General features: G+C 43.6%; 42 protein-coding genes (1 of these 42 running past the window's edge). 15 read left to right on the forward strand and 27 right to left on the reverse strand.

Going from position 1 to position 57,671, the window contains the following annotated elements; translation table 11 throughout:
* Positions 1–75: 75 nt before the first annotated feature.
* The 5 genes from Q0307_RS07585 (at position 76) to Q0307_RS07605 (ending at position 19,767) form a co-directional block, all read left to right on the forward strand.
* Positions 76–13,152 (forward strand): SdrD B-like domain-containing protein, encoded by a 13,077-nt coding sequence (locus tag Q0307_RS07585; RefSeq protein WP_298658937.1) that lies wholly within the window; start codon positions 76–78, stop codon positions 13,150–13,152.
* A gap of 123 nt (positions 13,153–13,275) precedes the next feature.
* Positions 13,276–13,860 (forward strand): cadherin, encoded by a 585-nt coding sequence (locus Q0307_RS07590; protein ID WP_298658940.1) that lies wholly within the window; start codon positions 13,276–13,278, stop codon positions 13,858–13,860.
* A gap of 243 nt (positions 13,861–14,103) precedes the next feature.
* Entirely contained in the window at positions 14,104–16,980 is a 2,877-nt protein-coding gene (locus Q0307_RS07595; protein ID WP_298658943.1) for a hypothetical protein, read from the forward strand.
* Between the two features lie 84 nt (positions 16,981–17,064).
* The gene (locus Q0307_RS07600; protein WP_298658946.1) at positions 17,065–18,906 is read left to right on the forward strand and encodes an IPTL-CTERM sorting domain-containing protein; all 1,842 of its coding nucleotides are present in this window, start codon (positions 17,065–17,067) and stop codon (positions 18,904–18,906) included.
* A 381-nt stretch (positions 18,907–19,287) separates the two neighbouring features.
* Positions 19,288–19,767 carry a TlpA disulfide reductase family protein gene (locus Q0307_RS07605; RefSeq protein ID WP_298658949.1) on the forward strand — a complete coding sequence of 160 codons (480 nt, stop codon included), beginning with the start codon at positions 19,288–19,290 and terminating at the stop codon, positions 19,765–19,767.
* 69 nt (positions 19,768–19,836) lie between these two features.
* Here the strand turns inward: Q0307_RS07605 and Q0307_RS07610 are convergent, their stop codons facing one another.
* From Q0307_RS07610 to surE, 3 genes are all read right to left on the reverse strand, one after another.
* On the reverse strand, positions 19,837–20,835 hold the full coding sequence (locus tag Q0307_RS07610) for a LysM peptidoglycan-binding domain-containing protein (RefSeq protein ID WP_298658951.1): 999 nt from the start codon (positions 20,833–20,835) through the stop codon (positions 19,837–19,839).
* Positions 20,836–21,180: 345 nt separating this feature from the next.
* Positions 21,181–21,852, reverse strand: a complete 672-nt coding sequence (locus tag Q0307_RS07615; protein ID WP_298658954.1) for a protein-L-isoaspartate(D-aspartate) O-methyltransferase — start codon at positions 21,850–21,852, stop codon at positions 21,181–21,183.
* Positions 21,839–22,600, reverse strand: coding sequence for a 5'/3'-nucleotidase SurE (surE, locus tag Q0307_RS07620; RefSeq protein ID WP_298658957.1), 762 nt, complete (start codon positions 22,598–22,600; stop codon positions 21,839–21,841). Before surE ends, Q0307_RS07615 begins: the two co-directional genes overlap by 14 nt.
* A gap of 49 nt (positions 22,601–22,649) precedes the next feature.
* Between surE and Q0307_RS07625 the strand changes: the two genes are divergently transcribed.
* The 7 genes from Q0307_RS07625 to Q0307_RS07655 all read left to right on the forward strand — a co-directional run bounded on the left by Q0307_RS07625 (position 22,650) and on the right by Q0307_RS07655 (position 28,728).
* Positions 22,650–23,195, forward strand: a complete 546-nt coding sequence (locus Q0307_RS07625) for a Smr/MutS family protein (RefSeq protein ID WP_298658960.1) — start codon at positions 22,650–22,652, stop codon at positions 23,193–23,195.
* Positions 23,196–23,318: 123 nt separating this feature from the next.
* The gene (locus Q0307_RS07630) at positions 23,319–23,990 is read left to right on the forward strand and encodes an FKBP-type peptidyl-prolyl cis-trans isomerase (protein WP_298658962.1); all 672 of its coding nucleotides are present in this window, start codon (positions 23,319–23,321) and stop codon (positions 23,988–23,990) included.
* Positions 23,991–24,157: 167 nt separating this feature from the next.
* Positions 24,158–25,552: a cobyrinate a,c-diamide synthase gene (locus Q0307_RS07635; protein ID WP_298658965.1), complete on the forward strand. Its 1,395-nt coding sequence runs from the start codon at positions 24,158–24,160 to the stop codon at positions 25,550–25,552.
* The gene (locus Q0307_RS07640; protein ID WP_298658968.1) at positions 25,549–25,860 is read left to right on the forward strand and encodes an iron-sulfur cluster assembly accessory protein; all 312 of its coding nucleotides are present in this window, start codon (positions 25,549–25,551) and stop codon (positions 25,858–25,860) included. Before Q0307_RS07635 ends, Q0307_RS07640 begins: the two co-directional genes overlap by 4 nt.
* Before the next feature lie 17 nt (positions 25,861–25,877).
* Positions 25,878–27,560 carry a histidine kinase gene (locus tag Q0307_RS07645; protein ID WP_298658970.1) on the forward strand — a complete coding sequence of 561 codons (1,683 nt, stop codon included), beginning with the start codon at positions 25,878–25,880 and terminating at the stop codon, positions 27,558–27,560.
* Positions 27,561–27,585: 25 nt separating this feature from the next.
* On the forward strand, positions 27,586–28,257 hold the full coding sequence (locus Q0307_RS07650) for a response regulator (RefSeq protein ID WP_298658972.1): 672 nt from the start codon (positions 27,586–27,588) through the stop codon (positions 28,255–28,257).
* Between the two features lie 9 nt (positions 28,258–28,266).
* Positions 28,267–28,728, forward strand: a complete 462-nt coding sequence (locus Q0307_RS07655) for a rhodanese-like domain-containing protein (RefSeq protein ID WP_298658974.1) — start codon at positions 28,267–28,269, stop codon at positions 28,726–28,728.
* On the opposite strand, the gene dapD is transcribed toward Q0307_RS07655, so the two are convergent.
* The 4 genes from dapD to Q0307_RS07675 all read right to left on the reverse strand — a co-directional run bounded on the left by dapD (position 28,725) and on the right by Q0307_RS07675 (position 32,868).
* On the reverse strand, positions 28,725–29,549 hold the full coding sequence (gene dapD / locus Q0307_RS07660) for a 2,3,4,5-tetrahydropyridine-2,6-dicarboxylate N-succinyltransferase (RefSeq protein ID WP_298658976.1): 825 nt from the start codon (positions 29,547–29,549) through the stop codon (positions 28,725–28,727). The genes Q0307_RS07655 and dapD overlap by 4 nt on opposite strands.
* Before the next feature lie 20 nt (positions 29,550–29,569).
* On the reverse strand, positions 29,570–30,763 hold the full coding sequence (gene dapC / locus Q0307_RS07665) for a succinyldiaminopimelate transaminase (protein ID WP_298658978.1): 1,194 nt from the start codon (positions 30,761–30,763) through the stop codon (positions 29,570–29,572).
* A gap of 106 nt (positions 30,764–30,869) precedes the next feature.
* Positions 30,870–32,225: a c-type cytochrome gene (locus Q0307_RS07670; RefSeq protein ID WP_298658981.1), complete on the reverse strand. Its 1,356-nt coding sequence runs from the start codon at positions 32,223–32,225 to the stop codon at positions 30,870–30,872.
* Positions 32,226–32,253: 28 nt separating this feature from the next.
* A complete protein-coding gene (locus tag Q0307_RS07675) occupies positions 32,254–32,868 on the reverse strand; it encodes a hypothetical protein (RefSeq protein WP_298658983.1) in 615 nt (204 codons plus the stop codon).
* Between the two features lie 281 nt (positions 32,869–33,149).
* Here Q0307_RS07675 and Q0307_RS07680 point away from each other — a divergent pair, with 281 nt between their 5' ends.
* Positions 33,150–33,602 carry a hypothetical protein gene (locus Q0307_RS07680; protein WP_298658987.1) on the forward strand — a complete coding sequence of 151 codons (453 nt, stop codon included), beginning with the start codon at positions 33,150–33,152 and terminating at the stop codon, positions 33,600–33,602.
* Positions 33,603–33,614: 12 nt separating this feature from the next.
* On the forward strand, positions 33,615–34,157 hold the full coding sequence (locus tag Q0307_RS07685; RefSeq protein WP_298658991.1) for a hypothetical protein: 543 nt from the start codon (positions 33,615–33,617) through the stop codon (positions 34,155–34,157).
* 42 nt (positions 34,158–34,199) lie between these two features.
* On the opposite strand, the gene Q0307_RS07690 is transcribed toward Q0307_RS07685, so the two are convergent.
* Together Q0307_RS07690 and mnmC are read right to left on the reverse strand one after the other, a co-directional pair.
* Complete coding sequence (locus Q0307_RS07690; protein ID WP_298658994.1) at positions 34,200–34,586, reverse strand: hypothetical protein; 387 nt, start codon at positions 34,584–34,586, stop codon at positions 34,200–34,202.
* Between the two features lie 114 nt (positions 34,587–34,700).
* Positions 34,701–36,668 (reverse strand): bifunctional tRNA (5-methylaminomethyl-2-thiouridine)(34)-methyltransferase MnmD/FAD-dependent 5-carboxymethylaminomethyl-2-thiouridine(34) oxidoreductase MnmC, encoded by a 1,968-nt coding sequence (gene mnmC / locus Q0307_RS07695; protein ID WP_298658996.1) that lies wholly within the window; start codon positions 36,666–36,668, stop codon positions 34,701–34,703.
* Between the two features lie 341 nt (positions 36,669–37,009).
* On the opposite strand from mnmC, the gene Q0307_RS07700 reads away from it, so the two are divergent.
* On the forward strand, positions 37,010–37,900 hold the full coding sequence (locus Q0307_RS07700; protein ID WP_298658999.1) for a lytic transglycosylase domain-containing protein: 891 nt from the start codon (positions 37,010–37,012) through the stop codon (positions 37,898–37,900).
* 61 nt (positions 37,901–37,961) lie between these two features.
* Here the strand turns inward: Q0307_RS07700 and ettA are convergent, their stop codons facing one another.
* The 18 genes from ettA to Q0307_RS07790 form a co-directional block, all read right to left on the reverse strand.
* Positions 37,962–39,629 carry an energy-dependent translational throttle protein EttA gene (ettA, locus tag Q0307_RS07705; RefSeq protein WP_298659002.1) on the reverse strand — a complete coding sequence of 556 codons (1,668 nt, stop codon included), beginning with the start codon at positions 39,627–39,629 and terminating at the stop codon, positions 37,962–37,964.
* Positions 39,630–40,961 (reverse strand): Wzz/FepE/Etk N-terminal domain-containing protein, encoded by a 1,332-nt coding sequence (locus Q0307_RS07710; protein ID WP_298659005.1) that lies wholly within the window; start codon positions 40,959–40,961, stop codon positions 39,630–39,632.
* A 36-nt stretch (positions 40,962–40,997) separates the two neighbouring features.
* Positions 40,998–42,800, reverse strand: a complete 1,803-nt coding sequence (locus Q0307_RS07715; RefSeq protein WP_298659008.1) for a nucleoside-diphosphate sugar epimerase/dehydratase — start codon at positions 42,798–42,800, stop codon at positions 40,998–41,000.
* A 143-nt stretch (positions 42,801–42,943) separates the two neighbouring features.
* Positions 42,944–43,567 (reverse strand): sugar transferase, encoded by a 624-nt coding sequence (locus Q0307_RS07720; RefSeq protein ID WP_298659010.1) that lies wholly within the window; start codon positions 43,565–43,567, stop codon positions 42,944–42,946.
* Positions 43,567–44,724: a DegT/DnrJ/EryC1/StrS aminotransferase family protein gene (locus Q0307_RS07725; protein ID WP_298659013.1), complete on the reverse strand. Its 1,158-nt coding sequence runs from the start codon at positions 44,722–44,724 to the stop codon at positions 43,567–43,569. The genes Q0307_RS07720 and Q0307_RS07725 overlap by 1 nt, the downstream gene beginning before the upstream one ends.
* The gene (locus tag Q0307_RS07730; protein ID WP_298659016.1) at positions 44,721–45,434 is read right to left on the reverse strand and encodes a class I SAM-dependent methyltransferase; all 714 of its coding nucleotides are present in this window, start codon (positions 45,432–45,434) and stop codon (positions 44,721–44,723) included. Before Q0307_RS07730 ends, Q0307_RS07725 begins: the two co-directional genes overlap by 4 nt.
* Positions 45,427–46,665: a glycosyltransferase family 4 protein gene (locus tag Q0307_RS07735; RefSeq protein ID WP_298659019.1), complete on the reverse strand. Its 1,239-nt coding sequence runs from the start codon at positions 46,663–46,665 to the stop codon at positions 45,427–45,429. Before Q0307_RS07735 ends, Q0307_RS07730 begins: the two co-directional genes overlap by 8 nt.
* Entirely contained in the window at positions 46,662–47,747 is a 1,086-nt protein-coding gene (wecB, locus tag Q0307_RS07740; RefSeq protein WP_298659023.1) for a non-hydrolyzing UDP-N-acetylglucosamine 2-epimerase, read from the reverse strand. The genes Q0307_RS07735 and wecB overlap by 4 nt, the downstream gene beginning before the upstream one ends.
* Position 47,748: 1 nt before the next feature.
* Positions 47,749–48,831 (reverse strand): glycosyltransferase, encoded by a 1,083-nt coding sequence (locus tag Q0307_RS07745; protein WP_298659026.1) that lies wholly within the window; start codon positions 48,829–48,831, stop codon positions 47,749–47,751.
* Positions 48,828–49,922 carry a hypothetical protein gene (locus tag Q0307_RS07750; protein WP_298659029.1) on the reverse strand — a complete coding sequence of 365 codons (1,095 nt, stop codon included), beginning with the start codon at positions 49,920–49,922 and terminating at the stop codon, positions 48,828–48,830. The genes Q0307_RS07745 and Q0307_RS07750 overlap by 4 nt, the downstream gene beginning before the upstream one ends.
* Entirely contained in the window at positions 49,882–51,270 is a 1,389-nt protein-coding gene (locus tag Q0307_RS07755) for a hypothetical protein (RefSeq protein WP_298659033.1), read from the reverse strand. Before Q0307_RS07755 ends, Q0307_RS07750 begins: the two co-directional genes overlap by 41 nt.
* 92 nt (positions 51,271–51,362) lie before the next feature.
* A complete protein-coding gene (locus Q0307_RS07760; RefSeq protein ID WP_298659037.1) occupies positions 51,363–52,691 on the reverse strand; it encodes a polysaccharide deacetylase family protein in 1,329 nt (442 codons plus the stop codon).
* A 55-nt stretch (positions 52,692–52,746) separates the two neighbouring features.
* Positions 52,747–53,553: a hypothetical protein gene (locus tag Q0307_RS07765; protein WP_298659040.1), complete on the reverse strand. Its 807-nt coding sequence runs from the start codon at positions 53,551–53,553 to the stop codon at positions 52,747–52,749.
* A gap of 144 nt (positions 53,554–53,697) precedes the next feature.
* Entirely contained in the window at positions 53,698–54,201 is a 504-nt protein-coding gene (locus Q0307_RS07770; protein WP_298659042.1) for a hypothetical protein, read from the reverse strand.
* A gap of 311 nt (positions 54,202–54,512) precedes the next feature.
* A complete protein-coding gene (locus tag Q0307_RS07775) occupies positions 54,513–55,553 on the reverse strand; it encodes a hypothetical protein (protein WP_298659045.1) in 1,041 nt (346 codons plus the stop codon).
* 75 nt (positions 55,554–55,628) lie between these two features.
* A complete protein-coding gene (locus Q0307_RS07780; RefSeq protein ID WP_298659048.1) occupies positions 55,629–56,120 on the reverse strand; it encodes a hypothetical protein in 492 nt (163 codons plus the stop codon).
* A 228-nt stretch (positions 56,121–56,348) separates the two neighbouring features.
* Positions 56,349–57,365, reverse strand: a complete 1,017-nt coding sequence (locus Q0307_RS07785) for a hypothetical protein (protein ID WP_298659051.1) — start codon at positions 57,363–57,365, stop codon at positions 56,349–56,351.
* Between the two features lie 10 nt (positions 57,366–57,375).
* A protein-coding gene (locus Q0307_RS07790) for a hypothetical protein (protein WP_298659054.1) crosses the window boundary here: on the reverse strand, positions 57,376–57,671 show its 3' portion. The gene runs 244 nt beyond the window's last position; 296 of the gene's 540 nt are visible here — the last part of the coding sequence; its start codon lies beyond the right edge, outside the window; the stop codon is at positions 57,376–57,378.

Consider the following 57,671-nt stretch of genomic DNA (forward strand, 5'->3'; position numbering starts at 1 on the left):
ACCCCCCCTACGACACTGGCAGTTAAAGCAGCCGCGACCAATAACTACGATGCCAATACCCTTCCCAAGCAACTAATGGTTCGGGTAGCGTGGGAAAATGTGAGTAGCTTGCAATACACCTATTATGCTGGGCAGTTTGGCGGTACGGATGTCGACTTGCAGGCGTTTAACACCGATGGTATCACACCGATCTGTGAGACCTATGACTATGGCGATGCCCCTGCTAGTTATGGCGAGGTCAGCCATAAGATTCTCAGCAGTATTTACTTAGGTGATAACCCACCTGATGCTGAGACAGCCAGTAAATACAGCTTCAATGCACGTGCAGATAATTATGATGATGGTGCACCTCAACAGGCTGCATCGGGTGTCTATATTCCATTATTCCCTGTCTTGCAATTGACCGACAGCAGCTATAGCGTCAATTTTAAAGTAACCAATCTAACAGGGACAGCAGGCAAACTTCACGGCTGGATCGATTTTGATAAAAGTGGGACTTTTGAAGCGGATGAAGCTGCTGTTGTTGATGTCCCTAGTGGTGCTAGTAATGCTACCGCTACGCTTAATTGGGGAAGTATTCCCCTTGATATTCAATTAGGTACAGTTGCGCTGCGGCTGCGTTTGAGTACCGATGCTAGTGTTTTAGTTAGTACGCCTACGGGTAGTGCCAATGATGGTGAGGTAGAGGATTATCCGATTGCAATTGCAATGGATATTCCACCCAATAGCCCCTCTTTAGCCATTGTGAATGGGGCAACGCCTGCTGCTTGTGAAGTAGTGGTCTTTCAAGATAATTTTAATGATCTAACCCCGGGTCTGTTTTGGGGTTTGAATCGTCCAGGTAGTCAGGCTGTCCGTGATTGGGATCGGTCCGGTGGTGGTAATGATACCTATGCGCATATCACCGCTAGTTCTGCCACAGATCGTAGTATCTATTTTGGGAATGGTGGTGTTCGGCAGATTAGTCCATCGATTGGTACGGGCTTTAGTTTTGATGCTAATGGCAAGCTGCTCACGGTGATTGATGCAATTGCTCTGCGTGATGATATGGATGACATCATTAGCCCCGGAACAACCGTGAATGAATATGGCAGCAAAGCTGATTGGGGGCCAGAGCCAGTCAAGTTTTCACGCAGCTTCTCAACTATAGCAGGCAAGACTTACCGCCTCTACTTCAAGGCAAAGCCGGAAGATCCGGCTGGAACTTATGAATCTGGTATTATGCGCTTGGATATGCCGGGTGGTTCGCTGCATTTTAAAGCTCCCGGTAGTGCGGAGGGTGTGCAAAGTTATGCGGTTGAATTTACCGCAACCAGTACTAGCTCAGTCATTAGTTTTATTAACTATGGCCATGTAGAGAATGATAATAATAAATATTGTGACCCTAATAGTGTGTTTGGGAACAATGTTTGGTGTACGGTAGGTGGGCGTACCGATGGCAAAGTGGCTAATGAGTTAATCATTGATGATGTGGTACTGACAGAGGCTGCCTGTGCAACTGGCAGTATCAAGGGGCGAGTGTACCTCGATAGTAATCAGGATAATAACTATGATGAGGGTGTAGAGAACGGCCTTAGTGCAATCACTGTACGCTTGTATGACGAGAATGGTACTACGGGTGACTATAGTGATGACCGATTAGTTAACACCAAGAGTACCTATGTGAACGGCGAATATGATTTCACTGAAGTCAATACGAGCCGTAGCTATCGCCTTGAAGTTGATACAACTGACAGTGACTTGCCAGCTCACACGGTGATTGGTACCGCTAATCCACTAACTAACCGCACTGTGGCCGCGAATACTTTGCTAGATCATCAGCATTTTGGTTTTGATTTGATGATGCCTAGCAAGATCCTTGGTACGGTGTACTTGGATAATAATACAAATGACAGCTTTAATCTGGGCATAGACTACGGTCTTGGTAATATCACTGTCTCTTTACATACGATGGCAGGTGTACTAGTTGCAAGTACCCAAACAGCAATTAATGGTACCTACCAGTTTGCTAATCTAGATCATAATCTGAGCTACCGAATAACGGTTGATGGCACTGATGCTGATCTTCCTCCGGGGGCGACACTGGGTACCGTCAATCCAATACCAAATATAAGCGTTCCACAGAATAGCATGGTAACTAAAGATGTTGGTTTTGATCAGGCGGCCAATGGTATCACGGGTAAAGTCTTCCTTGATTACAACTTGAATGGGCAGCTCGATAGTCAATCGGCGATGATTAATTTCGCCAATAATATGAATATTGGCCTCGCCTTTGATAAGGGTATTGCGAATGCACAAATCAAGGCAGAATGCGTCGGTGCAGCCGGTAAGCTTAGCTTCGGTCCAGTAACCAGTGATGTGAATGGACAGTATTATCTAGCAACCCCAGGAGCTGTTGCTGGCAATTACAACTGTATTTTGCAACTGACGACAATACCTAGTGGCTATACCGTAGCGACCCAATCAGGTTCAGGTCAGCAGGTCTTAACGCAAGTCGTTAGCCCTACTGCGGTCAATACTTACTTTGCCTTACAACAAGAGATGAGTTATTGCCAGAATAATCCTGATTTGGCAGTCAACCGTTTTGCTTACGGTCAACAGACCGCCAATGCACCATTTGCAGGCAATAACGATGTGGCCAATATCTTTGCTTTCCCCTATAACAGTGGTACTGCAGGTGTTCCTAACACCCTGCCGCTTGGCTACAACCATCCGCTAGAAACCGATACTGCGTTTAAAGATTTAGCGTTAGCGAATCAAGTGGGGAGTGTATTTGGTCTGGGCTGGCATCCTAGTTCGCATAGTCTCTTTGCTTCTGCCTATATGAAAGCATGGACAGGGTTTGGCTCAGGTGGTACCGGTGGTATCTATCGGGTTGACTTGAGTAATCCGAGTAGTCCGGTCAGTAGCCTCTACGCTAACTTGAATCAGATTTTTCCAGCTACACCACCTACAGTCGGTAGTGACCCCTATTTGACGGGTATTTTCTCAAGCACTAATCCGGGTTATGTACAAATTGCGGATGGTAGCAGTGCTCCAGATGGCTCTTATGTAGCTTCTGGTAATGCGACGCGTGATAATCAAAACGGGCAGATCGCTGCGGCTGTGGGTAAGACAGCTTTTGGTGATTTAGATGTCTCAGCAGATGGTAAATCCTTATTTGTCGTGAATATGGCGAATAATAAGTTATACATCCTACCAGTGCGTTCTGCCCCATTGACGGCTGCTGATGCTGGTTTGATCAGTAGTTATAGCATTCCGTTTGCCGCCAATTGTCGGGTTAATGGCACTAAGCGAGCCTTTGGTTTAGGGGAGTATGAAGAGGGACTTTATGTCGCGACTGAATGCGGTGCAGAATATGGGCTTCCGTGGGAAGTGTCTGAGCATTCAGTATTCCGCTTTGATCTACAGAGTAAAACTTTCTCAACAACACCCAGCCTTGTTTATGCAAGTTCTAGTGAAGATAGCTATGGTATTTCTTTCTCGCTTATCACAGATCTAGTATTTGACCCTGCGGGGCAGATGATATTGACCTTCCGTAATAATTTATCATCCTCTACTGATACGACGGCTGATGACGGTAAAGGGTCAGCCTATAGTGTGATTCGTCGTGCTTGTATTCAAGATAAAGCAGCTTATCGTTGGGAAAAAGAAAATAATGCGAGCTGTGGAGGGGTAACCACGCCTGGCAAGGATGCAGGTTATGGTACTGGACCTGGTTCTGGCACCTTCTTCTATCAAGAATATCCGGCTGATAATGGGCCAGCCTTGCGCTCTGCTAGTTACGGTGGTGCTGCCCAAATTCCGGGCTTCATGGAAATGGCTTATACTGTTTCTGAACCCTTCGAGTTTTATAGTGTCGGTGTGTCTTGGGTGGATACCGGCCTTGGCAACCCTGCAACCGCTGGGCAACGTAACCGTGCTTACAGTTTTTATAAGGGAACAGGTGCGTTTGACTACCCTGACAATCGTCCAGTCAACGGCAAAAATGCTGCGATTGGTGATCTTGAAGTCCTGTGCGATACACCCTCCCTCGAAATCGGTAACCGCGTTTGGCAGGACAGTGATAGTGATGGAGTACAGGATGCGGGTGAGCTCCCTGTAGCAGGTGTTAAAGTTGAACTGTTCGCGAACGGTGCAAATCTGGCTTCTGCCACTCCATTGGCCACTACTGTTACCGATGCCAACGGTTATTATGTCTTCTCCAGTGACATGCGCGGTTATCCAGCTACTGGCAACAATGCGCCTAATGATACGACCGGAGCCAATGGCGGTTTCAATGCTGCCGATATTCAGGGTGGGCGAGCCAGCACTACTAGTCACAAATATGGCCTACTATCACTAACACCTAACACCCAGTATCAGGTTGTAATCCGTAATGTGGGCGGTGCAAGCAAACAGGCATCTCTTGGTAGCATGACTCTGAGTACCGTTGCACAAGGGACAGACCCTGAGCTTGACTCAGATGCAGGCGCTGTGGGTAATCATGCGGTTGCCAACGTCTCCATGCTAGGTTATGGCAACCATTACCATGCGGTGGATTTCGGTTTCAAAGTAGGAGCCATCCTTACTGATTATGGTGATGCGCCCGCTAGCTATGGTACTCCGTCCCACACTATTGTCTCAGGCATCCGTTTGGGGGCAACTGCGCCTGATGGTGAAACTGCCGCACAACCTAGTATTGGTGCAAACCTCGACGACACCACCGGCACAGATGATGAGGATGGTATTACTCTGCCCGCCCTGACCCAAGGTCAAACCACCACCATCACTACCACAGTGGTAGGGGCTGGCGGTTACCTCCAAGGCTGGATTGACTGGAATGGCGATGGTGACTTTGCCGACAGTGGCGAACAAGTTGCTACCAATATTCAAGATAATTTAGTGGGTGATACTAATAATGTCTTGGGCACAATTGCTTTTAGTGTGGCTGTACCTGCTAATGCAGTAACAACTCCAACCTATGCCCGTTTCCGCTGGTCAACCACTATAAGCCTTGATGCAATCACAGCAGCGGTGAATGGGGAAGTGGAGGATTATGCCTTAACGATTACTAATCCTTCTGGCCAAAGCAGCCTATCTGGTAAGGTTTGGTTTGACAGCAACAATGATGGCATCCAAAACGATGGTACAACTGCTTATATTGGCGGAGCTAAAGTTGAACTGTATAACCCAGCCACTAGCACTATCGTAACCACTACGACTACGGATGCTAATGGCAATTACCAATTTAGCAGCGCAGCGGGTTTCCTGCCTTCTACCACTTACCAATTACGTATTCGCCGTCTGGATACCCAAAAACCGTTCAGTGAATGGAGTCTAACCACTGCAAATTTAGGGGGTGATGATAACCTTGATTCAGATGCTATTTTAAATGGCAATTACTGGATCATCAGTTTCACTAGTCCTAATAGTGGCAATAGCGCCACTGGCTATGGGTTTGGCTTTGTAACTAATAGTGCGCAAGGCTGTATTGATGTAGGGAGCACTGGAATAGCCAATGACACCCTCAGTAATGGCCATGCACATGCTTATGATTTCGTTTTTGCAGGAAAACAGGTGACTGGTTTTTGTGCCGAACCTTCTGAACCATCGCCCCAACTGAATGATAGTTATCAGGTCTATAGTTCCGACCGTCTTGGGTTTAGTACTGCACAAAAATCCAAGTTACGCCGTTTGTATTCTGCCATCCAAGATCCTGATGTGCTGTTCAGTATCGCTCGTGTTTCTCCCCCCGGAGGATCACAAGCCTTTAACCAACAGATGCTACTGGATCATGTCATGTCCTATATGTCATGGTACTACCTCCATTACAACGAAAACATGACGACTATCATTAGCACTTTCTTTGAAAGTAACGGTGACTATACGGCAGAGCAACTTACGCTGATCAGGGATCTTCTACCGTTAATTGCTGATAGGGTTGCAGGGACGAATGGTCAGGTGCAGTACCCTGAGCAGAATATGTTCTGGTTATGGAACATGACCACCACTACCCGTCAGGATATTATTATCCCGTCTTCATACGCGGCTGAAGCCAGTTGCGCTGCTAATACCAATCTATCGGGTAAAGTCTGGTTTGACAGCAATAATGATGGCATCCAGAACGATGGCGTAGGGGCAGGTGTGGAAGGGGCTAAACTGGAGTTATTCAACCCAGCGACCAATACTATTGTTGCCACCACTACGACTACTGCAACGGGGACTTATGCTTTCGATACTACTAGTGGTTTAATGCCCAATATTAGCTATCAAGTGCGCATGCTGAAACCGGATAATGATTTCCCCTTATCAGACTGGGGGTTAACAGCTAAGAATATGGGGGGAGATCCGAACCAAGATTCTGATGCAGTTGTTAATGGCAGCTATTGGCAAATTAATCTAGTAAGCCCTAATAGCGGACAAACGCTGGGTGGATATGATATTGGTTTGGTGAATACTATCCCACAAGGTTGTTTGGACAATGGAGCGACAGGTGTAGCCTATGTTGCGCCCTCTCCTTTCTATGCGTATAACTTCCTATTTAATGGCAAACAGGTGTCAGGTTATTGCTTGGAGGTTGCAGACTTCTCCCCACAAGCTAATGACAGTTTTCAAGTCAATCCAATTGACAGGAGAGGCTTAAGCGCTATCCAACGCAGCCAGTTGGCACGTCTATATTCTGCCTTGCATGATCCTGATATTGTTTTCCCTATTATCAGTGTGTCCAACCCCAACACCATGCAAGATAACCTAGATGCTTTGTTAAAGTACATGACGTGGTATTACTCTGATTACAATGAAAATATCACCAGTGTTAACAACAATATTACTGACAATAATTCCCTGACTGTGGCGCAAAAAGATTTGTACAAAATCTTAGCTGTCAAGATCATTAACCGGGTTGCGGGTAGTAATGGTGAAACACAGTACCCTGAACAGAAACTCTATTGGTTATGGAACCTAACCACTACTGCTCGGCAAGACATAGTAGTACCTGCCCGTTATATTATTGGTGGTGTTTGTACTGCAAACTATGTTATCTCGGGAAAAGTCTTCGAGGACGTAAATTACGGCGGTGGTGCAGGGCGTAACGCAAGTGTCACAGGCACAGCAGGTATTAGTGGTACACAAGTAGAACTGTACAATTCAACTGGCAACTTTGTTAGCAACACTACCACTGCTGCAAATGGCGCTTACAGTTTTAGTGCTGTGCCAGCAGGTAACTATTTTGTGCGTGTGGTCAATGCCAGCGTCAATTCTAGTCGCTCTGGTTCTAATGGTAGTGAGCTGGGTGTACAGACTTTCCGTACCAACGGCACCGTAGCCATCACCAATGAAGTCGGTGGCCGTAAGCCTGATGCGACTGATGCTGAAGCACATGACGGTACGGCTACCTTAAATACCACGACCTTTGTCTTTAGCGGTGGAGCACTGAATGGTAAGCAGGCACAATCAGTGACTCCAGTCACTGTTGCAGGTGCTCTCAGTGGCGTAGACTTTGGCTTCAACTTTGACACGGTTGTGAATACCAATGATAGTGGCCAAGGTTCACTTCGCCAATTTATTCTCAATGCTAATTTATTAGGGGGAGAGGCGAGTTTAGCTCAAGTGGGGCTAGCGGCTGGTAAGGAACGATCTATTTTTATGTTGCCGCTTACCGATCCACGCTATATCAATTCTGATGGGGTTGCTAACAATGGTGATGAATTTTGGCGCATTCCACTCCTGAATGGCTTGCCAGAAACTACGGGTGCGGAAACGGTTCTCGATGCATCAACACAAGCCGGTTCTCAATGTAACCCAGTGGTAGGACGCAGACTGGTAGTCGAGTTAGATGGCAGTAATGTAAGCAATTTAACAGGTACGGCCATCACCTTAGCTGGCCCCTATAATGGTGTACGCGGTTTTGCGATTGGTAGCAACAGTGGCAACCAGTTCACCTTTGGTATTTATTTGCGTAAGAGAACTGTCTTTGAATCACAGACACCTGCACATGACTCCGTCATTGCTTGTAATAACATTGGTGCAACGCCGAGTGGGCAAGCCTATCCAGTAAGATTCTATACTGATGCAGTAGGCATTTTTGCAGATAATGTAACAGTGGGGGGGAGTGACCCAGCAGACCGTAATATTATCGGTAGTGCCGATGATGATGGCGTAGAGTCAGAAGGTAACGCAACGATCATTCGCAATAATTATATTGGTCTAGCTGCTGATGGCGTTAGCAAACTACCGCTGAATGACCATGTAGTTGCTTTATGGCCGCCTGGTAGCAATATGACGGTTATAGATAATAAGCTAGCAGTCACAAGGTTTGGCATTTTTAGTCAAAGTTCAGGTACTACTGTACGTAATAATACGATTGGTTTAACTGCGAATGGACAAAACGTTGTTGCTGGGGGGGAATATCTACTCCAATTCCAAGCTGGCAATGCTTTGGCAGAAAATAACCTATTTGCTAGTGGTGGGGCAGGAGGACAACCGGCTGTCATTTTGATGGATGGTTCGACTTTCCAAAACAATACTATCGGTTTCAATAGCGCTGGGATAAGTGTTGCAGGTTCTGGTAGTGCTCATGTAGGCATTTCATTGAGAAATGCGGCTGGTACAGCGAACACTCCAATTGTAATTAACAATAATACCATCGGTAATGCAGGTAGTGCTGGGATTGGTTTTAACAGCGATGTTGATGTGCCTGTCAGTATTACCCGCAACCGGATCGGTGTTGCCCCGAATGGGATCACACCAGCGAGCAATGCATGGAGTGGGATTGCGGTTAATAATAATGCTTCGAGTCCTGTGACAATTGGTGGTGCTAATCTTGGGAATATTATTGCTAATAATATGAAGGCAGCGATTGCCCATACGGGGACAGGGATTGTTACTGTTAACCAAAATAGTATTTATAACAACACTGGTTTAGGTATTGATCTAAGTGATGATGCGGTCACCACCAATGATGCAGGTGATGTGGATGTTGGTCCCAACGGCAAACTTAATTTCCCTCTGTTGCAACAGCTTGTATTTACAAATGGAAATTTGATTGTGCGTGGCTGCGCACCCGCTGGATCAGTAGTTGAGTTATTTGAAGCGGATGTCAGCCAAGGTGGTACAGCAGCGGTGGGTGCGAATCGTTTTGGACACCTATTTGATTATGGTGAGGGGCAGAGTTACCTAGGCAGCTTTGTGGAGGGGACTGTTGTAGATGCGGATACAGGTAGTTGTGCAATACCTGCAGCAGATGGCAACAATAATACAGGGATGAAGGCTTTCCAATTCTCAATTCCAGTACCCGCTAGTGTGGTTAGTGGAGACTATTTGACAGCAACAGCTACTTTGGCAGCAATGGGTACGTCAGAATTCAGCCCGACAGTGGCCGTGATTGATGGCCCGCCTCCTGTTGGCTCGGGTAGTTGTGCAGCAACCGGTGGCTCAGATATTTTATTCATTGTGGATAATTCGGGGTCGATTGTTGAGCCAGAATATGCTGATTTTGCCCAAACGATTCAAGCTGTGGGTAGTCAGGTATTGGTGAGCAATCCAAAGAATCGGATAGCAGTGGCTCATTTTGGGGGACCTTCTGACTCTTTAGTGAGTGGAGGACAATATGTGTATATCGAGCGTGATTTCTCAAGTACCGCTATGCTCGCACCAGTCAGACAGTTCGGTTGGGGGGGATCTTATAATCCAACTTGGACTGCAGATCACTTGGCGGGTGCTCTGCAACAAATGCGCTATGCCTTAGATGGGCAAGCCAGTACTACTTCGAGTTATATTCTTAGCCCACTTAAAGAAACGTCACGGAATACAGCTTCACCATTGCAGATTGTGTTAATGACAGATGCAACGCGTTATTTAGATCTTGTTCCTAACGATATTTCTATGTTGATTGATCCACCCGGTTCAGGTGCAGAGCCTGATGATGGCTCGGCTTTCACTATATATAACCAAATGAAAGCCGAGGGGGTATTATTTTCAGTGGCTAGCTTTAATGCAGATCCATCGGATATTGCTGCATCGGCTGCGATTGCGTCAGTGGGTGGCACTTATACTGGAGATATTGAAGCTAATGCACATGATCCACAAGGATCGCAAGTGACTCCACGTCGCTATGTCTCAGTGACAGCAGGGTTCCAGTTAACGACGACTCAGTTAGAGGAGTTGGTAGAAGGTACGGCTATTTGTGGTAGTTCTATCCAAGGCAGGGTATTTGAAGATCCAAATTACGGCGGTGGAACAGGACGACCCTTTGGTACTCTTGGTACAGTCGGGATCACAGGGGCAAGCATTGAGGTCTATGATCAAGCCGGTAACTATGTAGCCAGTGTAGTGAGTACGACTGATGGCAAGTATAGCTTACCCAACCTGCCGGATGCTCCTTATTATGTGCGCGTAGTGGATGCAACGGTTAAGTCCAGCCGCCTAGGTTCTAATGGCTCTGAAATACCCGTGTTAACGTATCGGACAGATGGTTTAGTCGCGACAGCTAACCAGATTGGTGGCAATAAACCGATGTTAGCCGATGCAGGAGTGAATTTAGGTACAGCAACCTTAAATACTACGACCTTCCTGTTTAGTGGGGGTGGTTTGACTGGTAAGCCTGCACAATCAGTACAGCTAGTTAACCTGTCAGGTGGGGATTTGAAAGGAGTTGATTTTGGTTTCAACTTTAGTACCGTAGTCAACACTAATGACAGCGGACAAGGCTCATTACGGCAGTTCTTATTAAATAATAAACAGCTCGCTACCGATGGTTTGGCTCAAGTCTTACCGGCTTCTTTAGCGGCTGAATATCCAGCCGGTACTGAAACCAGTATCTTCATGATCCCAGCGACTCAGTTGACGGCAGGTCAAGCTATAATCACTTTAACCAGTGGTGCGCTAAGTTTAGAGCGTATGCATACGGCGATTGATGGACGTACCCAAATCGCTAATATTGGGAGTGGCACGATTGTCTTAAACAACAGTATTAGTAATGGCTTGAACTTACTCGCCAGTGCAACCAGTTCAGCCGTGCGGGATATTACAGTTAGCCATGCTGCAGGGAGTGGAGTATTGCTGGATGATACTGATAATGCAGTGCTTGAGCGCGTTACTATTCTTAATAATAGCCAATATGGTGTCAGTCTCACCAATGAAGCTCTCAATAACCGTATAGTAACTAATACGATTGCACATAATGCTTGGGCAGGCATCGCCCACATTGGGAGTGGTCTTGGTAATACTTATAGCCAAAATAGTATTCATGATAACGGTGGTTTAGGAATCGACCTAGGTGTGGACGGGGTGACTGCTAATGATGATCTAGATGTGGACACAGGGTCGAATAAGCTCTTGAACTATCCAGTCGTAGAGGCAGGCTCATCGATCAGCTCAAATGGTACCAAAGTTGTTGCCTATGATTTTGATCTGGATGTACCGACTAATACGCATGGTTACCGTCTAGAGTTTTTCCGCAATACTGCAGTGGATAGTTCAAGTCATGGGGAAGGTGAGATTTACCTAGGTTATGTCGATATTAATCATGCAGGTGGTGGGCTACTGAACTTTAAAGGATCACTGAATGCCAACCAAACAGTACCTGCGAATGCAAATATTGCGGTGACTCTCACGGAGAAAACTAGCCCTACCAGTTTGGGGAGTACGTCTGAGTTTTCTGGAGTGAAGAACGGTTCAGTCTCTATTTGTACCGATTTAATTAATGGTACAGGCGCGGATATAACGGTGAATGAAAACGCACCAGTCATCACCTATCTTGAGTCAACGGATGACAATGGCAATCCGATTACCTATGTTATTAGTGGTGGTGCAGATAGTAATCAATTTATTGTCCAAGGCCCTGAGCCAGGTGCAACACTAGATTGCCAACTTATTGTCTTCTATAAGCCTAATGTCATGGGTGCTCGCTCAAGTGCTCTGATCAAAGCTTTACCCTTGATAAAACCCGGCGATTACGAGGCTCCAACCGATAATGGTGGGGATAATACCTATAATCTAACGATTACTGCGACCGTTAATGGGCAAGCTTATGAGCGTCCAGTTACTGTAGGGGTCAATGATATTAATGAAGCACCTGAAATTATCAATGAAACCCAAACTGAGTTTTTAGAGGGTAAGACGGGCGTTGCGTTAGATCTTGAATCCTTCGATCCAGATGCAGGTGATGCAGAAGGAGCGGGTATTAGCTATGCACTTTCTGGCGGGGTCGATCGGGCGCGCTTTAAACTGAATCCTCAAACGGGTGAGCTGAGCTTTATAGCAACGCCCGACTTTGAGCAGCCTGTGGATGCGAGCAATGACAATATCTATGATATTGATCTGCGTGTTATGGATGATCAGGGGCTGAGTAGCGTGAGTAGCTTAAAAATTGCCGTCACCGACGATAAACTCAATGATGGAGTTTATCTGCAAACTAAAGTCTTACTGCAAGGCCCTTATATTGCCTCCAGCGGCTTAATGCAGGATAGCTTAAGAACTACAGGTATATTGCCCATTAGCCAGCCGTATCAAGCAAGTCCCTTTAACTACTTGGGTACTGAGCAGTTGAATTTAGACTTAGCAACAGTGACTGGTAAAGAGGCCGTGGTAGATTGGGTATTGATTGAACTACGCGATGCCGCCAATCCAAAGACTATCGTCGCGAGTAAAGCAGCATTGGTACAACGAGATGGTGATGTGATTGACGCGCTCACTGGATCTGCGGTACTCAACTTCCCTGTAGCAACAGGCAGTTACTTAGTAAGTGTGCGCCATCGTAATCACTTGGGAGTTAGAACTGCGACTGCAGTATCCTTTGGGAGCCAATCAGTGATGATCGACTTCAGCCAAACGGCTACCAAAGTTGCGGGTATACATGCACGTCTAGAAGCTACTAATTTAGCTTTACTCTGGGCGGGTGATGCCAATAACGACGAGCTCTTAATCGCTACGGGCATTGGCAGTGATGCGCGTGAAATTCTCAATGTGATACTCAAAACACCTAGCAATATTAATCTTAATAGTAGTTATCGCTTGTTGGGTTATTTGGATAGCGACCTAAATATGGATGGTGCCACTCTATTCATGGGGCCGAGCAATGATGCTAATGTATTGTTAGGAAACTTGTTTTTATTCCCAAGTAATACGGGTCATAACAGTAATTATATAGTGGTAGGTGGTTTAGCTAAATAATGCAGTTGGTTGTCTACATGACTTACCACTCTATAATCCGTCTATCCGTAAAATAAACAGTTGATTGTAGCTTATCGGTACAATCATCTGTTAAGAAGAATAATAACTTTAGGAATTTCCTTCATGCACATTCAAAACAAGACTTCTTATTTAGGTTTATTATTAGGTTTAGGCCTCAGTCTAGCTGCGAATTCTGTATTCGCCGAACCTGTCCTAGAATATAAGGTCGCCTTGTCTGATGATGGTAACAGCTATGAGGTTTGGATGAGGCCTTCAGCAACGCCCAAACCTAATATCAGCCTAACAGGGCAGCTAACTCTCAAAGTCCCGCATGAGGCTCAATTTAAGCCTGCTAAAGTGGTAGCGGGTGTTGAGGGTGCTGATTGGATTGAAGCCTCACGAGTGGATGCTCCTAAAGAAGATTCTAAGCACGATTATATTTCTTTTTCTTATATCGGTGCGCAAGGTAATAGTTCGCAAAATTATGAATGGACAGCTAATGAAGAGTTATTAGTCTTTTCATTCGTGAATGAAAAAGGTTGTGTAAATGGCGTCAGTATTATGGCTGATACAGATCCTTTTAATGTAGCGAATAACTCTCAGCAAACTAATCCAGGTAATCAATTTACGAATCTAGGCTGGGGCGCTGTAGGGGAAAATAATTTTAAGGGTGTCTATGGTGATTCACCTAAGTGTTTGAAAAAATAGAATTTTATTTTTAAATAATGCTTAGGGCGTCAGTTTAAAAAAGCTTAAAGCCCTCTAAAGAATGCAACCTAAGGGCAGTGTCATTTGGACGGAGAGTTTGACTGAAAAAATGATTTATAGGGTATTTAAAGCGATTCACCCAAGTGTTTGAGTAAAAGCATTTTAAAGTAATCAAACGTTGTTCAGGGTAGGCAATCAGTCTACCCTAGGGCCTTTGCGTCAATATAAAAAGAGATAAAGCAAATGCGTACCCGTAACTTCACTTTGCGTAAGTATCTAGGGCTAACTGTTTCTGTTTTCTTACTCGCAACTAGCAGTAATGCGGCATGGGCGACTCCAAACGTTGAGTTTGCAATTCGTTGGAGCACGGTTGATGATCGTTATCATATTTATATGAAGCCAAGTGTTACGCCTGTACCAGATGCACATTTAAATGGCCAAGTGACCGTAGTTGTACCGAACTCTCCAGAAATAAGCTCTGCTTTTAAGGTGAGTGGTCTAATTTCTACTGTAGATAATACAATTTGGTCTCCTAGCTCACGGGTGAATGCTCCACCTGAAACCAAAGGAGCTTATGACTATCTTTCCTTTACTTTAAGAGCTGATCAGGTCAATGCCTTTGCTTGGCAAGCTAACAAAGAAATTGAGGTCTTTAATTTCGCAAATATCGGTAAGTGTTTAGGGCCGGTATTTTTAATGGAGAACACAGACCCCTTTAATAGTGGGAATAATGCAGCACAGACTAATCCCGGTAATGAGTTGAGTAATCTTGGTTGGGACATGGGTGAAAATGCCTATTTAGGTACTTATGGTGGTGCGGCTAATTGCTCGGATAGTTTAGATTCAGATGGTGATGGTTTAAAAAATGGCTTAGAGAAACAGTTAGGTACTAATCCTAACAGCTCAGACACGGATGGCGATGGCTTGAGTGATAGCATGGAGGTCAATACGACTAAAACCAATCCACTGAAAGCGGATACGGATGGTGATGGTTTAGCGGATGGGGTAGAAGTGAACACCACTAAAACCGACCCTCTCAAGGCCGATAGTGATGGCGACGGCCTCAGTGATAGCGTGGAGGTTAATACGACCAAAACTGATCCGTTGAAAGCGGATACGGATGGTGACGGTTTAGCGGATGGGGTAGAAGTGAATACCACTAAAACTGACCCCCTCAAGGCAGATAGTGATGGTGATGGCTTGAGTGATAGCGTGGAGGTCAATACGACTAAAACTAATCCACTGAAAGCAGATACGGATGGTGATGGTTTAGCAGATGGGGTAGAAGTGAATACCACTAAAACCGACCCTCTCAAGGCAGATAGTGATGGCGACGGCCTCAGTGATAGCGTGGAGGTCAATACGACTAAAACCGACCCGTTGAAAGTGGATACAGACGGTGATGGTTTAGCCGATGGGGTGGAAGTGAATACCACTAAAACTGATCCTCTCAAGGCAGATAGTGATGGCGATGGCTTGAGTGATAGTACTGAGGTCAACACGACCAAGACTGATCCGTTGAAAGCGGATAGTGATAGCGATGGCTTGGTGGATGGTGTGGAAGTGAATACCACTAAAACTGACCCTCTCAAGGCGGATAGCGATGGGGACGGACTTAGCGATGGTGCTGAAGTAAATACCACGAAGACTGATCCACTGAAAGCCGATACGGATGGTGATGGCTTGACTGATGGGATGGAGGTCAATACGACTAAAACCAATCCCCTAAAAGTAGATACGGATGGTGATGGCTTGAGTGATGGGGTTGAGGTGAATGTAAATAAGACAGACCCCTTAGTGTCAGACTCGGATGGCGATGGTTTGTTGGATAGCTATGAGCTTAATGTTTCTAAAACTGATCCCTTGAAAGCAGATACGGATGGCGATGGTCTTAGCGATAGTAATGAAATAAATATCACTAAAACCAACCCGCTAAAAGCAGATACGGATGGCGATGGTTTAAATGATGGTAGTGAGGTCAATCTCACCAAAACCGACCCATTAAAGGCAGATACCGATAGTGATGGGGTAAGCGACGGAATTGAGGTTGGCGCAGATCCAGCTAAGCCATTGGATACTGATCTAGATGGGAAAATTAATGCACTAGATACCGATGATGATAATGATGGCCTGCTAACTAGTAGTGAAAACTACAATGGTGGGACACCGATGGATGATGATACCGATAAAGACAGTAAACCTGACTATCTCGATAATGATGACGATAATGATGGCATTCTCTCTGCAAATGAAGGTAATGACCCAAATAAAAATGGCTTGCCTGAAGACGCGGTTGATGCAGATTTAGATGGTATTGTTGATTACTTAGATGCCACGGTGAATGCAATTACATTGCAAATGCGGGTCATGTTGCAAGGTGCTTTTAATAGTACGAGCTTATTAATGCGCGATGATTTGCGTGCGAAGGGATTAATTCCAAGTAAGCAGCCTTACGCAGTAGCACCTTATAATTATGCTGGTTCTGAGCAAGTTGCTGCTGCCCAGCTCAGTCTGACTGGCAATAATGCACCGGTCGATTGGGTTTTAATTGAATTACGCTCCAATACAGATGCTAAAACCGTTTTGCATCGTAAAGCAGCTTTAGTCCAACGCGATGGAGATGTGGTTGAAGCGGATACAGGCAGTGCTACTTTAAGTATCTCGGGTGCTTTACCAGATAATTATTATGTAGCGATTCGCCACCGTAATCATCTCGGTGTGATGACCGCATCAGCTTTAAGCTTAATGGCGACTCCTACCTTGATTGATTTTATGGCCGCTACGACCAAAACTTATGGGGATGTAGCTGGGCGTATTCAAACGAAGGGTCTTAGTTTACTCTGGGCCGGGGATGCCAACATGGATACTCGGTTAATAAGTAATGGGGTTGGGCAAGATTCAGGGGTGATTTATGCAAAAATATTAAGTGCCCCCTTGAATACTTCGTTCAGCAGTAATTTCGTTGTGAGTGGTTACAATACGACCGATTTTACCCTTGATGGGGATACAATTTTTACTGGTCCAAATAATGATACTAATATGTTAGTGGCTAATGTGTTGGTTTATCCAGCAAATACTAACTTTAATGCAAACTACATTGTGAAAAGCCAGCTGCCTTAGCAGTTTAATGCAGAAGGTGGGTGCAGCCTACCTTCTGTGAAACGCTAGGTTGATTTTATAAGAATTAAAAAAAGTGGTACATTAATGATGAAAAAGTCGCTAAAGCAAGCTGTCCTCAGAGGGATTGCCTTTGTTCTCGCTACACAAGCAGGCTATGCCTTGGCTGCCCCAACTGAAGGTGTGGAGTTTAGTATTCGGTGGGATGCTACTAGCAGTCTCTATCGAGTGTATATGCGTCCTGTATCCACACCAGCAGCACCTGACATTACTATGTCTGCTCAGGTAACGATTCGTGTACCCCATGCTGAATTGCCCAATCAATTTACTATTCCTACAAGCTCTATTACTGCGGCTCATAGTGAGTGGGCATGGCCGATCACCTCTAAAGCTGATGCACCACCCGAAAGTCCGTCGTTTGACTATTTTTCATTTACTGCCTCGGTTCCAAACAGCGCAGCGCGTGAAGTAGGCTGGCAAGCAGGTGTAGAGCAGGAAGTATTCAGCTTCAAAAATACCGGTAAGTGCTTAGGCGCTATAGCGCTCATCAATAATGACACAGATCCGATTATCGGTGGTGTATCAAATTTGAATGCGGGCAATGAGTTTAGTCATAGATCTTGGGATGCGGCGAATGATTATATTGGCAATTATGGAGCTGTGACTGCAGCCGATTGTACCGCTAGTGCGAGTACAAATAGTGCACCCAAGGCGATAACAGATAATGCCTCAGTTGTTAGTGGCGGTTCGGTGACCGTTGATGCTTTAGCTAATGATACGGATGCGAACAATGACGCTTTGGTTCTGCAGCATGCGACTGATGGTGATTTTGGTAAAGCCGTTATTAAAAATGGCAAATTAGTCTATACCGCTGATGCGGCTTATGTAGGTGCTGATACTTTTTCTTATTTTGTGTCTGATGCTAAAGGGGGAGTAACTGAGGGCACGGTCAATGTGACAGTGAATTCTGCGACTACTGGTACAGACACGGATGGTGATGGTTTAACGGATACCCAAGAGCAAAGCTTAGGAACGAATCCGGCTGCAGCCGATACGGATCTTGATGGCGTGCCAGATAAAGTCGAAGTGGGTGCTGATGTGACTACTCCAGTCGATACGGATGGGGATGGTAAAATTAATGCCTTAGATGCGGATGATGATGGGGATGGTATTCCGACAAAAGGTGAGGATCAAAATCTGGATGCGGATAAGAACCCCTCGACTCAGCCTACGGATACGGATGGTGATGGTAAACCGAACTATTTAGATGCGGATGATGATGGAGACGGTAAGCTGACGAAGTCCGAAGATGACAATACGGATGGAGATGGTAATCCACAAACCAATCCACGCGATACCGATGGCGATGGTATTCCTGATCCTATTGACTCGAATGATGCAAGTAGTTCAGGTGCAGATGATGATGGTGATGGCCTGACTAATGCAGAAGAGGTCAAATTAGGTACTAATCCTAATCAGGTCGATACGGATGGCGATAGTGTACCGGATGCTAAAGAGGTCGGAAGTGATCTAGCTAAACCGTTAGATACCGATGGTGATGGTATCATCAATGCTTTAGATCAAGATGATGATAACGATGGTGTTTTCAGCATCTATGAGCACTACAAGGGAGCAGATGTTCTGAATACAGATACTGATGCAGATGGTACACCAGACTATCTTGATGCCGATGATGACGGTGATGGGGTAGCAACAAATAAAGAAACCGCTGATGCTAATAAAGACGGTAATCCAGCCGATGCAGCGGATGTTGATAAGAACGGTCTGCCCGATTATTTGGATAAGAGTTTTGTTAATACACTAACTCCTACCAAAGTATCAGTACCAACTTTAAGCCAATGGGCACAAATTTTGTTGACAATGCTCCTAGGATTATTGGCAGTCCGTCGTTTTGCGAAGAGGGATTAGCATTCGTTAGTTTTAGTCTAAGGTCATGTTTTTTTATTCATGGCCTTTTCTTATTTGGGTATCAATAAAACTGTTTGACTACTAAAATGTTGTGGAAATACAACTTGCAATCACCGCAGTGTATCCATAATCTTAGTAGCGTGTTTGCGGCTTAAAAGTAAGCTATTCATTGTCAGTTTTGCACAAATGATTTAATTAAGTCGTTGATCTCTAAGGGTGTTGATAACAAAATTCAAAAAAAATTAAACCTCTAGTCGGTCATATTTTTATAACAAAATAATCACTAGTTGTGCATTGACTGTTTTCAATTACTAGATCAAAGGTTTGAGGGCATTTATTATGAAGTTTATGAAGTGGTTGACTGTTTTTTCTGGTCTGCTTATGTCTGCGGTTGTTTCTGCACAGACGCCGAATTTTTCTTTCCAAGATATTTACGGTAAACAACATCAATTTGCTGAGTACAAAGGCAAATGGGTAATCGTTAATTATTGGTCTCCACAATGTGGGCCTTGTCTATCGGAAATTCCAGCTTTGAAGCAGGTGGCTGCTCAGTATCGTAATAATGTAGTGGTTTTAGGAATGGATGCTGGCGAAACCCCTGATGCAGAGCTGCGTCGGTTCATTCGCCAAAAAGGGATTAATTATACCGTCGTGCCTACTCAGGATAGCACCATGTTTGCTTTAGGTTTAATCTATGGAGTTCCCACTACTTACATCGTTTCGCCTCAAGGCAAAGTCATCGATACCCATATGGGCGCAGTGACTGTTGAGCAAATCAAAGGTTATTTTGCTAGAGAACCACAGAAATTTTCTAATAAAGACGAAGGTAGCGAAAAGCCTTGTACTGGTGGGCTTTGCTAATTTGCTTAAAGGGCTTTAGTTTTAAACTGAAACCCGTGCTCTAAAGCACGGGTTTTTTTATAGCGGGTTTTATTTAAGACGTAATACTTGCCCTGGATTAATTTGATAATTGGGAGCTTGTAAATTATTCAACCGAATAATGTCTTTCCAATATACCCCAGTATTCCGCATGACTTGGAATACAGTATCACCGCGTTTTACCGTATAGCTATTGCCGCCAGAGTAATTATTGGGTGCGAAGGAGCCACTACTACTGTTTCCACCTGTATAAGTATCATAACTACCACTGCCACCACTAGAGCTAGGTGAGCTGTAGTCGTAGTTGGTATTAGAGTTATTGTCATAATAGTTGGATGGTGCTTTGGGTTGAGTGCTGTCGTAGTAGTTCTGATTATTACTACTACCTGAACTTGAGCCACCATAATTGTAGTAGCCCCCATTATCGTTGTTGGCACTGCCATTACCTGCTTGACTGGAATAGTCATAATTAGTACCACTACTACTATTATTGCCATAGGCGTAGTCATAACCGCTATTGCTTTTATTACCTTGCTGCTGGCCGCCATATTGCCCACCGTATTGAGTACCCCCTTGCTGGCCGCTAGAGGCTTGGCCGGCAGGGCAGGCGGGATTTCCATGGGTATGCGCTAAACCTTGGCTGGGTAAGGGGTGACTATGTACACGGCCACAATGTGAGTGCGGTACACCGCCACTATTGTTACCTGCGTTATAACGAGGAGGTGGCTGATAGTTAGTTCGTGGTGGCACATACGTATTGCCGCCGCTATAACCCCCACCTGTATACCCAGAGCTACCTCCACCAGAGCCACTACCAGTTGCATGTGTGTGCCGTAAGCCGGTGCTTGGTAAGACATGTGAGTGAACTTTGCCGCCATGAGAATGCGTTACCGGTGCTTTAGTTGCTCCACCGCTACCACCACTCCCACCATAGTTTTCATTATAAGTACTTCCAGTACCAGAGCTATAAGGCGAATAGCCTGGAGCACAAGCTGTCATTGTCAACATGACGACGGAGCTTGCTGCGAGAAGCTTGATTGTTCTGTCCATGAGATACACCTGTGTTATTTAAACGCTTAATAATAGAGAGCAGCCACATTGCAAACAGCTAAACCAGTCGAGGCTACGAACCAAACCTTGCAAAACACGTTGGGGTTTGTGCAGACACTAAGTTCTGCGCCAAGAAAAACGTGCTCCCCATTTGATAATGTCCGTAATTATAAATGGAATCAAGGCTATTGATAATGCACATCGCGCAATCGCTATACTTTTAGTGGTGTTTCATTCAAGAGTAAGTACTGACAAAATGTCGCCACACTCTTAATTCGTATGAATACTTTGTCGTACAAAGATTGGAAAAGTTTCAGTCCCCGTTTATTTTCCCCATAAAACTGCTTAGGCACGTACTAAGGGCACAAATTGTACGGTCTCAATAACTTGTTCTTGATAATCAGTTTCAGTGGTACGAGTGACAACTTTCAGTACTTGCCCCTCACCTTGTTTGCCCGTAGGAATGATAAGACGTGCGCCGATAGCGAGTTGCTCTAAGAGGGCTTGGGGAATTTCCTCGGGTGCTGCGGTCACTAAAATCCCATCAAAAGGTGCCTCATAGTTTATTCCCCAGCTACCATCGCTTAGACTGGTGCGGATATTTCGATAGCCTAACTCGTCCAATAACTGACGTGCTTGCTTATATAGAGTTTGAATCCGTTCTACGGTATAAATTTTGGGAATCAATTTGCCAAGAATGGCGGCCTGATAACCTGAGCCAGTCCCTACTTCTAAAATCTTCTCTAAAGGCTGCTCACTTGCCAGCAATAATTCTGTCATACGCGCGACCATATAAGGCTGAGAAATAGTTTGCCCATGACCAATCGGTAACGCGGTATCTTCATAGGAGCGTGTAGCCAATGCCTGATCCATAAATAAATGTCTAGGCACTTTACGCATCACTTCGAGCAAAGCGTCGTGTTTGATACCTTGTTCACGCAATCGCTGAATCATGCGATCACGCGTGCGCTGCGAAGTCATGCCAATACCCTCGATTTCTAATCTAGTCAGCGCCATGTGTTTGCTCCTCTAGCCATTGCTGGGTGCAGGCTAGGGCTTGATAACGGGTTAAATCGCTGTGAATCGGTGTAATAGAGATATACCCCTGTTCGACTGCATGAAAATCTGTGCCTTCGCCTGCTTCAGCAATGCCCCCTACCGCACCTACCCAGAATATCTCTCGACCGCGTGGATCAGTAGTACGAATGGCAGGCTCGGAATAATGGCGTTTTCCTAAACGTGTGACTTTAAAACCACGTATCTGCTCCCAAGGTAGATTTGGCACATTGATATTTAAGATCATATGACTGCGATCAGGATAGCTTTGCGTGAGTGGTAGCAAATGCAACACAGCATTGACGGCGGTTTGCAAATGACTAGTGTCACTGGAGTTCATAGAGACTGCTAACGAGGGATAACCTAAATGCCGTCCTTCCATCGCGGCAGCCACTGTACCGGAGTAGAGCACATCATCACCGAGATTAGGCCCTGAATTGATACCAGAAATCACAATATCCGGTGGATTGTCATACAATCCGGTTAAACCTAAATGCACGCAGTCGGTGGGTGTGCCGTTCACGCTATATAAGTTATCGCCTTGTTGGCGTAAGCGTAACGGATTGATTAAGGTAAGCGAGTTGCTGGCTCCACTGCGGTCGCGGTCAGGTGCAACGGTAATCACCTGATGCTGTGCGGCTAGGGCAAGGCGTAAAGCAGTGAGGCCGGGTGCTTGAAAGCCGTCATCATTGCTCAGCAATATATTCATGATGTCCTAGGCAAATAGTAAATGAATGAAATTAGCAGGAGGATGCTCAATGCAAAACGGACACAAATTACCTCCCGCTGATGATTTAGCGTTATTTCGTGAGTCTATGCAGGATGTAGCGCCCCTGCAACCGCTAAATCAAGCCGAGTTAGCGATTCATAAGCCACCGGCTATTCCTTTAAAAACTATCGAAGACGAACAGCAAGTGCTGCTCGATATGTTTTCCGATGAATATGATCCGACGGAATTACAACCCGGCGATATGCTGAGTTACTTACGTCCGGGCTTACAACACCGCGTTTTTAATAAATTACGGCGTGGCGAATATCGAGTCGCTGCCGAGTTAGATTTGCATGGTTTAAATATTCGCCAAGCGCGTGCCTATTTAGCGGAGTTTCTGGTTACAGTGTATCCCTTGCAAGGCGAATGTGTGCGTATTATTCACGGTAAGGGTAATCGCTCCAACCACCGTGGCCCGGTACTTAAAACAAAAGTGAATCATTGGTTGCGCCAACATGATCGTGTGCAGGCATTTCATTCAGCGCGCCCCGTGGATGGTGGGACTGGTGCCGTTTATGTTTTATTAAAACGTTAATTGATGGCTCTGCGCCTAGGGATCTGGGTAAAGAGTAGCTTCTATAGTTTATGTGCAAAATCTAATGAAAAGTAGGCATAATGCGTGTTCTTTTTGTCTTTAAAGTTCTGGACACTTTTGGAAATGAATAAAAAACTCAGTTTAACGCTAGCAACTCTGATATCGATGACGGCTTTATTAGCCGCTTGTGGTGATAAGGCCGTTACTACTAGTACCACCACTACCACTGAAACTAAAACTGCTGAACCAGCCGTAGCAGCTACTCCTACTGAAGCGGCGAAGCCTGCGGATACAGCGGCAGCGACTACTGAAACAGCTAAGCCTACAGAGGCTGCTGCAACGACCACTGAAGCAGCAAAACCAGCAGAAGCTGCTGCACAAACGAGTACAACTACAGCTACGGCCGAACCTGCCACCGCTACTCCTGCTGCGAGTAGCTCCAACATCACGAGCTTACAGTCTAATGATGTGAAAGCAGGAGCGGGTGCTGAAGCGGTGGCTGGCAAAACAGTCAGTGTCCATTACACTGGCTGGTTATATGATGAAACAGCGGCTGACAAACATGGAGCACAATTTGATAGCTCACATGATCGTGGTGAGCCGTTTGAGTTTACTTTAGGAAGTGGTCAAGTAATTCAAGGCTGGGATCAAGGCGTAGCTGGCATGAAAGTCGGCGGTCAACGTACCTTAACGATTCCGGCCAGCCTTGCTTATGGTGAAACGGGTGCGGGTGGTGGTCTGATTCCACCGAATGCTACTTTAGTGTTTGATGTCGAACTCTTAGATGTTAAATAAGTTGCACTAAATGAAACAGGGCTAGTAGTTGAGAGGCTAGCCCTGCTTCAAGCTAAAATAAATTTTCTATGACCTTGCTCATTTAAAATTCCTCTATCTCTAGCAGTCAAATTCCTCTCTCTTCTGGGTAGGGACAGGTTTGTAAGCACTTACGTTACACTGCATAAATGGCAAGATTATTCATTTCCGCAGCACACAAATCTTCCGGCAAAACCACTTTGTCTATTGGCCTTTGCGCGGCGTGGCAGCAGCAAGGCTTACAAGTACAGCCTTTTAAAAAGGGTCCTGATTATATTGACCCCTTGTGGCTGACAGCAGCTAGCCAACGTGCTTGTCATAATCTTGATTTTAATACTTCCAGTCCCCATGAAATCCTGCATTGCGTCCAGAGTTATGGACAAAGCGCTGACTTAAGCCTAGTTGAAGCGAATAAAGGTTTATATGATGGGCTATCTTTGGACGGTTCAGATAGCAATGCAGCACTTGCCAAATTACTTCAAGCTCCTGTGGTATTGGTCTTAGATACGCGAGGGATGACTCGCGGGATAGTACCCATTTTACTCGGGCATTTAGCTTTTGATCGTGAAGTGCAGATTGCTGGGGTGGTTTTTAATCGGGTGGGTGGTGGCCGACATGCCAGCAAGTTGCGCCAAGCCGTAGAGTATTTTACGGATGTTCCAGTGCTAGGCAGCGTGCAAGATACTGCTGAGATGCAAATTGAAGAGCGCCATCTAGGATTGATGCCGAGTAATGAGCAAGCAGATGCTAAGCAGCAAATTGCCCGCATTCGTGAGTTAGTGGCTGAGCAAGTTGATTTAACTAAGCTATTTATGCTTGCTCAACGAGCGCCGAGTTTGCCCACCGTGATGCAGTCAAGCAGTTTCAAGCCAGTTATCAGTTCCAGCAAACTACGCATTGGAATTTGCCAAGACGCTGCCTTTGGGTTTTATTATCCGGGTGATTTGGAAGCCTTACAGCAAGCAGGTGCTGAGTTAGTGCCAATTAATACTCTGCAGGATGCACACTTACCGAGTATTGATGGTCTTTTCATTGGTGGTGGCTTTCCTGAAACCCAGATGCAGCAGTTGGAAGCCAACCACGGTATGCGCGTTTCGATTCGTAACGCGATTGAGGCTGGCTTACCCACTTATGCAGAATGTGGTGGTCTAATGTATTTAGCACGTAGCCTGCACTGGCGTGGACAGCACGCCGAGATGGTTGGCATTATTCCGGGAGATGCAGTGATGTACCCTAAGCCACAAGGCCGGGGTTATGTGCATTTAGAGGAAACGATAGCTATGCCTTGGCCAAAGGTAACAACTAATCCACAGGTACAGGCTCATGAATTCCATTACTCGCGGCTAGAGAATTTAAGCGAAAAAGGCCATTACGCTTACAAAGTTCAGCGGGGGCAAGGGATTGATGGTGAACAGGATGGTTGGGTGTATAAAAATCTGTTAGCGTCCTATACTCATTTGCGCCATACCCAACGTTATCCTTGGGCACAGCGGTTCATGGAGTTTGTACGTCAGCAAACACAAGAGAGGAAACAAGCTGCATGATGACCATTACGCCTGAAGCGACTAGGCAAATTCAAGTTTCAGCTCAGCATTCACAAGCACAGGGATTACCTTTAAGAATTGCTGCCGAACGTAAAGCAGATGGACGTTTCCATTATCAAATGGGCTTTGATGATGCTCAACAGATAGGTGATTTAGTGTTTGAGCAGGAAGGAGTCAGTGTGATTATTGATGCTGTTTCTGCATCCCTATTAAAAGGAGCATGGTTGGATTTTGTAGATTTAGATGGTCATATGGAGTTTGTCTTTATGAATCCAAATGATCCGCATTATCGACCTCCACAGGTTTGAAAGCGATGGGCAGCAGTATGGACAGCCCTAAAGCAGAAATAGTACTCGAGTCTACCAGCAATGCGCGCCCGGTGGGTTCGCGTGCACAATCTCTAAATAAACAACATAGCAGCAAGCCCGTTATTGCTTTTCCCTTACGTGCTCGTATTGCACTGACCGTCTTATTGAGTTGGTTTGTTGGCATTGGTGCTTTGTATTTTTGGGTAGTCCACACCGATGCAGAAGCTAGGTGGATACCTCCTCTGATGAGTGTCTTGTGGTTTGTAGCTGGAGCTGGCGTACTCACGCTTTTATATTGGATGTGGTCGGAGTTCGTGCTGTTTGGAACCGATTTGTCTAGTTGGGCGCAGCAATTGCGCAAGGGTAATTTAAACGTCAGGATGCCGACTTCACGGCGTGGTTGTCCATCGATTCGTATTCGTGAACAAATTAATGCGATTACTGATGATTATCAAGCGGTGTCACGTATGCAACAACAACGCTTAAATCGTCAAGAACAGTTTATTGCGCAGAAAAATCACCATCTGAGTGTGCTTTACGATGTGGCGGCAAGTGTGAATCGCTCGAATACTTTAGATGAATTACTCAAAGGTTTTTTGACAACTTTACAGGATGTATTCAAAGCCGAAGCGGTTGCGGTGCGCTTATTGGATGCAGAGGATCAACTGAAGCTGGTTGCTTATATTGGTTTAGCAAGCCACATCGCACGTTTAGAGTCAAAATTACCCCATCCAGATTGCCTCTGTGGACGTGCTGCGAGTGAGCAGGTCATTATTGCCCGTGAAGATCTGCGCCAATGTGGTTTGATTTTAGGTCGCCCGATGTTTAAACAAGAGCGGCAGATTGAAATGCTCGCGATTCCGCTGAGTTATCGGGAAAAAGTACTAGGCATGTATAACTTATTTGTCTCGCGTGATCAGTTTGTACGCCTTGAAGAAGAACATGAGCTCTTAACCAGTATCGGTCAGCATTTAGGGATGGCGATTGAAAAAGCCAGTGTCGAAGAAGATGCGCGTATGCTCTCGATTATGGAAGAGCGCACGCGCATGGCACATGAACTCCACGATTCTTTAGCTCAAACCTTGGCGAGCTTACGCTTTAAAGTGCGTTTATTTGATGATTCGTTACAGCGTGGCGATCAGAAAATTATTTGGCAAGAGTTAGAAGGCTTAGAAAAAAATATTGATGAAGCCTATGCAGAGTTGCGTAGTCTGATTACCCATTTCCGCGCACCGATTGATGGTAAAGGTGTAGTGCGTGCCGTGGAAAAACTCACTGAGCGTTTTAAGCTAGAAACTAATCTGGATGTATTTTTCTATCACAACTGGAATCTCCCAGACTTAGAGCGAGATGTTGAAGTGGAAGTAATCCGCATCGTGCAAGAAGCACTGACCAATGTACGTAAGCATAGTAAAGCCAGCACCGTGCGCATTCTGATGTATAGTTCAGAAGAAGGACGTTGCAGTATTTTAGTGGAAGATGATGGGGTGGGCTTGCCTGAGCCTTTGCCTGAGCCGAATCCAAGCACGGGCGAGCATATTGGCATGCGCATTATGCAAGAGCGTGCCGAAAAAATTGCTGGTGAAATCCAGTTTGAAAGCGACCCCGATGAGGGTGGTACTTTAATGCAACTCAGCTTTGATGCGCCGCCGGTGCGCCAGCTTTCAGAGTTAGTGGGGAAGCAAGCACATGCGAATTGAATCAATCTGCAAGGAGGGACTAAAGATGAATGAGAAAGTATTGCTGATTGATGATCACACTTTATTTCGTGCGGGGCTGCAAGACTTGCTGGTACGGCGGGAAATTAATGTGGTCGCTGCGGTAGGGAGTGGAGATGAAGGCATTCGCAAAGTTGCGGAATTGAGTCCCGATATTGTGCTCTTGGATATGCGCATGCCAAATATGGATGGATTAGCTGTTTTGCGGCAATTACGTAAAAATCATCCCACTCTCAAAGTAATTATGCTCACCACCAGTACTAATGAAAATGATTTGGTAGAGGCTTTACGTAGTGGTGCACGTGGCTATTTATTGAAGGATATTGAGCCGGATCAATTGGTCGTCGCTTTACGGGATGTGCTAGCAGGACAGACTGCAGTTGCTCCAGAATTAACGCCGGTATTGGCTCGATTTGTGCGGGGCGAAAATGGGGATCTGAATGAAGGTAAAGCAGATAATCCGTTCTCAGAGTTGACGCCTCGTGAATATGAAATCCTCACATTGTTAGCAGAGGGGCAAAGCAATAAAGTGATTGCACGCAACTTAGGCATTTCTGATGGCACGGTGAAGCTGCATGTGAAAGCGATCTTACGTAAACTGAATGTGAGTTCGCGGATTACAGCGGCGGTGATGGCCGTTGAGCATGGTGTGCGTGCGAGTGCTTCTGAAGGTAGTTAAAGCTAACATATGGCTAAAACCTATAAAGCTTTAGTGGCGGAAGCTCTGCTTCAAATCCGCGAAATTTTTCCTTGGGATTTGCAAGAACTGCTAGCCAAGCAACCAGATACTTTAGTCGTTGATATTCGTGAAGCCAATGAGTTTGCACTCTGCTCTATTCAGCAATCTATCCTCGTGCCACGCGGCATTTTGGAAAGTGCTTGCGAATGGGGCTATTCCGATACAGTGCCTGCTTTAGTGCAAGCACGTCAGCAAGCTGTGGTGTTAGTCTGTCGTTCTGGCAATCGAAGTGCTTTGGCGGCTTTAACCTTGCAGCAGCTTGGTTATGAGCAAGTGTATTCGCTAAAAACTGGGATTCGTGGCTGGAATGATTATGAGTTGCCATTGATGGATCAATGGGGACGAGCAGTCGACGGAGAGCAGGCGGATCAATGGCTTAATCCGCCGATTATTATACAGGATGCAGTTTAGATGCCGCGTAATAGCTCGTTAATTCCTACTTTACTACGTGTTTTGGCATCGACACGCTTCACAATCACCGCACAGTAAAGGCTGCATTTGCCATCGGCTGAAGGTAAATTGCCAGAGACGACGACTGAGCCAGCAGGAATCCGGCCATAGATGATTTCATCATTCTCACGGTCATAAATGCGCGTGCTTTGACCGATGTAAACACCCATTGAAATAACCGAACCTTCTTCAACGATCACGCCTTCGACGACCTCTGAACGTGCGCCAATAAAACAATTATCTTCGATAATGGTGGGTGCAGCTTGCAATGGCTCTAATACACCACCAATACCTACACCACCCGACAAATGCACATTCTTACCAATTTGTGCACAAGAGCCAACAGTTGCCCATGTATCCACCATTGTGCCAGTATCCACATAAGCACCGATATTCACATACGAGGGCATCAATACCGTACCAGAGGCAATAAAAGAACCACGGCGGGCGATGGCTTGGGGTACAACCCGAATACCACTGGCTGCGAATGCTTCGCTGGTCATATCGGCGAATTTAGATGGTACTTTGTCATAGTATTGAGTGCAGCCACCGGCCATGACCACATTGTCATTCATGCGGAAAGAGAGCAGCACCGCTTTTTTCAGCCATTCATTCACCACCCATTTGCCTACATCTTGGCGCTCAGCCACACGGGCTTGACCTCTATCGAGTAATTCTAGAGCAGAGTTGACTGCCTCACGGGTAGTAGCATCAACATTTTTTGGGGTAATTTCAGCGCGGCGTTCAAAGGCGGCTTCTATAGTAGCTTGCAAATCAGACATCAATCTCTCCAAAGCAGATCTTACAATTGTTCAATGACATGGCGGATGCGTTCTGCCGCCTCGATACATTCTTTTTGAGTAGCCACTAAAGCCATGCGCACGCGATTTTGCCCGGGATTACCCGTTGCGGTTTCGCGTGATAAATAGCTGCCGGGGACAATATGTACATTCGCCCATGCGACTAGTTCTTTAGTAAAGGCTTGATCATCAATGGGTGTGACTGGCCATAAATAAAAACCAGCATCCGGTTTTTTCACATCCATAACAGGTGCTAAAATCTCCAGAACCGCAGCGAATTTAGCCCGATATTGATCACGATTAGCCCGTACATGCGCTTCATCTTGCCAAGCAACGATACTAGCGGCTTGAAAAGGCGGTGGCATCGCACAACCCTGATAGGTTCGATACAGCAAAAACTTCGCTAAAATTTCAGCATCACCTGCAATAAATCCAGAACGCATCCCCGGTGCATTCGAGCGTTTGGATAAACTATGAAATACCACACAATGTTTATAGGCGCTATTCCCCATTTGTGCAGCGGCTTGGAGCAAACCTACTGGAGGTTTAGCTTCATCAAAGTACAACTCGGAATAACATTCATCAGAAGCAATCACAAAATTATATTGCTGTGCCAAATTAATCAGCTTTTGCAATTGGGCAATCGACATGACCGCGCCAGTGGGGTTGCCCGGTGTGCAGATATACAGTAGTTGGCAACGCTCCCAAAGCTCAGGAGATACCACATCGAAGTCAGGGATAAAGCCATGTTCTTCCCTGCAATTTAGATAAACTGGCTCAGCCCCCGCGAGAAACGCAGCACCTTCATAAATTTGATAGAAAGGATTTGGCATAAGTACAGCAGGTCGGTCTTTGCGATCAACAATGGCTTGGGCAAAGGCAAACAAGGCTTCACGGGTACCATTCACAGGCAACACATGTTGTTCAGGATCAACTGAGTCGACTGGCAGTTGAAAGCGTTGTATCAGCCATGCACTAATCGCTTGACGCAAATTGGCATCACCCTTAGTTAACGGGTAGGTCTCTAAGCCTTGTAAATGCTCGGTGACCGCTTGATAGATGAATTCCGGCGTTGGGTGTTTAGGCTCACCAATTGCCAAAGAGATATCTGGCTGGTTAGCGGGAATTACGCCTTTGAGAAGACTACGAATTTTTTCAAAGGGATAAGGGTGAAGCTGGTTTAAATCACTGTTCATGCTAAGGACAGGGGCACCGGTTAGCTAAAGGAGTTGAGTATACAGTACAGATACCAAAAAAAGAAAAGCCTCCAAAAAGGAGGCCTTTCTGTATGAATGAAAGAAGTTATTTCACGCTAGATAGTATGAAATCTACCGCTGCTTTGACTTCGTCATCATTTAAAGCAGCATTCCCGCCTTTAGCAGGCATCGCATTTTTGCCTTTCAGTGCGTTGTTATAAAGTGAGTCCATACCGGCAGCAATACGTGGTGCCCATGCAGTTTTATCACCTAATTTAGGTGCATTCGCGACACCCATATCATGGCAACTAAAGCATAAAGAGCGATAAATTTGCTCACCATTGATCGCGGGAGTAGGTGCTGCTTGAGTGGCAGGTGCTGTTGTAGTCTGAATTTGGCTTTGAGTAGCAGCAACAGAGGCTGGATTGGCAGCTTCGGTAGTGGCTGAAGCCATTGCAGGAGCTACTGTAGTTGTAGTTGACGCAGCTTCTGTTGGAGCTGCTGTCATAGTAGTGCTTGCGGCTGGAGCAGAAGTACTGCTGCTAGAATCAATCGTCATTGAGCCCAAAGCGGGAGCTGTAGGCTGAGCAGCTGCAATTGTTTCAGTTGTAGTGACTGCTGTAGCTGTACTAGTAGCTGGTGCAACTTCTGTTGGAGCAGAACTGGCATTAGAGTCAATCGTCATTGAGCCTAAGGCAGGAGTAGCAGGTTGTGGAGTAGCTGTGTTAGCCACCTCAGTAGGCGGAGTCGTTGTTGCTGGTGCAGCATCTGTACCAGTACTCTGGCTTCCATCGATGGTCATCCCACCTAAAGCAGGTGTAGCGGCATTTGTAGTTATTTCATTTGTAGCTGCAGCAGTGCCTGCGCTTGCATCCATAGGTTTGGCGGTTTCGGTAGCAGTAGCTTCTGTCATTGCTGCGGGTTGACTAGCAACTGTATCAGTTGCTGATGCTGCGGTTGGCGTAGCTGCCTCTGTAGTAGCTTGAGTTGCAGTGCTAGCAGGTGCAGTTACTTCCGTTGCGGTCTTTGCAGCTTCAGTTGCAGTAGATTGGTTTGTAGTTTCGGTTACTACTGGCGTTGCAGCAACAGTTTGAGTCGATTCTGTTGCTGCTAGATTTATTTCGGTGGTCGCTTGAGCAGCAGGTTCAGTGCTTGTTTTAGCAGCTTCGGCTGTAGTTGCTGCTGCTTCAGCACTAGCACTCGCTGTTGGAGTGGTTTCACTAGCAGTTTGTGTCGGTGCTTCATTAGTTTTGGCTACCTCAGTAGCGGCTACAGCAGCTTCAGTCGTCGACTTGGCTGCTTCAGTAGGAACGGGAGTAGCTTGGGGGGCAGTGTCAGTAATGGCTTTAGCAGACTCAGTCGTTGAAGTCGTGGTTTCGGCTTTCTCGGTTTTCTCGCCACAGCCGCTTAATAAGCCTACTGTAAGGAAAAGGGTAGATAGACTGACAACAACCTGTTTCATCGCGTAGCTCCCGGTTTTCTATTTAAAACTAGTTAGTTTTTGGGGCTTCAGTAGTACCTTCTGGTTTTTTGCCTTCAGTTTCTTCATCCCCATCATCTTCAACAGCCGCTTTAGTAGCTTCGGCAGCGTTAGTGACTGCATTAGCAGCGCCTTGAGCCACATCACTGGCTGCATCAGCAGTTGCCTTAACTGCTTCTTTAGCACCTTCAGTGACTGCACCTGCAGCAGCAGCCGTGGCAGCGGCTGCATCTTGAGCAGTTTCTTTTACTGCTTCACCCGCTGCTTGCCCTGCATTTTGTGCTGCATCTAAAGTAGTTTTCGCAGCTTCGCTAGTGGCTTCAACAGCAGTAGCCGCTGCATCTTTTACCGTTTCAGCAGCATTAGTAGCTGCTTCTGCAGTGGCTTTCGCGGCATCTTGAGTCGCTTGAGCAGCAGCTTCTGCAGTCGCTTTTGCTGCCTCTGCAGTAGCATCAGCCGCCTGTGCAGTGGCATCTGCTGCCTTTTCAGTTGCGGTAGCTGCATCTTGTGCTGCTTTTTCAGTAGTTTGACTAGGTGCCGCTGCATTTTCAGCTTTCTCACCACAACCTGCTAACAAACCTAAGGCTAGCATTAAAGCGGATAAACTGACGGTAACATTTTTCATTAGATTATTCTCCAAAATTCAAAAAAATAGGTTAAATTAGCCTTAAATTGCCGCTAGCAATTACCATTAAATGCCTGAAAATAGTTAAATTCAGTCAATTGGGTAGGATGTGCGCATCCTAGGGAGCTTTGCTAGAGCTGTCAATTACCGTTCATTAATAGATACCTAAGCTAGCTGCATGAGTTTGCAGATTTTGTGCAGACCCAATAAAGCCTACAGCTAAGTACTTGTGATTGCTAAGATTATAGATAAGAAAATTTGGGTAGGTGGTGGTGAAGTAGATGGATGAGATTGGGAAAAACCTTGATTTTCTTCATGTGTTTCGAGGCAGTTTTCAAGGCGTATTGCGCTGGCCGCAATTAGATCAGTTATGGGCAACTGTTCTGAATGAATCACAAAGTCAGTGGTATCTGTATGCGGTTGGTGAAGCCCCCCCTGAGCAAGTAGCAAGTTCTATGCAAGTTCAGCAGTTTATTCAGGAAGTGGATGGTTTATTAAGGCGCGAGCATACGGAAGATTATTGCGGGATTGTGTATGTTGATAATTTTCAGCAACCTAGCTTGATTAAAATCTTTGATCCGCATAATTTAGGCACTATGTGTGGGAGTAAGGTGATGCAACCTTTACCGGCGTGGATTATCTCTAAATTAAAACCTATCGATTTGCCGCACACAGTACCTATGCCCCAAAATCGTCGGCGTTGGTGGCAACAATTATTCGCTATGCATAAATAAGGAAAATGTTTCGTGTACCTCAGCAATGCTCGCTTAATTAGCCTGTTTATGGCTTTGCTTATTCTTACTCTAAGTTTATTGTGGCTATTAAGTAATAAGGCCAATCTGTCTACTTCGAGCGCTTTAAATGCTAACGAACCGGTACAGTTAGCTGCTGGGCAACCCGAAACTACAGCGGCTGAAAATAAAGTTAGCCCGATTCCTAGTTTAGAGCCAGCTAAAGAAGTTATAGCGTCAGAAGCTTCAGTAGGCGCTCAGTCAGCACCATTGAGTGCAGCGCCTCCCAAAACTACACAGGTCGCTGTGATTCCTGACAATTTGGTTTTATCAGAGAAAGAGTTAAAAGCGCTGTCCACGAAAGAACGTAAACGTTATGAGAAGATGATGGAAAATTTGCATTCACTGCGTGAGCAATCCACACAGCTTACTAGTGAGCGTCAGCGCCTAGAGCAGCAAATGACAGAGCTAGAACGGCGTAATCAAGAGCTGACCAAACAATTGGAGGCGATCCGCCAAGCTAAAGCTAGCTCTGCAGATAATCAGGCGAAACCTTAATAATTTCCGCCACCTTTAGCGATGGCGGATTAATGCTCTATTTTAACGTTGTAAGACTGTCGCGTCACAGAATTTGCCGCTGACTAAAGGTTGTTGTTCGAGTGGATCTTGGTATTTCATATAAATCAGTTTAGATACACGATTGACACAATATTGTGTGACGGGTTTGTTGGAGCGTGTTCTTAATCCATTTACAATTTCTCCACAAACAGCTTCGCCATTAAACATAGTTTGCCGCATGCGTGCAAAAGGAAAGACCCGTTTCTCGTTAGTTGGCAAATTGACAGTCATATACAAATAACCTTCGCCACTGAGCGTTTGTAGATAGTGTAAGTTTTTGCCATCAGTACATTTAGCTTCCCACTGCTGAGCAGATGCAGCACCTGAGGCCATACATAAAGCCAAGGTCAGCAGCCAAATTTTTTTCATGGGGGTTCTCCTTCTTGATTGTGTTTGGGGTTTAGAAAAGCAACTGAGTCTCAGACACATAACATGACTATGAACTATAGACGGGTCTTGGTGGTTTTGTAACCCACTCAAAGCTCAATCACGCTGTTGTTGTAGTTTCTTCAATAAAAATCGTGCTGGATGCAATTTGTAATAAAGACTGCGTTCAATTGGTAATGGTTCCCCAGTGATTAGCGCGGCTAATAATTCGCTGCACAACGGCGCTGTAGTTAAGCCCCGCGAACCATAGCCAGCACTAATAAATACACCAGTTTGGTAAGTGATTTGCGGCCAAGTTTTATACTTAGTGCCGTGCTGAATGCCTGCATAAGTTTGACGAAATAAGTCAGGGTCAGGTAAAGGCCCAACATACGGATAGCGATCTGGTGTTGTCATCCGAATCGCTGCATGGCTACTTGTTTTGCTACCTAAAGTAGATGCAAATTCGGGTAGGTACTGTGCTAATTGCTGATAATTAAGTGCATCATCACTAGGTTTGATTGAGGGCGTGCTTTCCCCGCGTTCAAAGCTGGCACCAAAGATATGCTGGCCTGCTATGGCAGGGGTTAAATAGCCTTCATGCCCAAGTGTGAGTTTGAGTTGGCTAGTATAAAAACTCGCTGATGCTTGAGTGGTTTGTCCACGTACCGGCAGAAAAGGTAGAAAGTTACTTTGCTTAAACTGCCTTATATCTTTGCCATTGGCTAACACGACTACAGCAGACTCAGCCATAAGCTGATTGTCAGTATTGAGCACTCGCCAAGTTTTTTGCTCTGTTTGAACAAGAGCTAAGGCTTCAGTTTGTGTTTGCAGCGTAATTAAAGGATGTTGAGTGAGGGTTTTACATAGACTGCGTGGATATAAATAACCGGCTTGTGGGAAATAACTGCCTCCCAGAGTTAGCGGAATGCCTGCTAAGGTGGATGCCTCTGTTTTATCCAGTAACTGAATAAAGTCGCTAGGTAAGTCGCGTTCTTGTAAAGCATACCAACGCTTGGTTTCATGTGCGTTATGATTTAGTTGTAAAGAGCCTGATGCAAACCATTCTAAGTCTTTATTCGCAGACTCTCTGGCCAAACCTTTTAACTGGCGTATCGCATATAAAAACGCTTGCCGATAAAAACGCTCTCCCCAATCTGGCTCTGCAGTCATCTTCGGTGTAAGAATACCCGCACGATTGCCTGAAGCTTCCTGAGCTAGTTCTGCATGGCGCTCTAGCAATTGTACTTGCCAGCCGCGCAAGGCGAGAGCATAAGCGATTTGACAGCCTGCAAGGCCTGCCCCAATGACCGTAGCGGTGTGCGCCTTAATTTGTGATTTGGGTAAGCTAAACCAAGCTGTTTCTAAGTGATTGGAGCTAGCTCCCGTAAAGCTTGCGGCCAACATTTCCCGTTTCTGCCCAAAGCCCGGGCGTTTTTCCCAAGTAAATCCGGCTGCTTGTAGATCGCGTCGTACTTGGCCGGAGACAGTAAAGGTTGCTAAGGTACTGTTGGGTTTGCTATGCGCAGCGATGGCTTGAAATAGAGGAAATGACCACAGATCTGCGTTTTTTGCAGGGGCGAAGCCATCTAAATACCAAGCGTCGACCTGCGCTACTAAGTCTTTGAGAGCATGCTCAGCTTCTGTGAAACACAAGGTTAATTTAACTTGGTGGTTAGCAAAATTTAGCTGATGAAAACCTGCGAGTACGGGCGGATACTGGGTGAGTAGCTCCTGTGCGTATGCGGCTAGCTCTGACCAAGCAGCTAATAGTTCAGTAAGTTGGGTTTTAGGAATAGGGTGTTTTTCAAAAGAAATATAATGCAGAGTTTGGCAGTGCTTTGGATCATTTTGCCAAGCCTGCCAAGTGGCTAAAAAATTTAAACCTGTGCCAAATCCAGTTTCAGCGATGACAAATTGAGCCCTGCCTTGCCATGCTTTAGGCAGATCATTCCCCTGTAGGAACACATGGCGGCTTTCAGCTAAACCACTTTCACGAGAGAAATAGCGGTCACCGTAATCAGTGGCGAAGGGTAAACCATTCACATCCAGTTCGATTTTTGCAGGGTAAATTTCGGGTAACATAAAATGTAATGTTTAATTTTTATACGTAAAGTAGTAGATAAATTTTGGACAACCTATAAAAAATACTTGAATCAACTTTAGCTTAGAAACCTTCTAAGGCGCTAGTAGACTTGTTTTCGATAAAAACTATTAGAAAATTTAATTTTCAATCGAAAATAAAGATTAGCGACCCGATAGAAGCTTGTTATATAAAGCCATGATTTTTCAAGAAGCATTGAATGCGACTAAATCTGTGTAATCTTGACAAACGTAGATTTGTGTGCTTTGCAGCATAAAGTAGAGAAATGCCTAAGATGAGAAAACGACTGTCCCAATGGATTTGTGTGCAGTTTTTAATATGTATGACCGGAGTGTCATTCGCCACTAACGCTCAAGCAGGTTTAAGAACCTGTGATCAAAATAGCCCAACCATCATTCGCCAAAAAGCGAGTGCCTACCAAAATCTGATCAATGCGGTTTCACTGCAATATGGGGTCAGTGCTGATCTAATTCAAGCGGTGATTACGGCCGAGACCTGCTTTCGCCCAACAGCCGTCTCCCACAAAGGAGCTTATGGTTTAATGCAGTTGATGCCTGCAACGGCACGCCGGTTTGGGGCGACTGATAAAAGTGTGACACACAACGTGCATGCTGGGACACGGTATTTGCGTTGGTTATTAGATCGTTATGACGGCAGTATTTATCATGCAGTAGCCGCCTATAATTCGGGTGAGGGCACGGTAGATCGGCATGGTTGGAATGTACCTTACCAAGAAACGCGCCGTTATTTAGTGCAAGTCTTAAATGCTTATCGCAAATTATCGAATAGGAATAGCCAAGTCCTATTTGCTCCCAATGTAGCCGCCGCAGCTCAGTTTCAACGCGCAAGTTTAGTTGAAGATCAATTATATCCCCAGCAACTTGAATCTGACGCAGTGGAACCCGTGATTACGGGCAAGCGTTTGCGATCGAGTAAGATCGAGCGTGTCTTGACTCCGAAAACTGCCGAAAAGCGTCTTCTCCCCAGATGTAAGTCAGCTTCCAAAAAGCTCAAAAAATCAACTTCTTACAAAGATAAAAAAGGTATTCGCACTTTCTTCTACACCGTTAAAGATAATGACTCTATTGACCGCATCAGTAGAGTGACTGGCTCCTCAAAAATCATGATCAAGCGTTACAATGATATGGAAAGCAAGCGTACAATCATTAAGCCTGAGCAGGTACTTAAGGTTTCTGAATGCAGCTTAGAGTGAATCGATTTAAATAAAAAAGCCCTCAGATGAGGGCTTTTTAGTAGGTCTTCAGTGAATAAGTTTAAGCCGTTTTGAGGCGCTTATACTTGATCCGCTGTGGGTTGAGTTCATTACCGTGACGACGCTTATAATCTTCTTCGTAATCGCTATAGTTGCCTTCAAACCAATTCACTTGCGAATCACCTTCAAAGGCTAAAATATGGGTAGCAATCCGGTCGAGGAACCAACGATCATGCGAGATCACCACTGCACAGCCGGGGAAGTTGAGTAAAGCCTCTTCCAAAGCGCGTAAGGTTTCCACGTCTAGATCATTGGTCGGCTCGTCGAGTAGTAGTAAGTTGCCACCGGATTTCAATAGTTTAGCTAAATGCACACGGTTGCGTTCACCACCTGATAAATCACCAATCCGTTTTTGTTGCCCTTCACCTTTGAAATTGAAGCGGCCAATATAGGCACGGGATTGCAAGGTATAGCCATTGACATTCATCAGGTCATGGCCGTCGGCAATTTCTTGAAAAACGGTTTTATTCGCATCCAAAGCATCGCGGGATTGATCGACATAAGCGATTTTAACGGTATCGCCCACACGGAACTCACCACTATCCGCTTGCTCTTGCCCAGTAATTAAGCGGAATAGGGTCGTTTTACCTGCACCATTCGGGCCAATCACACCAACGATGCCACCTTTCGGCAAGTTAAAGCTCAAATTGTCATATAAAACCCGATCACCAAAGGCTTTACTGATGTTATTGGCTTCAATCACCAAATCGCCTAAGCGTGGGCCAGGGGCAATATAGATTTCATTGGTTTCAGCACGTTTTTGATAATCACTCGAAGACAATTCCTCAAAGCGCTGCATCCGTGCCTTGCTCTTAGCTTGGCGGCCTTTAGGGTTAGAACGTACCCATTCCAATTCTTCCTTCATGGCTTTTAAGCGACCTTGTTCGGCTTTCTTTTCTTGAGTTAATCGCCGCTCTTTCTGATCCAACCAAGAAGAGTAATTGCCTTCCCAAGGAATACCTTGTCCACGGTCTAATTCTAGAATCCAACCCGCCACATTATCCAAAAAGTAACGATCATGCGTTACCGCTACCACAGTACCCGGAAATTCTTGTAAGAAGCGCTCTAACCAAGCCACGGACTCCGCATCCAAATGGTTAGTAGGTTCGTCGAGAATCAACATATCGGGTGAGGAAAGTAATAAACGACACAGCGCAACCCGCCGCTTTTCCCCACCCGATAGCGTAGAAACATCTGCATCCCAAGGGGGTAAGCGCAAAGCATCAGCAGCCACTTCTAAAGTATGCTCAAGATTACTTATATCGGCCGCTTGCAGAATATTTTCTAAACGTGCTTGCTCAGCCGCGAGCGCATCAAAATCAGCATCAGGCTCGGCATAAGCCGCATACACAGCATCTAGCTTCTCCTGTGCCTCCTTAATCACTTTTAAGCCCTCTTCCACATTACCGCGTACATCCTTGTTAGGATTTAGTTGCGGTTCTTGTGGCAGATAACCAATATTAATCCCCGGTTGTGGACGTGCTTCCCCTACGATCTCTTGATCTACTCCTGCCATAATCCGTAGCAGTGTCGATTTACCCGCACCGTTGTAACCTAGCACGCCGATCTTTGCACCCGGGAAAAAATTGAGATAAATATCTTTTAAAATAAAACGGTTCGGCGGCACCACCTTGCCGACACCGTTCATGGTGTAGATGTATTGAGCCATTTATACTTTTCCTTCTTCAAGACGGAAAGATTGCCAGAAATTGGCAATAAGTGCTGCAAGTATTCCAAGGATCAGTCCAACAATCGTGCCGAGCAATAGAATTTTAGTACGATTAGGGCTTTCGCGTTTTTCAGGGGGATAAGCCGCTCGGTCTAAAGTTGCAACACTGATTTGATTAGCGTCAATTTTAAATGCTTGTAAAATAGCTAATTCAGATTCTTTATCACGTAAGGTTTCAATGAAAGGGTCATTACTTTTACGTGCTTTTAACGCGTCTACTTGTCGGTTAGTCTTTAAGAGTTCTACTTTATCCTGTAGATCACGCAATCCGGGGACAAAAGGATCATCTGAAGTGCGTTCAGTCAGTTCTTTTATTTCGGATCGAAGGGCCTTAGAACCACGTAGATAGAGTGGTTGCGGTTGTGTATTCACTTCTGTATAAAAAGCATTGCGGTCATTATTTGCTAAGATAGTATTTTCAAGCAGATCTGCTTTTTCAGTAAGGCCTATGCTTTCAGCGATCTTAGCAGCCTCTGTAAGTTCAATAATTCTATCCATCCGCTTTATTTTAGCACTTTCGCGGAAAGTTTTGATTTGATCTTCCAGTTTTTCACGCTCAATCTTATCAATTTCTTGGAGCTTAATAATCTCATCTATGTTTTTTCGGTCAGCTTTTGCCCGTAACTCATTTATTTCACGACCTAATTGTGCCTTCTTAAAGTTAACTTGTTCAATGATATCACGAATAGATTCTTGTTTAGTAGTAGAAAGAACTAAGTTGGTAGTTTGATTAAGAATATCAGCTATTAGTTTTGGATCACTACCCTTTAAGGTAAGATTAATAGGCGCTAATATTGAGCTATCCTTTTTTGTAGTTATTTTTTCAACCGTGAAATTTTTATTAAATTGTTCAAAAAATAAATCTGCATCTGCTTGAGTACTAGCGCTTTTTTTAAATAATTTTATTATGTTCATTTTTTGAAAAATTTCGCGACGTAAATTTAATGAGTTAAGATTTTTTTCAAAATGCTCGTAAATACTTTTAACTAATTCCTGATTTATATCTAAGGTAACAGACGATTGCTCTGTTGTGGTGGGTATTTTTAGTGGAGCAACATCTCCAATGGTAGGAGGTAAAAATAAAGCTTTAGCTTTGTACATAGGTGATCCTATAAAAGCATATAATAAAAAAATTAAGAAGATAAAAGAAAATGTAAATATTACAACCTTTTTATATTGTATGATTTTTTTTATAAAATCACGTAGTTCAATTTCATCCTTTCTGGAAGGATTAATAAGAAAATTATTTGGGTTTTTACTCTGAAGGGACATAGATCATTAAACCAGCTTTATAAATGGGTTATGGATTCATATACGACGCAAAGGTAGTGGGGTTATGTTACTTTTGTTCAAACTTGGGTCAAGTAGTAGGTTTTCTGTTGTATAAGGGATCAATAAACCTTTAAATCCTGATACTAGTTCCTCAATAAGTTTTTGTAATACAAATAGATCATGCCTGCTACAACTAATCTCTAGCTCTTTAAGCTTTGACTCTAGAATAGACCAAGGAAGCAAAGATTCATGAGCTTTGAATATTTTAGGATGTAATGTTCTATCAGCTTGTGCATCTATTAATAACTCTTCATACAATTTTTCACCAGGTCTAAGGCCAGTGAATTTAATCTCGATGTTCCCAGTGATATTATGTTCATCTTTGACAGTATATCCTGAAAGATGAATCATTCTTCGTGCAAGATCAGTAATTTTTACAGGCTCACCCATATCTAATAAAAAAACTTCTCCACCTTTTGCTAATGCCCCTGCTTGAATAACTAATTGTGCCGCTTCTGGAATAGTCATGAAGTAGCGGATAATATCTGGGTGAGTAACTGTCAGTGGTCCACCATCTTTAATTTGTTTGCGGAATAATGGAACTACAGAACCTGATGATCCTAAAACATTGCCAAAGCGTACCATACTGAAGATCGTGCGTGATGGTTGTTCAGCTAAAGCTTGTAATACTAACTCTGCCATGCGCTTGCTGGCACCCATTACATTGGTAGGTCTAACCGCTTTATCGGTTGAAATCAATACGAAGTGGCGTACTTGAGCATTGCGTGCTGCCAACGCAGTATAGAGTGTACCAAATGTATTATTCCGAATACCCTCTAGTGGATTAGACTCAACTAAAGGCACATGTTTGTAAGCAGCAGCATGATAAAGTGTACTTACTCGATAGTGCTGCATAATTTCTTCTAAATGAGGCTGGTTTTGAACTGAACCTAATACCGGAATAATAGCTCCTAATTCAATTTCTAATTTTTCAGAAGTAATTAGCTTTAAAAGCTCACTTTCGATATTATAAAGTGCAAACTCTGATACTTCGTATAAAATAAGCTTCTTTGGATTTATTCGTAAAATCTGGCGACATAACTCAGATCCTATAGAACCACCAGCTCCAGTGACCATGACTGTGTGATTTTTGATACAATTAGCCAATAAATCATGGTCAGGGTCAATTTGATCTCGACCTAATAATTCGTCTACCTCAATTTCTCTTAAATCAGCAATATTTCTTTCGCCAGAAATAAGCTCAGACATGCTAGGAATAGTCAAAACATGAACAGGTAAAGGCTCTAATTTTTGTAAAATCTCTTTTTTACGAGCTTTACTAGTGGAAGGCAAGGCTAGAAATACTTGTCCTACTGAAAATTTATGGATAAGCTTTGGCAGATCTGTAAGCGTATAAACTTGCAATCCTTGAATAATAGCTTTATTGATCGCTGGATTATCATCTATGTATGCAACAACTCTATATTCATGATGTCTTGCTAATGCATTAGCAAGTTGTATACCTGCATCACCCGCTCCATAAATGACTGCATGTGTTTTTTCAGTTCGTAAATAATATCTTGTATAGACGAGTCTTATAATATAACGACTACCTCCTATTAATAGAAAAGCAGTACCCCAATAAATAGGGAAAACTGACCGAGGTATACCTTGCCAGTTCGCTAATAATGCTATTAGGGCTAGTATTAAGACAGAGAGACTTATACCTCCTAAAACTGTCATAACAGCTTGCTGACCACCTATAAATCGAATAATTGCTTTATAAAGTCCAAGTTTAGCAAAAATTGGAATAGTAATAAGTGGTGACAGAATCAGCATCCAAACTCCATCAGCTATTTTTGGATCCCATGTACCTAGCCTAAGAGCAAAGCTAGCCCAAATAGAGAGTGGGATTAAAATCAAGTCTATTATAGTTATAATCAGCCGCTTTTTCCAGCGTGATAAGGAGAAGAGTGTTATTATCATAAGTTATCAGTTCTATTAAAGTCTCTATCCTTAAAAATTGATTGTAGAGTTTTCTTGATTATGAGGTAATCATCATAAATGTTGTTTTTTAGAGCATAATTCTTATAGTATTTAATCTTAATTGGTAGGATAGTCTCCCTGTAGATTTTTTCAGGATCTACTGCATGACCAAGAAGTTTATTCTCATCTCGAAATTCAATTGATGCTCTATCTGTTATACCTGGTTTTACTGAAAGTATTAAGTCGCGTACATCTTCTGGATAGTAAGCTACATATTTAGGAACTTCAGGTCGAGGGCCGACTAAGCTCATTTTTCCTAGAAGAACATCAATTAATTGTGGAAGCTCATCAAGCTTATAATGCCTTAATAAAAAACCTGATTTTGTAATGCGATAGTCTTTGTCGATAGTAATTTGTATACCACATTTTTCTGCATCTACTATCATAGTTCGAAATTTATGAATAAGAAATGTTTTGCCGAATTGGCCTACACGCTCCTGACGGAAAAATATAGGGCCTGGTGAGTCACATTTGATCCATAATGAAATAAATATAAATAGAGGACTTAAAAAAATTAACCCTAGTCCAGAAAAAATAATATCAAGCAACCGTTTAGTCATTAAGTAAGGATATCCCTAACTGCAGCGATCACTCTAGTTTGATCTTCAACTGTCATTTTTGTATACATAGGCAGGCTAAGAGCTTGATTATAAGTTGCTAAAGCATGAGGGAAGTCTTCTGCTTTTAGTTTATAGGTATCGCGCCAATAAGGATGTAAATGCAGTGGGATAAAGTGGACGCTACACCCAATACCTCGCTTTATCATTTCTTCAATAAATTGATCACGTGGGATACTAGCCTCCAGTTTAAGGCGTAGAACGTATAAATGCCAAGCATGTATATCACCTACAAAAGCACTAGGGGGGGCTAGTAATGGCAAATCTGAAAACTCACTGGTGTAATGCTCTGCCATTTCTTGACGTCGTTTCTGAAAGCGATTGGCCTTTTTTAACTGATGAATTCCAATAGAAGAAGCTAAATCAGTAAGGTTATATTTAAAACCGGGTGCTAAAACCTCGTACTGCCAAGATGGTTTATTAGAGGTATAGCGATCAAATGCATCACGACTTATACCATGCAAGCGCATGATTTTGCAGCGATTCGCTATGTCAGGATTTCGCGTTACGATCATGCCACCTTCACCTGTAGTTATGGTTTTTGTAGCGTAGAAGCTGAAAACGGTAACGTCACTTTCTAGTGAGCCAATTAGTTGACCTCGGTAGTAAGTTGGCAAAGCGTGAGCAGCATCTTCTACTACTTTAAGCTGGTATTTACGGGCAACAGTTAAAATGTTTTCCATTTCACAAGCTAAACCAGCGAAGTGAACAGGAATAATAGCTTTAGTTTTGGGCGTAATGGCAGCTTCTATTTTATTTGGGTCGATATTGAAAGTATTTGGATCAATGTCAACAAAGACGGGATGTGCACCCAAATAGCGAATAACTTCAGCTGTAGCAGTAAATGTATAGGGTGTAGTAATGACTTCATCACCTGAGCTGATGCCAATGGCTTCGAGTGCTAGATGTAATCCTGCGGTGGCAGAGTTAACAGCAATAGCTTCGCAGTTGCCGCCGATAAATTCAGCGAAGTCAGACTCAAAGCGTTTGGTCTTTGGGCCAGTTGTTACCCAGCCAGAACAAAGAGAATCCACGACCTCAGTTATTTCGGCTTCATCGATATCGGGAAGAGCAAAGGGAATGAATGGTTGCGCTGTCATTGTTTATTTACTTTTGGTTTTTCTATCCAGATTAGTACATGAGTACGTAACCAAGGGATTATGTTAAATAAATGGTATAAATAGGGATGAATTTTGCACACACGACGGCTGATAGGTGGCGCTAATGTAATACGTTTTACAATCATCTTTCCATCAGGAAAAAGCTCGTGTACTCGTCTCACAGGCACACCACGAACATCAGGGTTGGATGGATTATTGAAAATGAAGTCATACCAAAGTATTCCTCCACCCGGTTTGACCCATTGCCACATTTTATTTGCCAGTATTTGTTGGAAGTTATTATCTAACAATGAAGAAAAAACAACAGACTGAAACACAATATCTTGACTATTTTGAGGTATATTAGCAAGAGTAGAATCGCCAGAGTAAATTATGACATCTATAGGCAATACATGCCGTGCAGCAATCACACGTTCTTCTAATAATTCGCTTCCAGATAAGTATTCAGGATGAAAGCCAAATCGTAAGAACTCCAGTAGATTGTTACCATTACCGCAACCAATTTCTAATAAACTTTTATCATTTGTTGTTTGCCAACAAAGGTCTTTTTGAAATAGCCTTAGCATAGAGCGTTGGCGTTCTTGTATCCCAAGGTATACTTCAGGGCGTAGCATATTGTAACGACTACCGACATCACGACGGGCATAGCGCTCAATAACTAATTGTGTTTCAGTAGTTTGCTCAGACATCTTGCATGATTTTCAAGAAGTTCTTAGCTAATACGGGATATGTATGGTTTTTTAAGATGTATTTCCTTCCACGTTGTCCCATAGTTATTCTTTCAGTTGTACTTAGACCTAGTAAGTGGCGTATCCCTTGAGCAATTTTTTGAGGATTTTCTGGTGGTACTGTCAGTCCACACGCTGCCTCAGTTACGGGATCGTTGCCTGCCTGCACGGAATGTAAGACTACTCTTTCTGCCATCATGTAGTCCATCAGTTTATTAGGTGCTATACCAAAACGATACAGTGACTGTTTACGCCAACCTATGTAGGCAATATCAAAGTATTGTAATAGTTTAGGAATTTGACTTTTCTTTACAGGATCCAAAAAAATAATATTTTTAATTTTTTCGTGCGCAGCTCTTTGTTGCAATTCTTTTTTTTTGGAACCTTGTCCAACTAGCACAAATAAAACTTTCTCATCTTGAAATAGATTTGCTGTATCTAGCATAGTATCCAAGGCATTAGATACGCCATGTGTTCCCGCATAACCCACAATGGATATACCTTGATTTTTAAAATTAGAAAGTAGCGTGCTGAAAGACGTTTCTAGTTCTGTTAATTTATGACTTTGCCATTCTGCTGGACTTATACCATTCGGTATGATGTGTAATTTGTGTGAAGCCATCCCTCGAGACTCCATATAGCCACGGACTTTAGGAAGCATAGATACTACTATATCAGCATGGCGATAAGCATAGTCTTCTGCTTGCTGCACCAGCATAATAAATGGATGCCATTTAGACATTTCTCCCAGCTCCATCGGTGACAAGGGCCATAAGTCATGAACTTCAAAAATTAGTTTCGCATTAGTGAGCTTGGCAATACGACGTGCTGGCCAAATATCCATTGGATAAGTGCTGGATGCAATAACAATATCTGGCTTAAATTTATTCGCAATAGATCGGCTCTTGTGAAATAAGCGAAGAACGAACACAGCCATATTTTTTAAACGGCCTATACTGTTACCTTTATAGGTAGGTGTTTTGAACCAAGTATATTGAATGCCATCAATAGTTTCATCTAAATGCTCTTGATTATTTAAGATAGGAGTATTGGTGCGGACGTGTGACTCCGATGAAGCAAGAATATGGACTTGATGACCTGACTGTACCCATTCCCTTGCTAAATAATAAGGGCGGTATTCCATACCATGCTGAGGAGAACCAGCATAATGATTAATTAGAAGAATATTCATGCACAAGCTAGGAGCTTTTTAGCGATTCGTGAACTAGTATACCCATCACCGTAAGGTTGAATGGGGGAGCCAAACGATTCTACCGCTGCCAATAATGCGTGAGTGATGTTACTCTTGTCAGTGGGTGGCACTATCTGATTCCATCCTGCATCTACCAGCTCAATCCATTCTGTTTCATCTCGGAGAGTTACACAAGGGATTTGGTAAAAAAAGGCTTCTTTCTGCACGCCACCACTATCAGTGGCAATGACAGCTGCATGTTGTTCCAACATGACCATATCCAAATAACCAACAGGGTCTATTAACTGAACTTGGGTTCCTAATAAGGAGTTTAGCTCGGGTTGCTCTAGTAATTTTTGTGTGCGAGGGTGAACAGGCCAAATGACAGGTAGGGTATGGGATACTTCGTTTAAACTTTTTAGAATGTTTTGCAAGCGTTGTAAGTCATTAGTGTTTTCAGCACGGTGAATAGTCGTTAGAATATACTTTCCTGCTGATAGATTGAGCAATTGGAGAATAGTAGATTGTTGTTTGGCGCGCGCGCCGAAAAGTAAAGCTGCGTCGTACATCACATCACCAACATGATGACAGTGTTCTAAGGGAATACCTTCATTTGCCAGATGTTGCATCGCAGTTGCAGTAGGGGCGAAAAGCGCAGTACTGATGTGGTCGGTGACAACACGATTAATTTCCTCTGGCATTCTACGATTAAAGGATCGCAAACCTGCCTCAACGTGGGCGACAGGTATATGTAGTTTAGCCGCCGCTAAAGCACCTGCTAAGGTTGAGTTGGTATCGCCGTAGACCATTACCCAGTCAGGTTTTTCTTGGAGTAAGACGCCCTCAATACCCGCTAATTGCGCACCAGTCATCGCACCATGTAGACTTCCACCAATGCCAAGATTATAGATTGGTTTAGGAATGCACAATTCTTCAAAGAATACATTCGACATATTAGTGTCAAAGTGTTGTCCGGTGTGAAGAATGACTTCCTGTATATTCTCGTATTGGGCAAAGGCATAACTAACAGCGGCTGCTTTAATAAATTGAGGACGCGCGCCAATAATGGTAAGAATTTTCATATTAGCTTGTTCTCAATAGGGTTTCATAAAGGTCAATCATGTTCTTGACATTACTATCCCAAGCATATAATTGCTCGACTTTTTTTCTGCCAGCTTGCCCCATCTGCTCTCTTAAAGTTCGATCTAAAATCAACCTTTCTATTGCGTCTGCTGTAGCTTCTGGATCACGTGGAGGAACGATGATTCCTGTTACTCCATCATCAACAACTTCAGGTAGTCCTCCCACGTTACTAACTACGACAGGCTTCGCACAGGCACTTGCTTCAATAATGGCAACTCCAAAGCTTTCACTGTTAGATACAGATACAGATACAGATACATCTAGCATGTTTTGATAGGTTGGAACTTCTTCATGACTAATTCTTCCAGTAAAAATCGTTTTTTCTGCAATATTTAAGTCTTTAGCTATTTGCTTGAGTTTCTTTTCTAAATTACCATCACCGACTATCAAAAGTCTTAATGGTAAATTTGAATGTTTTTCGCTAACTATCTTGAACGCTCGGATAAGGTACTCTATCCCATATTTTTCACTAAGCGTTTTAACTGTGCCAATGATGATAGCTGCATCATCAAAAGGTTTTTTTACGTTAATAGGCCTGAATTTTTCTAAATCAACTCCAAAAGGAGTAATATAAATATTGGGTCGGTGATTGACTAATGATTTAGTTTGCTCTGCCATACAGTAACTAGTGGAGGCTATTGCATCAGCGGCATAGAGATTTTTCTGTAGTAAATATTTGTGGAGGGGAGAAATGTAGGGAAAATGATACACATCACTACCCCAAACAGATAATAAATAAGGATGGAAGTCAACAAGTCTTGCTGTGGTGCCATAGCCGCTGGCATAGTGTGCATTTAGTATATCAGGTTTAAGGTTATGCAATAATTTTTTAACAGCAGATGTCATAGTAAAGTAACCTAATATTCCAAAATTAGGAAATATATGTACTTTTACGTTTGGATTGAACGATTCAATAATAGGCTGTTGTGTAATAACGTGGACTATATGACCAGCAACACTTAGGCCATTAGCCCAACGAACAGTGTGAATGGATGACGCACTAGAAAGCAAAGCAATCTTCATTGAGTTAAATCCTTAATAACTTGCTCAGCTCTTGCATGCCATGAGTGTTGTGGAGTAGTTTTTTGTATATTGTGGTGAACGGACTCTATTAGATCAGGGGTTGTCAATAGTTCAGAAAAAAAACGAGTAACTGCATCACAATCATAAGGTATAGTCCAGCCTATACCATGATGTCTAACAAAATCGCCGGCTAAAGTACCCTCACTGGCAAGAATAGGCTTTTGATAGCCTAGATACTCATAAAGTTTTAGAGGAGCAGCAAATTCTCTGTACTCCTGAGGTTTTACAAATAGTACAGCAACATCACAATTGCGCAGTTCCGTCTGCATTGCAAGGCCTGATAGATGAATAATTTTAATATTAGAGCTTGTTTGTGGGTATTCATGCATAACTGCCCGCCATTCTGCTTCGCGAGTGCAAATAGTTAATTCGACTTTTGGTTGTTTCTGCACAGCATCGAATAACTTATGTAGTTGATAGTAACTTGATATACCTCCCACGTAAAAAAGCTTTAAAGGGCGATTTTGTAATTGAAGTGATATGAAATTATTTAATTTAGGCGATACATGACCCGGTGGCAGTGCTTTAAACATGCAAGGATTTATTATCGGTATATACTCGCCCATTTTAAGTGACGGCAAATAAAGCCAGCTTAATGTTTGCTTATATACTCGCAGGTCGAAATGATAGGCTACCTTGGCAGCAATAGCTTTTAATGGATTGAGGTTTTTACCGTAGTCTTCAAAAAGCCAGTATATATCCCGATAGAAGAGTCCAATAGGAATCCCGTTGTTCTTGCAAAAACGAAAAAAAAAATAATCGAGCAAAGGATGTAAGGGTAGATGATGTGGGTCTGTTAAGGTCGTTGGTGCAGTAGAGCTTTCTGCATACATAAAATCGTAATTTAAGCCATTTTTTATATTTTTTTTAATTCTGGCTATTTGTCTTCTTCGTTCAGGTGAATATCCAGCTATAATCTCAACTTCACAGCCAAGCTCCTGAAATGCTTCCAGCATCTTTACAGGTCTTATCCCACTAGCAGAAGCTGCATTAGGGTTGAGTGGTAATGGGTGATGAAAAATTATTTTCACACTCGGTTTCCTGTATGGTTTTTAGAAAGATGCCAATAATGTATACAGTTGTAAAAATAGCTATTGTTATTATAATACCTGCATTATAAACGAAATCATTAATACCGCCAGTAATAGGTAATGAACAACTAAAATAAGTAAATAAGCCTAACATCATGGGTGTCTTTCTTGATTTTAAGAAAAATAGAAACAATAATTGAATAATAAAACCAACATAAATTGGTGAAATAATTACACCTGTCAAACCAAAGTTTGCCCAAGCTTCTGCAATGAATAGACTATTCATGACACCAGCCAATCCAGCTTCAACACTAGATGGGTGAAAAATAGTCATCATAATACGTGCTGCTCTCTCACTCTGTGGTAGACCTAGAAAATCACTAATAAAACTAGAGAATGATGCAAAACCAATAAAGTCATTAGATGATGGAAAGTGCTCAAAGGCAAAGTAGGTGCCTGCCGCCTGGGTTAGAAATACACGTCCACCAATTCCTGTGTTATAGGATAATAATTCTGTCAGGTTGGCATTATCCATTACTAAGTAATAGGCTAGAAAAATGAGCAAGAGTGCTATACAGAAAAAAAATAAAAATAATTTTTTACTCACTCCACCTTGTATAAGCACATATAAAAATAAAAATCCTAATATAAAGAAGACAAAAGGTGCTTTGGATAAATCGTAAGTTTTTATAAAAAAAGAGGCTACGAACATTAACAGAAACCACAAAAAATCTTTTCTCGATTGAGTGAGTTTCCAGTAAGAAAATGCGATATAAGCTAAGATTGGTGTCAAACCGATGGCGAAGACATTTCGAACATAAATGTTTCCCGAAAATTGACGGCTTGCATCTTGACGGAGACCTGCCAACGATTCGGCATCAAAACCACTGAATATTGCCACCAAAGGGTTAGTGTTTAGCATTGCAAAGGTATAAGCAACTGAACAGATAGCGATAATAGATAAAATATATAAAGGATATCTAATATAGCTGTCATTAGGACTCAAGGTGGTCTGAATAGGCGCACTAATATAATAATGAAAAATAGCCGTATTGGATGGCAAACCACTCAAATAAACCGCAAGTAACATTCCAAAGGGTAGTGCTAGCATCGTGTATTGAACCGCCACCCAACCATAAAAGCGTGCTTCAGGTTCAAGGGTGTTTATTATATAGTGATTATCCCAATTATTAATGATTAAGACTGAGGCAATAAAACTTTGAATAATTAAATTATAGTAAAAAATCCACGAGATTAAATTAATTTTTGTTAGTGCTAAGCTGCCAGCGACTGCTTTGAAAAGAAAAAAAGAAAGTATTAGGGTAATCAGTGAAATTGAAAGAAACATGTCATTTTTATCTTGATGTTATGATCGATGATTATCAGTAGACATAGTTTTAAAATGTTTTAAACATGGTAAAATTTTCAATTTATTATTGACTATAAAGCAAGCATATTTTGATAAAGCTGCTTAGCTTTCCGATGGGCAAAATAGCTATTGTGCCAAAGCAAAGTGAATTGCCCGCCCACTTTTCGACAGATTTCTTTGAGATTTAAAAAAGTATTTAAGGCTTGCTCACTGTAACCTAAACCCATGTAGTTCTCAGCAATAATTGAAGATTCCATTACAATCAAAGGCCGAATACGCAGATTTAGCATTTCTTGTTTGACCGGATCGAAAGCGGGGTACTCAAAACAAGTACCACAACGAAATCCCGGACTATCTGCGTAACCCAGCGTGCTGTCATAGTCCATGCCTGCTTGTTCCCATGCTTGTAGAGTGATCGCTTGTTCCCAACGCAGATAATGCATTCTACCGCCCCATTGTGCTTGCTGGATCCCTTCTTCGGCACAGATTTTTTTTAAGCGTTGTGCTTCAGTGATGATAGCTTGGGGAGTTTGGTAAGTGTTATAGCTTGGATGTAGACCAATTTCATGACCACGCTGATGAATATGGCGTATAAGCGCACGGATAGCAGGATGCTCAGGTTGGTAATCTGCATCGTGAGAAGAATTTCCCCCACAGATAAAGTAAAATGCGCTGGTTAAACCATAGTGGTCAGATAGGTTCATCAGCCAATCAAAGGTATTATAGGGGTCTTGTGGGTGCAGAGTTTGTTGAGTGTTAAGGCGAATCCAAGGTGCAATCAGTAAGCTCTTAAAATCGCGTTTTTTAATAAGATCACTGCCTATGAGGCGCATAAGGGTGTTAGGGGGACAAAAGCCATAGAGGCTAGGTTTATCGACATCATGCGATACTTTCATGCTGAATTGAGGTTGCTTTAATTCAAGCTCGGGCCAAGTACGTTGAATAACCTGCCCTAAGATCGCTAGCCATTCATCGACAATGGGGCGTTCGAGATAGTGATGCTTATAGGCATGAGACGCGGTAGCTGGGAAACGCCCATGCTGGTCTAGGTTCGTACTACCTATTTCTTCTTGCCGCGTGAGCATCCAGTAAGCAAGGCCGAGAATGTCGTAGGCAATGCTGTAATGAGAGTCAAGTTTGCTGATCAGTGGGCTAGGGAGTTTGCTAACACCCGGTGCGGGTAGAGGTCGTTTCAATAGGGAAGGCCAACCTTCTGTAGTACTTTCCCAATAGGTACAAGTTAAGTTTTTTTGAGCTTGAAAAAAGCAGTCGCTTAAAGGTGGTAGCTTGATTACCGCCGTTTGTGTGGGGAGAGTAAGCTGTAGTTGCCCATCAGCTTGAGTGTGTAAGCGAAGCTCCGGCTGGAAGCGCTCTTTTAATAAGCATTCCAGCCAATACAAGCAATAGTTATGCCTTTGTGTAGACACACTTAATATCAATGTCTAAAAATAAAGCTTATTGAGACGGTGTTTTGGGGAAATCGTCAGCATTGCCTACATATAAATCCATACCACCTTGCGGGGTTTGCTGGGTGATGATGGTGCGATCTGTCCCATCAACTGGAAAAGTGCCAGATTCCATTAATACCAGCATAGGATCCAGCAGTTCACCCTTACTGCCGCGTAAGTTAGCTTGACTAAATTGAAAGCGACAGAGGGTGGAACCACACTCTATCTTAGGAGGGGAGCCGCCAATATTGGCCGTCGCTAAATAAGACTCAAAGCTACTACTAATTTGGCTGGTTTTTCCGGGGTCTGCGGTAGCTGTAATGGTAGAGGCTAGCTGTTGTTGTTGTTGTTGTTCTGCTAATGCTTGTTGCTGTTGGATCTGTTCCTTGCTCATCCCCGCGTAAGGATCGGGTTTGGGCGCTGGCTCATCCTTTGCCTGATTAGGGTTGGCTAACAAGGCGGCTAATTGTTGTTGTAAATCAGCTAACTGCTGATCAACTTTAGCCAAGCGATCCTCCGGTATCGCAGTTGGAGTTGCTGTAGTCATCGGCTGGGCGGCCGTCGGTACAGCCGAGGCTTGGTTCTGTAATTGAGTAGTTTTAGAATCCAACCGACTAACTTCTGTATTGAGCCGTTTCAGATTATTTTCGAGTGTTGAGAGAGATGCCGATTGTTGTTTGATCCCCTGCAATACCTGATCCATCTGACTAGTATCCGAAGGCGCTGGGGTAGGCGCGAGCCATTTGACTACTATCGCACTGACTACCACCGTCGCTAACAATAATCCGATAACATAGGAAGTATTTTTGAACATAAAGGTTTTGCTCTGAAGAATGCAATGAAAAATAGCGAAAAAATCAAGCAGAAAATAGTTGCTGTTTAAAAGATCAAGCCCCAAAACTGGGGCTTGAGTCTATAATTACGGCACTAAGAAATAGTACTCGATCTACTGTAACTATTATGGGTTAACAATAGAGTGTAACATCTGGCCAGTATACAAGTAGCAACCAATCGTGTAGGTTTTAGTTGCGTCAACTGGAAAGTCAGTAGCACCTGATGGTGTGATTTCTGCTGCTGTTGGACCTGCGCTCGAGCCAGCTTTCCATGCTACTTTTCTATTAGCAGTACCAGTAGAAGTCAATGACTGTGCAGCAACATAGCAATTATAAATATCTTTAACAGCATCCACAGGGATGTCTAAATTGAAAGTAGTCTTTAAGTTATGGCCTACACCACCACCTACACCTTCACCTGGGCAATGAACCCAAGCACTTGTTACGCTTTTCAGTGTACTCCAATCCGGTGTAAAACTAGTATCTTGTGAAGGATAGTAAGCCTTACAAGCGGTTCCTGCAGTAACAGTCTTTGTAGTAGTATCATATGCCATAGCACCACTGCTCGCTAATAAAGAACCACCCATCAGAACAGCAGCTGTTAGAGCTGTTAAATTTAATTTTTTCATTTCAGAATATCTCCAAAAACATCTCAAATCAGTGACACCCCCAGAAACTAGAGACGTCGTTCCTAACCCAAACGAAGGCTACACTACTTAAAACCAATAGTCTAGCTTCGTCTGACTATACTATAAAGTAAACTAACATGTTGTGTTAACTATTTACGTAACGATAGTCTACAGCGTACTAAACTGTTGTAGCATTACCACAGTGGGCAGTTTAATACAAAACTTAAGCGACCTACAACTGTCTATTGAGTTTTGAACAAAAAATTTTATTTAGTTTTATAAATCAGTGAAAGTACTTACAAAATTAGCGTTTAAGCTAAAAAAGCGAGCTTTGACCAAAACCGGCGCACCAGTGTGAAAACAGAGGTTCTAAGAGGTGGCCAAATGAGGGTTTTGCGTCTGGCCAGAAAGCGTCTTTGCGTATAGAGCCTTAAAATCTGCCAACGTCCGGTGAGTATTGCTTTTGTGAAATAAAGCCCGTCAATCCAAACAATATTCTCAAGAATTTGATGTTGCTGATCAGCGATGGAATCCAAGGCAAAATACCGTTTGACTAAACCATTGCCGCTTGCCAGAAAAATCGCATGTTGCATCCAAAAGCGTGGATTCAACTCAAGTATGACGACCTCTCCCTTTGCAACCATAAACTCCAGCTCATAAGGCCCCACAAATGCTAGAGCGTCTAGAACTTGTGTAGTTTTGGTAAGCAAGTCCCATTGATCAGGAATCGTTTCTACCATAGCCGCACAACTGAGCCCTTGATGATGGGATAACAAGCGTTTGACGATAGCGGTAGTGTTGCGGGAATGATTTTGACTATCATGGAAACCACAGACCGATATATTCTGATGATCTTGGTCTCCCAACCATTCTTGGAAAAAAAAAGCTTGGTAGGATAAGCCCATTTTAGTAACTTGTTGCAAGTGTTGCTGAACATCGTGCTCCGAACGGCAAATCCAGCCTCTAGGCAGTTTAATGCTTCCTTGCCAAGAATGTTTAGCTTTTAGCAAGCAGGGAAAAGCGGGGGGGGGCTTATCATCAATCGCCCATTGTCGTAAGCCTGCAGGTAAGTCTTTGTTAGAGGCTAGCCAAGCAGCGAAAGCCCATTTGTCATCCAATAAAGAAGGTGGAAATTGTGGCGGCAAGAAACGCCCTATCAATTGCCCCTGTAAAGCCTGACCTAAGGTATGCTCTTCTGTAAATAATAACCATGCCTGCTCATTATCAGGAGTTTGGTAGGGAATCGGATAACTTGGATTTTCCTCAGTGGTAAACACCTCAATATTCAGAGCTTTAGCTGCCTTGTAGAGAGTATAAGCATTGATGGAGGCGGTAAACGTATAAGCTTTCATTACTAATCATCAAAGCCTTTAAAGTGATAGCAGCTCAGCGCACTAGCGAGGTAATAAAACCTTTCTTCATTTAGGTCATTGTCTACCAATAGAGTATAAGCTATGAGCTGTGTACAAGTAGCAACCGGTGGTAAGCGTTTTATTCTCATCAACTAGAATAGAACCATTAGGCCCCCCCCCATCCGTATCACCAATTTCAACCACAACAGGCCCCACGCCTGAACCTATTATCCAGATTACTTCTTTAGTAGAGCTGTCAGCAGTTGCATTCTGTGTAGCAATATAGCAATTAAAGATATGTTTTTCCGCACTAATGGGTATGTCTAGATTGAAAATAACCACGTTGCCAGCAGCTACACTGCCACCTATATCTGGACAATGAAACCAAGTATTAGCCGTGCTTTTAACACTATTCCAGTCAGGCTGTAGGTTAAGCTTTTGATTAGGATAATAAGCTTTACAAGCTGCTCCCGCAGCTATCCTGTCGAGCGATGCCATCCCGCTTCCAATAAACGTCAAGGGACTAATCATCAAAACAGCAATTATTAGGTTTTTTAAATTTTTCACTTTAGATTCCTTCCTAAAAGCATTATTAAATTAATCCTGAATTAGCTTTCTAGGAATGCTATTTATAAAAAAAACTATTAATTAAATTTAATATTTAAATCCATGATTGCATTAGCATAAAAACCAGACAAGTATCTCAAGCATTAACACACAAATGATTATAGCATATTAAATCACTGTGCTCACCGTCAAATATTGTTTGAGCAAAGTCTGTAGTTTACGGTTTCACTATTGATCATCAAAGCCTTTAAAGTGATAGCTCGGCGTGTTGGGGCGCTCACTGTAGTTTGGGCGGTCATGGCTAGCATAAGGTGCCTTTTTTTTGAGCTGCGCGGTAGCAGATTTAGCCAAAATATAAGGAGCTGACAGATAGAAGGGAGTTGGTTGGGGAGTAATCAAGCCTTTCTGCAAATAACGTTGTTTGCACCACTGATAGTATTTGCTAAACCACAGACCTGCAGTAGCGACGGCAATCTGTAGTTTGGTAGCACCACTGTGTGCAAAGGTATAGGGAAACTGTTGACAATAGGAATACTCAAAAGTGCTAGGGTAGTCTTGTTCAACCAAGTAAGAATCGGCCGGTTTGTTACCTATGCTGAAAATTGGCTTGATGATTCGTTTAACAAGCTGCTTAACTATACCTAACTGCTCAAAATCTGTTGCAGCACTCAATAAGGGGTCGTCGAGATTACTAATGACTACAGCGCCCATTACACTAGGAAATGCCTTGTTGTTGAAGCTAGCCATAAGGACAATTTGCTGGTCTAGATCAGCATGACTTAACTGTTTCAGGCGGGAAATACCCTGAGATAGGTCTATGAATAAGGTAACATTATTTTGAGTACGCCAGTTTTTACCTTCAGGAGAAAAAGCCCAAGATAGACCTCCTTCAGCACCCATAATTGGGGCTAAGCAAAGTATTAGGGAGACTTGGTCTTTTGCGTGTTGCTGAATAGCTTGAATGGAAGGCTCAAAATATTTATCAGTCGGGTAACTGCATATATGAACGCCTGCTTCTTGGAAAGCTTTGTGTACAACATTGCAAATATAATCGGGTAGAAGGGCGATAGTATTTTCTTTTTTACATGCTAAGGCCATGCGGTATAAAGCAACACGTCCTGAGAAGTAGAACCGAGTGGGCAGTAAAAAATTATGGATATTTAATGCTTTCTGAAAAAGCAATACTATTACCTTGTAGGGAAGCAAAGCCAATAAACTACCTAACACATATTGGCAGATGGGCATTTAAATTTTCCTAAAAACCAATACTTTCTCGCGGAATAGTCAGCCCAGATGGGTTAACAATAGAGTGTAACATCTGGCCAGTATACAAGTAGCAACCAATCGTGTAGGTTTTAGTTGCGTCAACTGGAAAGTCAGTAGCACCTGATGGTGTGATTTCTGCTGCTGTTGGACCTGCGCTCGAGCCAGCTTTCCATGCTACTTTTCTATTAGCAGTACCAGTAGAAGTCAATGACTGTGCAGCAACATAGCAATTATAAATATCTTTAACAGCATCCACAGGGATGTCTAAATTGAAAGTAGTCTTTA

The sequence above is a fragment of the uncultured Thiothrix sp. genome, assembly GCF_937873765.1.
In the GTDB taxonomy this organism is placed as follows: Bacteria; Pseudomonadota; Gammaproteobacteria; order Thiotrichales; family Thiotrichaceae; genus Thiolinea.

What these genes read in the sequence shown, in the direction of transcription:
- Q0307_RS07585 (WP_298658937.1), top strand. Translation starts at nt 76, where the DNA reads ATGGTTCGGGTAGCGTGGGAAAATGTGAGTAGCTTGCAATACACCTAT.
- Q0307_RS07590 (WP_298658940.1), top strand. Translation starts at nt 13,276, where the DNA reads ATGCACATTCAAAACAAGACTTCTTATTTAGGTTTATTATTAGGTTTA.
- Q0307_RS07595 (WP_298658943.1), top strand. Translation starts at nt 14,104, where the DNA reads ATGCGTACCCGTAACTTCACTTTGCGTAAGTATCTAGGGCTAACTGTT.
- Q0307_RS07600 (WP_298658946.1), top strand. Translation starts at nt 17,065, where the DNA reads ATGATGAAAAAGTCGCTAAAGCAAGCTGTCCTCAGAGGGATTGCCTTT.
- Q0307_RS07605 (WP_298658949.1), top strand. Translation starts at nt 19,288, where the DNA reads ATGTCTGCGGTTGTTTCTGCACAGACGCCGAATTTTTCTTTCCAAGAT.
- Q0307_RS07610 (WP_298658951.1), bottom strand. Translation starts at nt 20,835, where the DNA reads ATGGACAGAACAATCAAGCTTCTCGCAGCAAGCTCCGTCGTCATGTTG.
- Q0307_RS07615 (WP_298658954.1), bottom strand. Translation starts at nt 21,852, where the DNA reads ATGGCGCTGACTAGATTAGAAATCGAGGGTATTGGCATGACTTCGCAG.
- surE (WP_298658957.1), bottom strand. Translation starts at nt 22,600, where the DNA reads ATGAATATATTGCTGAGCAATGATGACGGCTTTCAAGCACCCGGCCTC.
- Q0307_RS07625 (WP_298658960.1), top strand. Translation starts at nt 22,650, where the DNA reads ATGCAAAACGGACACAAATTACCTCCCGCTGATGATTTAGCGTTATTT.
- Q0307_RS07630 (WP_298658962.1), top strand. Translation starts at nt 23,319, where the DNA reads ATGAATAAAAAACTCAGTTTAACGCTAGCAACTCTGATATCGATGACG.
- Q0307_RS07635 (WP_298658965.1), top strand. Translation starts at nt 24,158, where the DNA reads ATGGCAAGATTATTCATTTCCGCAGCACACAAATCTTCCGGCAAAACC.
- Q0307_RS07640 (WP_298658968.1), top strand. Translation starts at nt 25,549, where the DNA reads ATGATGACCATTACGCCTGAAGCGACTAGGCAAATTCAAGTTTCAGCT.
- Q0307_RS07645 (WP_298658970.1), top strand. Translation starts at nt 25,878, where the DNA reads ATGGACAGCCCTAAAGCAGAAATAGTACTCGAGTCTACCAGCAATGCG.
- Q0307_RS07650 (WP_298658972.1), top strand. Translation starts at nt 27,586, where the DNA reads ATGAATGAGAAAGTATTGCTGATTGATGATCACACTTTATTTCGTGCG.
- Q0307_RS07655 (WP_298658974.1), top strand. Translation starts at nt 28,267, where the DNA reads ATGGCTAAAACCTATAAAGCTTTAGTGGCGGAAGCTCTGCTTCAAATC.
- dapD (WP_298658976.1), bottom strand. Translation starts at nt 29,549, where the DNA reads ATGTCTGATTTGCAAGCTACTATAGAAGCCGCCTTTGAACGCCGCGCT.
- dapC (WP_298658978.1), bottom strand. Translation starts at nt 30,763, where the DNA reads ATGAACAGTGATTTAAACCAGCTTCACCCTTATCCCTTTGAAAAAATT.
- Q0307_RS07670 (WP_298658981.1), bottom strand. Translation starts at nt 32,225, where the DNA reads ATGAAACAGGTTGTTGTCAGTCTATCTACCCTTTTCCTTACAGTAGGC.
- Q0307_RS07675 (WP_298658983.1), bottom strand. Translation starts at nt 32,868, where the DNA reads ATGAAAAATGTTACCGTCAGTTTATCCGCTTTAATGCTAGCCTTAGGT.
- Q0307_RS07680 (WP_298658987.1), top strand. Translation starts at nt 33,150, where the DNA reads ATGGATGAGATTGGGAAAAACCTTGATTTTCTTCATGTGTTTCGAGGC.
- Q0307_RS07690 (WP_298658994.1), bottom strand. Translation starts at nt 34,586, where the DNA reads ATGAAAAAAATTTGGCTGCTGACCTTGGCTTTATGTATGGCCTCAGGT.
- mnmC (WP_298658996.1), bottom strand. Translation starts at nt 36,668, where the DNA reads ATGTTACCCGAAATTTACCCTGCAAAAATCGAACTGGATGTGAATGGT.
- Q0307_RS07700 (WP_298658999.1), top strand. Translation starts at nt 37,010, where the DNA reads ATGACCGGAGTGTCATTCGCCACTAACGCTCAAGCAGGTTTAAGAACC.
- ettA (WP_298659002.1), bottom strand. Translation starts at nt 39,629, where the DNA reads ATGGCTCAATACATCTACACCATGAACGGTGTCGGCAAGGTGGTGCCG.
- Q0307_RS07710 (WP_298659005.1), bottom strand. Translation starts at nt 40,961, where the DNA reads ATGTCCCTTCAGAGTAAAAACCCAAATAATTTTCTTATTAATCCTTCC.
- Q0307_RS07715 (WP_298659008.1), bottom strand. Translation starts at nt 42,800, where the DNA reads ATGCTGATTCTGTCACCACTTATTACTATTCCAATTTTTGCTAAACTT.
- Q0307_RS07720 (WP_298659010.1), bottom strand. Translation starts at nt 43,567, where the DNA reads ATGACTAAACGGTTGCTTGATATTATTTTTTCTGGACTAGGGTTAATT.
- Q0307_RS07725 (WP_298659013.1), bottom strand. Translation starts at nt 44,724, where the DNA reads ATGACAGCGCAACCATTCATTCCCTTTGCTCTTCCCGATATCGATGAA.
- Q0307_RS07730 (WP_298659016.1), bottom strand. Translation starts at nt 45,434, where the DNA reads ATGTCTGAGCAAACTACTGAAACACAATTAGTTATTGAGCGCTATGCC.
- Q0307_RS07735 (WP_298659019.1), bottom strand. Translation starts at nt 46,665, where the DNA reads ATGAATATTCTTCTAATTAATCATTATGCTGGTTCTCCTCAGCATGGT.
- wecB (WP_298659023.1), bottom strand. Translation starts at nt 47,747, where the DNA reads ATGAAAATTCTTACCATTATTGGCGCGCGTCCTCAATTTATTAAAGCA.
- Q0307_RS07745 (WP_298659026.1), bottom strand. Translation starts at nt 48,831, where the DNA reads ATGAAGATTGCTTTGCTTTCTAGTGCGTCATCCATTCACACTGTTCGT.
- Q0307_RS07755 (WP_298659033.1), bottom strand. Translation starts at nt 51,270, where the DNA reads ATGTTTCTTTCAATTTCACTGATTACCCTAATACTTTCTTTTTTTCTT.
- Q0307_RS07765 (WP_298659040.1), bottom strand. Translation starts at nt 53,553, where the DNA reads ATGTTCAAAAATACTTCCTATGTTATCGGATTATTGTTAGCGACGGTG.
- Q0307_RS07770 (WP_298659042.1), bottom strand. Translation starts at nt 54,201, where the DNA reads ATGAAAAAATTAAATTTAACAGCTCTAACAGCTGCTGTTCTGATGGGT.
- Q0307_RS07775 (WP_298659045.1), bottom strand. Translation starts at nt 55,553, where the DNA reads ATGAAAGCTTATACGTTTACCGCCTCCATCAATGCTTATACTCTCTAC.
- Q0307_RS07785 (WP_298659051.1), bottom strand. Translation starts at nt 57,365, where the DNA reads ATGCCCATCTGCCAATATGTGTTAGGTAGTTTATTGGCTTTGCTTCCC.